Here is a 57,671-nt window from a genome sequence, read left to right on the forward strand (position 1 = left end):
TCGTCCCCCAGCTCACCGACGAGGTCAAGTCCCGCAAGGGCTGATCCGTCCGCAAGCTCCGCCCCTCTCCTCCACGGTCCGGGGCCGCGTGGTGAACCCCACCACCCGGCCCCGGACCGTGCTGCGTCGGCGCCTCCGGAGCAGCACAGCGATGCGGGTTACCGTTGATGCGGAAAACACGACGGAGGCAGGAAAGATGCACGGCGAGTACAAGGTCCCCGGCGGCAAGCTGGTGGTGGTCGACCTGGACGTCATCGACGGCGCGCTGCGCAGCGTCCGGGTAGCGGGGGACTTCTTCCTGGAACCGGACGAGGCGATCACCGCCATCGACACCGCGCTGGAAGGCGCCGCGGCCGAGACCGACACCGCAGGCCTCGCCGCCCGCATCGACGCCGCCCTTCCCCGCGGCACCGTGATGTACGGCCTCACCTCCGAAGGCGTCGCCGTAGCCGTGCGCCGCGCACTGTCCCACGCGACCAACTGGACCGACTACGACTGGCGGCTGATCCGGGACGCACCCCAGTCCCCGGCCCTGCACATGGCCCTGGACGAGGTCCTCACCTCGGAGGTGGCCGCCGGCCGCCGGCCGCCGACGTTGCGCGTGTGGGAGTGGGCCGAACCGGCGGTCATCATCGGCAGCTTCCAGTCCCTCCGCAACGAGGTCGACCCCCAGGGTGCCGCCCGCCACGGCATCACCGTCGTCCGGCGCATTTCCGGCGGAGGGGCCATGTTCGTGGAGAGCGGGAACACGATCACCTACTCCCTCTCGGTCCCCGCCTCCCTCGTCTCCGGGATGTCGTTCGCCGACTCCTACGCCTACCTCGACGACTGGGTGCTCAACGCCTTCGCCGACATGGGCATCAAGGCCTGGTACCAGCCTCTCAACGACATCGCCACCGAGGCCGGCAAGATCGGCGGCGCCGCCCAGAAGCGCATGGTCGCCACCGACGGCGGCCCCGGCGCCGTCCTCCACCACGTGACCATGAGCTACGACATCGACGCCGACAAGATGCTCGAAGTCCTGCGCATCGGCAAGGAGAAGATGTCCGACAAGGGCACCAAGAGCGCGAAGAAGCGCGTCGACCCCCTGCGCCGCCAGACCGGCCTCTCCCGCCAGGCCGTCATCGACCGCATGCTCGACTCCTTCCGCAACCGCCACGGGCTCACCGCCGGCCAGGTCACTCCCGAAGAGATGGCCCGCGCCGAAGAACTCGCCCGGACCAAGTTCGCCAATCCGGAATGGACGGCCCGCGTTCCCTGACAGCCGCACCGGACGGGCACGGGTCGCCGTTGTACCGATGCTCCGGGGAGCGCACGCCCGCAGGTAAGTGGGGAGTCATGCTGCCGTCTGCGGGAGATCCTGCTCGGTCCAGATGCTCTTGCCCGCGGTTGTGTAGCGGGTGCCCCAGCGGCGGGTGAGCTGGGCCACGAGGAAGAGGCCGCGACCGCCCTCGTCCGTGGTCCGGGCGTGCCTCAGCCGCGGGGAAGTGCTGCTGGCGTCGGAGACCTCGCAGGTCAGAACGGACTGGCGGAGCAGCCGCAGCCGGATCGGGCCGGTGGCATGACGCAGCGCGTTGGTGACCAGCTCGCTGACGATCAGCTCGGTCGTCATCTCCAGTTCCTCCAGGCCCCATGCCTTGAGCACACGGGACGTCCGGGCCCGGACGTCCGCGACGGCTGCCGGGTCGGACGGCACGTCCCACGAGGCGACGTAGTCGGGGCTCAGCCGGTGGGTGCGGGCGAGCAACAGCGCGACGTCGTCGGGCTGCGGTACGGAGAGCAACTGTTCCACGACCGCCGTGCACAGGGCGTCGAGAGGAAGCCCGCGCTGGGCCAGGGCGCCGCCGAGGCGGGTCATCCCGCGTTCGGCGTCCCGGTCCCTGCCCTCGATGAGGCCGTCGGTGTACAGGGCGATCAGGCTGCCTTCCGGCAGCTCGACTTCCGCCGTCTCGAAGGGCAGACCACCCAGGCCGAGCGGGGGCCCCGCGGGCAGCTCGGGGAAGCTGACGTGCCCGTTCGGGGAGACGACGGCCGGGGGCGGGTGGCCGGCGCGCGCCATCGTGCAGCGCTGGGTGACGGGATCGTAGACGGCGTACAAACAGGTGGCGCCGAGCACGGCCGCGCCGCTCACCTCGCCCTCGGGTTCCTCGTCGCTCAGGCGGATGACGAGGTCGTCGAGGTGGGCGAGCAGCTCATCGGGGGAAAGATCCATGTCGGCGAGGGTGTGCACCGCGGTACGCAGGCGGCCCATGGTCGCCGCGGCGCTGATGCCATGCCCGACGACGTCTCCGACCACCAGGGCGACCCGGGCGCTGGACAGCGGGATCACGTCGAACCAGTCACCTCCGACCCCGTCCTTGGCATCCGCCGGAAGGTAGGAGGAGGCCACGTCCAGCGCCCTCCCGCCGGGCAGCATGTGCGGAAGCAGACTGCGCTGCAGCGTCAGCGCCGCGGCGTGCTCACGGGTGTAGCGGCGGGCGTTGTCCACGCACACGGCCGCGCGTGCCACCAGTTCACGGGCCGACAACACGTCGTCCGGTTCAAAAGGGGGCCGATTCACCGTTCGGAAGAAGGTGGTCAGGCCGAGCACCGTGTCACGGGCCCGCATGGGTACGGCGATGAGGGAGTGCAGACCGTACTTGCGGAACTTCGCCACCCTGTCGGGCTGTTCGGCCTCCCACAGGTGACCGGTGGATTCGAGGATCGGGAACAGGACGGGTTCGCCGTGGCTGAGGAACCGGACGTCGTGGGGCGGAGGCAGGGAATCCGCCATGTCCCCGATCTGGAAGATCGCCTCCGGGCAGCCCTCGCGCACCGACTTCATCGCCACGCGACACATCGGCGGCCGGTACCGTGCGTCACCACCGCGTGAGGAGCCGGCTGTCGTGTCCAAGGGAGCTGTGCCGGTGGGCCAGGGGCCGGGCTCCTCGGGGCGGGCGACCGGCGCCAGCAGGTCGACGGTGACGAAGTCGGCGAACCGCGGCACCGAGAATTCGGCCAGCTCCTCGGCCGTTCGCCACACGTCCAGGGTGCTGCCGATGCCGGCTCCGGCGTCGTGGACCAGGGCCAGGCGTTGCTGGGCCTGCCACCGGTCGGTGACGTCCACGACCATGTAGCAGAGGCCCCAGACGGTACCGTCGGCATCGGTCAGCGGGAAGAACGAACTGGAGTAGGCGTGCTCGCGCTGCGGATCGGCCCAGCTCCAGCCGTGGTACTCGTAGTCCGTGACGGGAACCCCGGACTCCAGCACACCGCGCATCACGGCCTCGATGGCATCGGTGTCCAGCCCGGGGAGTACTTCGCCCATCCGGCGGCCCAGGCGCTGCTCGCGCGGGACGCCGCCGATGCTTTCCAGGGTGGCGTTCATCCAGACGTAGCGCAGTTGCCGGCTCACCACCGCCATTCCTACCGGTGCGCTGGTCAGGAAGGCGTTCAGGACGGACTGCCCGACCGTCCGCTCCGGACTCCGTTCCCGTCCGGAGATCAGGAAGCACTCCTGGCCCTCCAGGTGGAACGAGGCCGAGACCCGCAGATCCACTTCGATCCGCCGGCCGTCGCGCCGCCGCACGACGGCGACACCGCTCCACCCCGAGCCCTCGTGGCACCGTTCCACGATCCGCGCCACCCGCACCGGATCCTCCGGCACCGCGAGCAGGAAGCCGGCGGACCGCCCGACCACCTCGGCCGCGCGGTGTCCGAGCAGGTCCTGCGCGCTGCGCGTCCACCCGATGACCGTTCCGGCTGTGGTGACCACCGCGGTCGCGTCGTGCGCCGTACCGAAGGGGGACTGGATGGCGCTGGGCTGCGGAGGTTCCGGCCCGGGCACCGACTGAGGGACTGCGGACGTCATCGTGGTCACCACCATCCACTCCGTTCCCGTACATGGTCCCGCCGATCGCGCTCGGGTGCGATCGGCGGGGCCGGGCGGGCAACGCGGCGAGAAGCGGCACCGGGGCACGCGAGCCCGGCATGACCCGAACAAGGGGCCCTGGGCGACACGGCGAACCGCGCCCACGCCCGCCGACCGGTGTGCGGATGCGGGCGGAGGGCGGGCGGAGGTCCTGGGGGGGGGGTTAGTTTCCGTCGCGCAAGCCGACGGGCGCCGCCGGGGGCCGGTGCGCGTACCAGCGGCGGTCCGCCTCCAGTTGGGCGGCCAGCGAGATCAGCGTCTCCTCGCTGCGGGACGGGCCGAGCAGTTGTGCCCCGATGGGCAGCCCGTCGCCGGTGAACCCGGCCGGAACGTTGATGCCGGGCCAGCCCAGTACGTTCCAGGGCCAGGCGTACGGGCAGGCCTCGGCCATCGTCACATCGGTGCGCCAGGCACTCAGCCCGTCGAATCTGCCGATCGGGGGAGGCGGCAGGGCCGTCGTCGGCGTGAGCAGGACGTCGTAGCCGGCGCCGGCCCGGGACGTGCGGAAGAACGCGCCGATCCTGCGGTGCTGGCACACCTCCCGCTCCCTGGCCGCGCGCACCACTCGGCCGGCGAGCCGGGTTCCGGTGCGCAGGGCGCTGCGGGTGCGCGGGTCGAGGAGGGTGGGGTCCGGGTGGCGGGCGGCGAGTTCGGCGATCCCGACGGTGGCCCGGGGGACGAAGCCGAGGCCGATCAACCCGTAGCGGGGCCTGGCCTCCTCGACGTCGTGGCCGAGGAGGGCGAGGGCCTCGGCCATTGCGGTGACGGCCCGCCGCACCTCGGGGTGGAGCGTGGCGCCGCTGAGGGTGAGCGGAGGGCGCCAGGCAAGGGCGATGCGCAGCCTGCCCGGGTCGCGGCGAGCGGCGGCCGACGCCTCGACGGGGGGCGGGCGGTGTGGGTCGTCGGGGTGGTGTCCGGCCACCGCGTCGAGCAGCAGCGCGGCGTCGGCGACGGTCCTGGCCAGGGGGCCGTTGACGGTGAGGCCCTGGAACGCGTCGATCTGCGGGTGGCCGGAGATCCGGCCGCGCTGCGGTTTGATGCCGACGAGGTGGGTCCAGGCCGCGGGGATGCGCACGGATCCGGCGCCGTCGGACCCGAGTGCGGCGGGGACGAGCCCGGCCGCCACGGCCGCCGCGGAGCCACCGGACGAGCCCCCGGGGGTGTGTCCGGTGTTCCAAGGGTTGCGGGTGGCACCGAAGGCCCGGCCCTCGGTGAACGGCCACTGGCCCAGTTCGCAGGAGTTGGTCTTCCCGACGATCACGGCCCCGGCGGCCCGCAGTCGGCGTACGACCTCGCTGTCGGCGGTCGCGGCGGGCAGATCGCCGTCACAGCCGAAGTGGGTCGGCATCCCGGCCACGTCGGTGTCGTCCTTGACGGCCACCGGAACCCCGAGCAGGGGCAGCCGCTCCCCCGCGGCGAGCCGCCGGTCGGCCTCGGCGGCCTCGGCGAGCGCGGCCGAGGCGCGCAGGTGCCGGAACGCGTTGAGGGTGCCCTGGCTCGCTTCGATACGCATCAGGGCCGCGGACACCTGTTCGACCGAGGTGGTACGGCCTTCGGCCAGCTCGCGTGCACTGTCGGCCAGCCCGGTCGGGCCGGCCGGTTCCGTGGTTTCGACGGCTTCCGTTGAGGACATCGGCTGCCCGCCTTCCTCGAATCGGCAGGTGCGCGCCGGCACCTGTACGCCCAAACGAACTTACCGGAGGGTAACGAGTGGGGAGAAGTCCGCTCGACCGTTCGGTGGACGGTGGACGATGGACAAAGATCGGGGGTCTCGGTCCTGCCTGCTACGGTCGCGGACGGAGGGGGGCCGGCACAAGTACGGCCCGCAGCGGCGCGTGGAACCCACCCGGTCGCGCCGCCACCGGTCCCGGCCCTCGACGTCCGTGCCGCGCCGGGCCGCTGGATGGCGCCGACGGTGCGGTTTCCGGCCGTCAGCCGAGTACGACGTACCGCACCGACGAGGACACCAGGCTGAACCACCCGACCGCAGTCGGCGAGCGGCCCCGACCTGACCTTGCGTCAGAGTCCGCGGGTCAGAACCCGGGATTCTCAGCGATCCAAGGGCTGTCCCGTCATCCCCGGCGGGCGCCCGACGACAGCTACGGCACCTCGCAGCGTTGTCGGGCTCATCCGCATACGATCCGGTATGAGGACGACCCTCCGCCTTGCGATGCACCGCATCTGACGCCGCGCACTCATCCACCGGGGATGACGGGACGGCCCTCAGCCCACCTGCACGAGCCGGGTCTCTCGGAATCCCGCCGGGCGGAACCGGCCCGTCAGCGCCGCCTCGGGCGCGCCGGACAGGACAAGGAGGTCGTGGCCGGGGGCCTGAGCGACCTCTGGCCAGGACAGCCGCGCACCGCGGTAGCGTCCCCACGTCACCACCAGGGCGGGGTCGGAAAGTGCCCGCAACGTGAGGAATCGGTCGGCGTGTTCGCCGGCCAGGTTGGGGTCGAGCGCCTCGGAGGGGACGGGGACGAAACCGAAGCGGCTCTTGAAGGTGAACAGTCCCGGCTGCACGACGTGTCCGAAGAGGGACGGGTCGTTGCCGAGAGACGCATGGGCAAGGCCGTTCTCACGGGCGAAGCCGAGCGCCTCCGTGTAGGCGACCCGCATCACCCGGCTCATGCGGGCGTCGGCACAGGCCGCGGAGAAGCGCATCTGCAGCACCGACTGCTCGGGGCGGATCCACCAGATCGACCCGACCATCATGGTGTCGCCGTCGTACACGCAGACGCTGACGTGTTCGGGGGCCCGCTCGAGCAGCCGCTCGCGCCAGCGGCGGGCGAAGTTCTTCCCCCGTGGCATGGCCTCGATCTGCCGGTCGTACACCACCAGGAACTCGTCCAGGAACTCCGGGGTCAGCCCCACGCGGACGCCGACGCGCAGCCCTTCATCGTGGACGAAGCGGCGACCGAGGCGGATGTTGCGGCGCTCGGTTCCAGGCAGCGCCGCCTCGAATTCCTCCGCGGACTCCCTTACGGGAGCACACCAGTTGATCCAGCGCGGGCGCACCACGAACCCCAGCTCGGCCAGCGTCGCCTCGTCGAGCCCGTCGGACGCTGCCAGTCTGACGATGTCGACCGGCTCTTCGGCCTCCTTCCAGACCTGCCGCGCGACCTCATCCGGTTCGACGGTGGCCACGACGAGGTGGTCCTGCTCAGCGATCTCCACCGGAGACTCCTTCCGTGCGGGCCCCCACCGGGGCGGCACACCCGCTGTATCGCGTGTAGACGGCCCAGATCACGATCGCGACGGCCCACAGGCCCAGGGCCGGCAGCCAGTACCAGATGCCGTCGAGGCGGCTCGCCCACGCGTAGAGGAAGCCGGAGAGTGGAGTGGCTCCCGTGATGAACATGCGAATGGTCGCGTTGGCCCGGCCGGCCACGTCGGCGGGGATCGTCTCCTGCCGGTAGGTGATGGACGCCACGTTGCTCACGGCGACCGCGAAGCACTCCACCATGAAGCCGAGGAGCCGCACGGGCAGCAGCGGCGTCGCCACCAGGACGAGGCCCGCGAAGGCGACCAACTGGGCTGCCAGAATGCGCCGTTCGGGGCCCCACGCGGGCACGAGCCCCGGTGCGAGGCGGCTCGCGAGAGCGCCCATGAGCAGGCCCACCGCCATCACCACGGAGATCACGCCGGTATTCACTCCCTGATCACCGAACTCGGTGATCAGGGCCGGCTCCAGCTGGCCGATGGCGAGATTCGTCATCGACATGGTCACCACGAGCCAGAGAATCTCGCGGCGGCCGACCCAGCGGAAGCCGGTCGCGAGGTCACGGCGGATGTCGAGCTTCTCGTGGTTCGACGCCACCCTGGGCAGCAGCATCCCGACACCGCTCGCGAGCAGGTACAGGACCGCGATGCACAGCACGGCGGGCGCCGGACCCAGGATGCTGAAGCCGGCGCCGCCCAGGATCAGTCCGATGACCTTCGACAGCTCGATTGCCGAGTTCAGCTTGGCCACGGCCACGGGGCGGGCCGGCGCGCTGATCAGCTTGGGGATGAGCACGAACTGACCGGTGATCGTGGACGCGACCCCGCCGACGCCCGAGAGCAGCACCAACCCGGCCACCGCCACCTGACTGGACAGCAGTGACGCCAACAGGACCAGGCAGAGGGCCTGTTGCACCTGGGCCAGCACGAAGATCGTGCGCTTGTCGAAACGGTCGATGAGCGCGCCCAGGAACGGCGAGCCGACGTAGGTGACACCGCGCAGCGCGAAGGAGACCAGGGACAGGGCGACGGAGTCGGACTCCGCGAGCACGGCCAGCGGGATGACGATGCCGAGCTGCCAGTCCGCGACCTTGGACAGCATCGACGACGAGACCAGCACGCGCAGCACACGCGCGTCGTTCGCCGGTGCGGGCGCGAAGGCCACCGTCATGAGGTCACGTCGCCGGGCCGGACCGGGATGGCGAGGCCGCGGGCGGCGAGCTCCGGGTGGGAGCAGAGGGCCGCGAGGCCACGGGCCGTATTGGCCTCGACCCCGCTGTCGTCCACCTCGTGCACGACCCAGCCCCAGGCGTGCGCGTACTCGCGGAACAGCTTGGCCGTCTCGTCCTGCAACCGGCTGAACGACTCCTCGCTGCGCTCCCCCGCGGGCCCGTAGTCCTCAAGCGCACCGACCGCCCCGTTCTGCGCGGTGCGCCAGCGGTACGCGTACGAGGACGGGCCGTCGACGAGAATACCGACGTCCGGGCGCAGCAGCGCCGAGCCGAAGATCAGGTCCAGGATTCCCCGGACGATGCGGACCAGTTCCCCCACCGGTCCGGCCGCGGGATCGCCGTCCAGGTCTCCCTCGGCGGCAAGGCGCTCGGCCACCGCGAGCTCCTTGAGGACGTGCTTGACGGGATAGGACTCCTGGACCACGACGGCGCCCCTGGCCAGAGCCCGGCGGGTCACCTCCGACGCCAGCAGGATGTTGCCGGCGATCTCCACGAACGCGGCGGCGAGCGCGCCCGACGCCCGGTTGCGCATCACGGGCTCGGCCGCCAGATGGCGCTCCCAGCCCTTGTCCCGCCACTCGTCGTAGCCGCGCGGGATGTCCAGCGGCTCGCCGTCGCGCTCCCCCGCCCCGTACAGGGTGCGGAAGGATTCCAGCCAGAGCTGCTGCAGGGGCACCGCCGGCCAGGGCGCGGCAGTCTCCTCCAGCGCGGCCCGCCAGGTGACGGTCACCACGTCCTGGCCGCTTCGCCGTACGTGTTCTTCGAAGGCGCGGCACAGCGTGCTCTTGCCTATGCCGTCTATGCCGAGGAAGGCGACGGTCATGCCTTGGTTCATGTGTCTCTCCGGTGTTCCTGGCGGGTGGTCACTCGTCGTCGGCCGGGGCCGGGGTCAGCACGCGTCGTTCAGGCGTCGGAGAATCTCCTCCACGTAGCAGCGCAGCCCCTCGACGCGGGATTCGGCCAGGCCCGCGCGCACCAGTCGGGCCGCCGTGGCCCGGTCGGCGCCGGTGGCCAGGGCCTGGGCAAGGATGAGTTCGTAGGTGACGGGGCGGGCCGGATCGACCGACCAGGCGTACGAGACGCCCTCGACATCCGCCAGTTCGAGGTGGTCGAGAGTGCCCACGGCGGGGAAGTCCGCCAGCTCCTGGGGGTGCACGAAGAGCCGCGCCTCCAGGCAGTGCAGCGCCCGGTCGACGGGCACCTCACTCGATGCCACCGACTCACCCCGGGCAATGCGGAGTTGGAGCTCCACGAGGTCCGTGTCCAGTTGGGCCTCGGACATCTGGTAGGCCAGCGGAAGCCTGCCGTTGACCTCCAGGAAGTAGTAACAGTCGGGTCCCACGATGAACTCGACCGTCATGACGTTGTGCAGCCCGAAGGCGCGCGCGACCCGGGCCGCGTCCATCCGCATGGCCTCGACGGTCCGCGCGTCGACGCCCGCGACGGGCGCGGCCTCCAGGAGTTTGAGACCGTCGGCGACCAGCAGGCTCTCACGTTCGCCGAGAGGCAGCACGGTGCCCTGGTGGTCCACGGCGAGACCGACCCCGACGACCCGGTTCACGGGCAGGAACTTCTCGATGTACCAGGAGGTGTCCGCCGCGCCCCCCGCCACGGCCCGTTCGACGTCGCTCTCGGTGTGGGCGACGCGCACCTCCTGACCGCCGTAGCCGAACTCCGGCTTGAGGACGACCGGCAGGCCGATCTCCCGCGCACGGGCGAGGACTTCGGTCCGGCCCCGGCCGGCGGCGTGCGGGAGCACGGGGATGCCGACGCGGTGAGCGGTCTCGACGGCCGCCGCCTTGCTGCCCGCCAGGCGCAGGGCGGCCGCCGTCGGCCCGACGAAGGTCACGCCGCGGTCCTCCAGGCCCGACACGAACTCGGCGTTCTCGGCCAGCGAGCCGTACCCCGGGTACACGCAGTCGACGCCGCTGCGGTCCACGGCGTCGAGGACGCGCACGGCCGAGTCGTAGGTGTCGGGCAGTCCGCGGCCCGGGACGGCGACCTCGTGGTCGGCCCAGGCGACATGGGTGTTCTGGGTGTCCGTGAGCGCGGTCAGGGCGGTGGTCTCCAGGCCCAGCTTGCGGCAGGTCTGCGCGGCACGGACCGCGATGGCCGCTCGGTTGGCGATGAGGACGTGCTGCATCGGGCCTCCATTCCGGACGGGCCGCCCGGGGGTCGGGGTCATCGGTCGAACCGCTCGAACCAGTGCGCGCATGCCTGCGCGAGGCGGAAAATCCGCTCCTCGTCGTGCACGTCGGAGCTGTACTGCCACTGCAGCCGGAGGGTGTCGGGCGCCGTCTCCGCGTAGATCTTGATCCGGTACGGCTGGGTGCGCTCGGGCGTCATCTCCGTGCCGACCGCCCCGTCCGACAGCCGGAACGGGCCGGACAGTTCGAGGTCATGCATGCGGGAGCCGAGGAAGTTGAGGTAGACGTCCGGTGCGGGCAGCGCGGCGAGACGGCGACGCACCCACTCGTCGTCATGGAGGTGACGCAGGGCGCCCCAGGTCTGCTCCATGTCGCGGATCTCGGTGATCTGGCGCCGCAGCAAGGCCGCCGTCTCGGCGTCCGTGGCCTGTTCGGGCAGGCTCAGCACATACGGCGCGATGCTGTTGAGCCAGCCGACCGCGTCCGGGTAGCCGGGCCCGCCGCTGGGATCGGTCCGGCCGTGCCTGCACACGTCGACGGCCCCGGTCCGGCTCACGCCTTCCTCTGCGGTGGCCGCCACCAGCGCCGAGATCAGCAGCTCCTCGACCCGTGCCGCGGCGACACCGTCCGGCAGGGGTATCCGCGTGGTGAGGGACTTGATGCAGCTCAGATGCATGCTCCCCGTCGGCCGCTCCGCCGGCAGGGGCCGCAGCGACGGCCAGGGCAGCTCCTCCCAACGGCGCAGAAACAGCTCACCCAGCGGACCGTTGACGAAGCGGCGCAGGGTACCCGCGTGTTCGGCCCAGGACGTGGCGGGCGCCGGGTCCAAGGCGTCGGGCGTACCCGTGACGGCCGCCTCGTACAGCGCGCTCAGGTCCCGAGCGAGGATCTTGAGCGACATGCCGTCGGCAACGAAGTGGTGGAACACCAGGAGGAGCCGGTGACCGGTCGGCCCGGAGCAGAAGGCCGCGCGCCACACGGGCCCCTCCCGCAGGCTGAGGGAGCGCTGGAGGAGGTCGGCCTCCTCCAGAAAGGCGGCGTTCTCGTGGTCGTCGGCCGGGAGTTCGTGCCACGACAGCGGCACCTTCGCCGCCCGGTCCGTGAGGGGCACCGGTGCGCCCACCGGGCCGGTCAGCCGCAGCCGCAGCGCGGGGTGACGCTCGGCGAGCCGCGCCAGCGCCTCCTCCAGGGCCGTGCGGTCGACGGAGTCGGCCACGTCCAGGAGCATCGAGACGTTGTAGTGGTCGCCGTCCTTGTAGTCCCACTCCAGGAAGCGGTGCTGCGCCGGGGACAGCGCGGTCGGCAGCTGCGCGGACCGGGCCGGGGCCGGGCCGTCCGCCCGCCGCGCCTCGGCCAGCTGGGACAGTTCCCCGAAGGTGCGGGTGGCGTACAGATCGGCCGGGCGGACGTGGATGCCGAGCGCACGGGCCCGGATCGCGACCTCCATCGCGCTGAGGCTGTCGCCACCGAGGTCGAAGAAGCTGCTCGTGGGCAGGATCTCGGCAAGCCCGAGGACCTCCCGCCACACCCCGGCAAGCTCATCGCCTGCGGCGGGCAGGGGGCGGTCGAGACTGCTCAGCGCCCGTCGGTCCGTCTTGCCGTTGGGGCTCAGGGGGATCTCCTGGACCGCGACGATGCGGTGGGGCAGGGCGTACGCGGGCAACTCCCGTGCCAGCCGGGAGCGGAGCGCTCCGGTGTCGGCGGGCGCTCCGTCGGCCGGCACGACGTAGGCGACGAGCCGCAGGGAATGGTGGCCCCGCTCCGCGACGACGGCCGCCGCACGGACGCCGTCGAGGCCGGCCAACCGCTGTTCCACTTCACCCAGTTCGACCCGGTGCCCGCGGATCTTCACCTGGTCGTCGGTGCGGCCCACGTAGACGACGCGGCCGTCCGGCCCGCGCCGGGCCAGGTCGCCCGTGCGGTACAGGCGCTCACCGGGCCGGAACGGATCGGGCACGAAGCGTTCGTCCGTCAGCTCCGGGCGGTCGAGATAACCGAGGGCCAGTCCGGGACCGCCGATGTGGATCTCGCCGGTCTCGCCGTCGGCGCACCGGTCGCCGTCCCGCAGGATCTCCACGACGGTGCCGGGCACGGGGCGGCCGATGGTGATGTCCGGTGCTCCGCCGGGAGTGGCCCCGGCAGGGATGGGCGGTGCCTCGTACGCCGTCGGTACCTTCTCGTACAGCGAGTAGATCGAGGTCTCGGTGGGGCCGTAGATGTTCCACAGGGAACCGGCCGAGCCGAGAGCGGCGATGAGGGCCGGGGTGAGGCTCTCTCCGCCGGAGACGACCCGGAGCCGCCGCGAGGGGCGCCAGCCGAACGAGGTGAGCGCGCTGAACATGGACGGGGTGCCCATGACGAACGTGGCCCCCCGTGCGTCGAGCGCCTCGTCGAGGAGCTCCGGGTCGCGTGCCACGGCACGGTCCACGAGATGCACCGTGCCCCCGCTGACCAGCGGCAGCAGGATCTCGAGCTGGGCGAAGTCGAAGGAGAACGCGGCAAGCGCGAGCACCGAGTCGTCCTCGGTGAAGCCGAACGCCTCCTTGCTGTGGCGCAGGATGTGCACGAGGCCCCGATGAGCGAGCACGGCTCCCTTGGGCGTGCCCGTGGAGCCGGAGGTGTAGATGACGACGGCGGCGTCGTCCGGTGTACCGGCCGAGGGCACCGCCGCACCGGGCTCACTCTCCGTACTGGTACCGGCACCGCTGTCGGCGTCGACGTACACGAGCCGCTGCCCCGCGCCGTGTGGCGGATCGGGCAGGGAACGCCGGGTGAGCAGAGCCACGGGACGGGCGTCCTCGACCATGAACCGGAGCCGCTCGGCCGGGTACTCGGGGTCCAGCGGGAGGTAGGAGCAGCCGGTGAGCAGCGTCGCGAGGACGCCGGCCACCAGATCCCGGGAGCGGTCCAGATGGAGGCCGATCCGATCGCCGGGGCGAGCCCCGCTACGCACCAGGTCACGGCTCACCTCCTCTGCCCGGACCAGGAGTTCGGCGTAGGTCCAACTTCCTTCGGCATCCTGGACGGCCGGTCGGTCGGGGGTGCGCAGCGCCTGGGCGCGCACCACCTCGTGGATCAGCTCCGGCGGCTCCCCGCCGGCGTCACCGGGCACGCCGAACGCGTCGCAGTACAGCGCGAGTTCGGCCTCGACGCACTCGATGAGCGTGTCGTCCCGCTTGAAGCCGTGCCGTTCACCCTCGAAAACCAGGTGCCGGTAGGGCGCCGATTCGGCGGACACCCCGGCCAGGAACGCCTCCGCCTGCGCGGGCGGACAGATCGGGTCGGCACTGCCCTGGAACAGCAGGAAGGGGACGTCGACCCGGGCCGCCGCATGGGCGGGCGACCGCGCCACGTACGTACCCTCCGCCTGGGGCCAGGGGCCGATGAGGGTGTCCAGATAGAACGCCTCGAACCCCCCGTTCTGGGACTCCCGCCAGCTGACCGGGTCGAGGACGGGGTAGTACAGCGCCGCGCAGCAATACGTGTCCAGGGTGGTCAGGGACACCGCCGCGGTCCAGCCGCCGGCGCTGGCACCGCGGATCGCGAGCCGGTCAGGATCCGCGCTGCCCTCGGCGGCGAGCGCGCGTGCGACCTGGGCGCAGTCCGCGACGTCGGCGACGCCCCAGGCGTTCCGCAACCGGTTGCGGTACGCCCTGCCGTACCCGGTCGAACCGCTGTAGTTGACCCCGACCACGCCGATGCCACGACTCGTGAGGTAGGCGATCTGCAGGTCGTAGGCCAGGGGGAAGCGGCTGGTCGGCCCGCTGTGCGCGAACACCACGTACGGAGGCCGCTCGGCGGGCAGGCCGCCGAAGTGCGGATTGCGCGGCGGGAAGACGACGGCGTGCACCGGCCGCCCGTCGGGCCCCTCGAAGGTGCGGCCCTCCGGTCTGGGCAGCAGGGCCGGTTCGACCGTGGCCCGAGGCGTCGACAAGGGTGTGCACGTGCCCGCGTCGGTGTCGAAGCGTACGGCCGTGAATCCCCGGTCCGGGCCGGCCCCGACCGCGATCAGACGGTCGCCGTCGCTCGCGAGCAGCGGCGCCCACTCCGTGAACGGGCCGTCCAGCGGAAACAGTTCGCCCCGTACGGGGTCGAGGATCGAGAGCCCCATCGCGTGCGTGCCGTGGACGACCGCAAGCCGCCCGCCGGGCAGCGGAGCGCACCAGGTGAGGCCCAGCTTGGTCAGCGCCCCGGCGAACTCCTCCTCCCGTGCGCACACATTGACCGACGCCCCGCCGTCGAGATCGGCCCGGTGCACATTCCACCAGCCCGATCGGTCGGTGATGACGTAGAGCTCACCGTCGTCGGTCCATTCGACCTGGGCGACGGACTCCTCGGGGCCGCCGGCGACGGCACGGACCCCGGACAGGGAGCCGTCGTCGCGTATCTCCGCGACGCACGCCCAGCTCGCGTCCCACGGCATGGCCGGGTGGTCCCAGCCGATCCAGGCGACGCGACATCCGTCCGGCGCAAGGCGCGGCCCCGTGAAAAAGTCATGATGCTCCGTCAGCAACCTGAGTGCTTGCGGAGATTGGGCTCCGGTTCCGTCCAGGGGAACGGCCACCAGGTCGCGTTCGGGCGCCCCGTCGGGCCCGGTGCTCTCCCGCACGCACCAGACCTCCGTCGGGGCGGCCCCCGCACCGGGCCACAGGACCGGGTCGGCGAAGGTCAGCGAACGCACGCTGGTAGCGGGAGGTGTGAGCGGCCGCGGTTCGGCGCCGGGGGACGCGGGGGCATACCGGTACAGCCGCTGGTCGCCCGCGTGCACGAAGACGATCAGCGGGCCGTCCGCGGTCATCGCCCCGGCCCAGGCCCGACCGCCGTAGTCCATCACGCGGCTGCGCACGTTCCACGGTGCCGGCAGCGCGCTGTGCGCGACGCCGTCGACGACCCGCATCAGTGTGGTACGGCCGCCTTCGTGAGGCAGCCGCTCCGACCACCAGATCTCCTCGCCGACGAAGCCGGGCCAGTTGGGGTGGCTGTCCGTAGCGGCGACGTCCGCCGCCGAGATGGGGGAAGTCCATGCCCCGTAGGGCGCGGCCTGTCTCATGCCCACTTCCTTCTGCGTCAGTGGATCTTCTGCGTCAGTGGATGGCTCGCAGCGCCCGCAGCACCAGCGACCTGTCCAGGCGTACGGGGTTGTTGACGGCTCGCGCCGTGGAACCGAGACCCGCGTCGGCGTAGTCCGGCAGGTCCCGCTCACCCACGCCGTAGTCGGAGAGCCGCGGCGACCAGCCCAACTCCGTGAGCAGTCCGGAAAGACGGCGGGGCACGTCGACGGCGTCCAGCTGCCAGGTCGACGCGACGACGTCCAGTTGCGCCCGGACGTGGGCCGGGCCCCGTTCGTCCTCGCAGTGGGCCGTGGACCAGCGCGTGTTGTACCCGTACAGCCACTGCAGGTTCAGGAGGCAGGCCACCCCGTGCGGCACCCCGTGACGGGAGGTCAGGCGGTAGGCGAAGGCGTGCGCGGCTGTGGTCCGGGTGACGTTGATGGCGCGCCCCGCGTCCAGCGCGGCCCGGGCCAGCTGCTCGCGCACGGGCAGCGAGGTGTCCTTGAGACCGTCCCCGAGCGGGCCCGTCAACGCGTGCAGTGCCCGCACCGCATCGGCGCGTGAGCCGTCCACCGAACGTCTGGCCCACAGCGACTCGACCGCGTGGCACAGCGCGTCCATGGCGCAGCTCGTCGTGACACTGGCGGGGCAGGTGGCGGTGAGCTCGGGGTCGACGACGGAGCGGGTGGCGGCGGCCAGAGGATGGTCGAAGGAATGCTTGCGCTCCCCGTCGAAGACCGTGGCGAACCGGGTCACCTCGCTGCCGGTACCGCTTGTCGTCGGGACCAGGACCAGCGCGCCGGCCCTGGGCGCCGGGTCGAGGGGCGCCCCGCCGAGGACGACGAGGGCGGCGTCGCGGTCGGCGGGCAGGACGCGCACCATCTTGGCGACGTCCATCGCGCTGCCACCGCCCAGGCCCACGACGAGGTCCGGTCGCCAGCGCTCGCGCAGGGCGCAGCCGGCCAGGACGTCGTCGAGGTCGGGGTTGGGCCGGAAGCCCGTGAAGACCCGATGGCGCGCGGAGGTCAGCCAGTGGCCGAACCCGGCCCGCGCGAGGCCGCTTTCGCTGCCCACGACCAGCACACGCCGTGCCCGGTACTCGTCGAGCAGGGCGTCGAGCCCGCGGGCCGCTCCCGCCGCGAACAGCACCGGGGCCGCACCGCCCTGCTCGTACGTGTCATCGGTCAAGGCACGACTCCTCGGCCCGGAGCCGTGCCGCGAAGCCCTCGCGGATGTCGTCCGTGGTCATGGCGGCGGTGGCGCGCGAGAAGGCGGAGGAGCCGCCCGCAGCCACCGGTACGACGACGAGGTGGGGGCCGTCGCCCGCGAGGGCCTCGGTCAGCGCCGACGTGACCTCTGCGACGGTCGTGGCGGTGCACGCCGTCCGGTAGCCGGCCGCCCGGGCGACGGCCGCGAAGTCCGTCGCATGCGAGGTGGTCGCCTGCCCGCCGGTGGACTCGTAGGTGCCGTTGTCGAAGACGACGTGGACCAGGTTGGCCGGCGCGGCGGCACCCACGGAGGAGAGCGTTCCCAGGTGCATGATGGCCGCGCCGTCACCGTCGAGCACCACCACCGGCGTGCCGGGGGTGCGCAGGGCGGCCCCCAGGCCGAACGCGGCGGCGTGCCCCATCGAACCCTGCATGTAGAAGTGGTCCTTGCGGCCGGTGACACCGAAGAGCTCACGGGAGGTGTAACCGGTCGTCGACACCACCGCGGCACCGTCGAGGACCGGCGCGATGGCGCGCAGCACGTCGACCCGGCCGAGCCCGGACGTCCGCTCGGCGGTGCGGCTGTACTTCTCGATGGCGCCCTTCTGTGTGAGGACGAACACACTTCTCCCGGCGGCCAGATGCTCCTCGGCCCGGTCGAGCGCGACGCCCAGGTCGGCGGCCGTGGCGGTGGCCGGAACCGTCTCGTGCGGCACCCCCACCGCGTCGAGGAGCTTGTGGGTGGCCGTACCCATGACAGCGTGCTGGGGCTCGTCCCCCGCCGGGTCGGGCCAGCCGCGCAGGCTCATGAAGACCAGGACGGGAATCCCGTACGTCTGAGTGAGCGAGGTCAGGGGGTTGATGAGGTTGCCGAGCCCGGAGTTCTGGGCGATGACCGCCGAGCGGTGCCCGGCGACCCGGGCCCCCGCGGCGGCGGCGAGGGCGGCGCCCTCGTTGGCGGCCGGCAGGTAACGGCCCTCACGGGTCAGCCGCGCGATGGGCCCGCTGAAGTAGGAGCAGGGGACACCGGCGACGAAGTCGAAGCCGCGCCGCGCCAGTGCCGAGCAGAAGTCGTCGTTGGAAATCATGCGTCGAGCGCCAGCCAGTCGTCGAGCTTCTGCAGGGCGAAGACGTCGGCAACGGGGGCGATGCTGTCCTCGACCCCGAGGGAGGAGCCGTCGGCGTAGATGGTGCGGAAGGTGTCGCGCAGGGCCTGGACGGTGGCGCGCAGCCCCTGGTTGGCGTAGATCACCACGGACACTCCGTGCCGGGTCGCCGCCTCGGCGGACCACTGGGGGTAGGTGGTGGGCACGATGACGACGGGCGCCCGGCCGTCCCAGCGGTCCAGGAACTCGACGATCTCGGCCTCGTCCTTCTTCTTGGAGTGGATCAGTACCGCGTCCGCTCCGGCGTCGGCGTAGGCGGTGCAGCGCTTGAGGGCCTCCTCGACCCCGAGGCCGTTGATGAGGGCCTCGGTGCGGGCGATCACGTAGAAGTCCTCGTGCCGCTGCGCGGACTTGGCCGTCTCGATCTTGTGCGTGAACTCGGCCACCGGAAGCAGGTCGTGGGAAGTGTCGGCGAAGCTGTTGACCTTCGGGAAGACCTTGTCCTCGATGGCGACGGCCGTGATGCCGGCGGCCTCGTACTCGTGGACCATGTGCGCCACGTTCAGGCTGTTGCCGTAGCCGGTGTCCACGTCCGCGACGACCGGGGCGTCGATCGCCTTCTGCATGTCGGCGGCCGCGGCAAGGTATTCGGTCATGGTGAGGATGCTGGCGTCGGGCAGACAGCGCGCCGCCGAGACCTCGAAGCTCGATGCCCAGACCGCCTGGAAGCCGGCCTGCTGGGCGAGGGTGGCACCGAGGGCGTCGTGGGCGCCGGCGACGCGCACCAGGCCGCCCTGCGCCATGAGTTCACGGAAAGAGACCCGAGTGGACGTCAAGGTTGTCGCTCCTTTGCGTCACGCCGGGGACGGAGCCTGATGCTGGGTCCCCGACGGCAGGTGGGAGGGCCGAAGGGCGCACACGCGGGTGCGCCGCAGCGGCTGCGGGTGGGGCGTTCCGTACAGCGGGGTGTTCAGGAGCTCCGCGCGGCAATCCAGGTGCGCAGCATCAGGCGCTGATGCGCGCCCTCGACGTCTTGGAACTCCACCCTGCCGTGCAGGGTCCACCGATTGTCGATGAAGATCATCTCGCCTTCGCGGAGCCTGTCCTGCGACTGCAGGTCGGGCCGGTCGAGCAAGGCGTCCAACACGTCCAGGGCGTGCACCTGATTATCCGTCAGGGACGGTACGCCGGGCTGCCGGTGGCCGATCTCGATGTACTGCCGTAGGTAGTGCACGTACTCCTTGTCGCCCCGTCGCTCGATGACGGGGCGCACCACGGTGCGGGGGGCGCCCGGGGTGTCGTCCCGGGTGTCGAAGTGAACGGGGCGGCGCAGCGTCTCGAGCACCCCGGGGTGCTCGGCGAGACGCTCGACGAGGTCGGCAAGGCGGACCAGCACCAAGTCGCCGCCGACGGCCGCCTGGTGGACGCAGGCGAGTGCGAAGTAGTCGGGCACCTCGGCGGGCCGATGAGGGGAGTCGGTGTGGAGGTTGCCGCCGGTCCGGGAGTCCGAGTAGCGTCCGGTGGCCCCCTCGCCGAGTGCGACGCCGCGGTAGCGGACCTCGCGCAGGAGGGTCCCCTTGCCGTCCTGGGGTATCAGCTCACCGAGGGCCGTCGAGGCGGCAAGGACGAACTCCTCGTACTCCGACAGGTCCAGGTGGCCCAGCTCGGTGAGGACGAAGAACCCGGTGTCGCCTTCCAGGAAGCGCTGGACGTACGGAAGGAGTTCGGCACGCAGGGTCTCGCGCGTGGCGCCCCGTGTCAGCTCCTTGGGGACGGGGAAGCGCACGGGGTCGAAGGAGTGGTTCCTGCTCATCTCGTTGTCCTTCACAGAACACGGCCGGACATGGCGGCCGGGGGCTCGATGCCCAGGAAGTGGAGACAGGTCGGCGCGATGTCACGCAGGTCGCCGGACGGGGTCAGTTCCCGGCCCGCCCCGAGCACCCACAGCGGGACGCGGTTCGACGTGTGGCGGGTGCTGGGCGTGACGCCGTCGGCCTCACGCATCTGCTCACCGTTGCCGTGGTCGGCGGTGATCAGGACACGCGCGCCGTTCCGCTCGGCCGCCTCGGCGATCTCCCGGACGCACGCGTCGACGACTTCGGCGGCCCGGCGCACCGCGTCGTAGTTGCCGGTATGCCCGACCGTGTCGACGTTGGCGAGGTTGGCCACGATGAACTGAGCGTCCTGCGCCGCGAGTTCGCGGACCACTTCGGCCGTGATCTCCCGCGCGGACATCTCGGGCGCCTGGTCGAAGCTCGGCACATCGGTCCTGCTGTCGACCAGGATGTGCCGCTCCGCCGCCTGCAGTTGTTGGGTGTAGCCGTTGAAGAGGTACGTGACGTGCCCGTATTTCTCCCGCTCCGCGATGTGCACCTGGGCCAGGCCCGCTTCGGCAACCGCCTGCGCCAGCGTGTCCGGGATCTGACCCTGATCGAAGATCACGGAGGCCGGGATGTCATCGCTGTAGCGCGTCATCGTGGTGAGCGCACCGTCGAGGCCACTCAGCGCGGCGGCGAGCTGACGTAGGCCGTCGGGGCGGAAGTTGGTCATGACAACCTCGTCGCCCGGTGCGATCCGCGGAACGGGGAGCACGATCGGCCGCAGGTTCTCATCCTTGGCGCCGCCCTCGTACTGCTCCGCCATCGCCACCCGCCAGTCCGCCTCGGCGGCCGGGCCTGCGCCGGTCAGGGCGTCGAGCACCAACTGGGTGCGCTCCTTGCGGCCGGAGCGGTCCATCGCGTACATGCGTCCGACGACCGTGGCGATGTGGGCGCCCTCCGCCTCCAGCCGTGACAGGTCCTGAAGGGCCGAGCGGTCCGGGACGTCGCGGCCGTCGCTGACCGCGTGCACGAAGGTGCGGTCCGCCCAGTCGAGTTCCCGGGCGAGATCGAGAACAGCCCTGATGTGGTCGAGGTGACCATGCGCGCCACCGGTCGAGGCGATGCCGACCACATGGACGGCGGTGCCGGCCGCACGAGCTCGGGCGAAGACCTCGGCCAGTGCGGGCCGGCTGCGCAGGCCGCCCTCCTCGATCGTCCTGCCGATGACCACGGCCGCCTGGGGAATGGTGCGTCCCGTGCCCATGGTCAGATGCCCGACCTCGGAATTTCCGACCTGACCCGGCGGAAGCCCGACAACTTCGCCGGACGCCTCGATCAGGCTGGGTGGGCACTTTTCAGCCAGGTGGGCAAGAAATGGAATATCTGCTTCCAGGACGGGGTTGTGCCGGCCTTGCGGCGCCCAACCAAATCCGTCCAGGACAAGTAACACAAGGCGCTGTTTCGCTGCACCCACCAGGAACCCTCCCGAATCAAGCAGAGCGTCTCTATTTCGGCCGCAGCACGGCGCAGCCCGAGCAAGGTCGACTCAAGCTTCACCGAAGGAACAGAGATCGTCAAGGAGATTCTTTTCAGGCACCACACGCCTGATGCATAAACATCGACTGCGTCCGTTTTCGGACCGTTTGACGGGTTCCCATGAAAAGGACATATATCAGCGGGGCATCACGTACAACTTCAGAGAATGGCAGTTGACGGGCAATGCCGAATCTGCTTAGTGTCCATCTTCGTTGTGATCTTCCCGGCAACCCTCTGGTCGGCACACGCCGGCCCAGCCGTTCCAGCTACCGCGGATTCCTCGGTTCCGGTTCCCGCATGTATCGCGCGTGACAGCCCCAGTCCATCGCCTTCAACCCTGTTCGGGCACGTGGCGAGCACCTGCTCCATCGGCTCGCGATAGCCAGTCCCGTGCCCGATCACTTCTCAAGGAGTTGCATTGACCGTGCAGTCGCCAGGAGCTGACAGGGCCTCAGACATGGCCGTCACGCGGCGTCTTGTCTTCGCAGACGTCGCCCACCAGTACTCGGTGGCACCGGCCGCCGACGCCTCCGCATTCGTGGCCGAGCTCGCCGCCGGAAACGGCACACGGGCCATGGAATTCCTGCGCCGGGAGGACACCGTCGCGCGAGCGTTCACCGTCGTGGACGCGGCAGGCACGGAAAGGGCACTCACCGCGCCGACCAAACCCCTCACGACCTGGGCCTGCACAGAGTTCACCGAGGAGTTCACCGCCTATGTGCGCTCCTCTCCCAGAGCGGGAGAAGAGGGCCCGAACCCCCTGGACGATCCTCTTGCCGCACTCGGTCCCCTCATGCTGCTTCGAACTCATCACGACAATGAGCAACCTTTTACCGAAGTATTAATGTGTTCTCGCACACGCACGCTCGGCACGTTGTTCACCCGCGTCGCCCAGTTCCCTCATTCCGCCGCGATTGGTCTTGCCGAACTGGTTGCGACAGCGGTCAAGCACCGCACCCATCTTGAGGACTACGTCCGCATCGAGAGCAATGCCTATCTGTCATACGAACAGGGCGTTGAAATCGAGCAGAAGGTCACCCTGACCGACGAGGTCTCCATCTGGTCCCTCACCAAGGACATATGGACGGCCGTGGAGAACGGGGATTTTCCGGGGTTCATCACCGATCCCGGCTACGAGCTGACCCGCTGGCACTTCGTCCAGCACAACTTCGAGGTGCTCGCGCCGGCCGAAGAGGTGGGTCACTACGCCTTCCAGGAGAATCCGGACGGCAGGTACCAGCTCAAGATGAAGAAGTTCTCGGCGGACGCCCTGCGACGCGAGGAGACCTTCCGCAAGGGCGTGGAGGTGCCCGCCGCCGACTTCGAAGGGTACTTGGCACGGGAGTTCCCCGCCCTGCGCTTCAGAAGGCTGCCCGGCTTTCGGCGCACGCGGTTCGACGTCAACGTCCAGTCCGTCACGACCGGCCACAGCTTCGGCATCGAGACGGACGAGGTCACCACCAGCGACGTAGCCGGGCGCACGCTGCGGCAGGTCGAGATGGAGTACCTGGAGACCCGCAGGCACGCCGGCATGGACGCCGCCTCGATCGACTCCGAACTGAACCGCCTGACCGACCTGGTCGAGGCGCTGCTGGCACGGCGCGGCATCGGCGCCGAGCGCAATCTCTACTCGAAGCTCTCCTTCCTGCGCGACTGTTCGTCCGCCACCGGCCGCTGATCGCTGTCGGCCGTCGGTCATCCGCCGCGAGCAGAGCGCGGCAACCACCACTCCCTGCCCAAGTTCCTGCTGGAAGCATAAGGACGTGCGGTGTGAAGAGAAGCCGAAGGGGCATCCGGTCCTTCTACGACATCACGCGCGGTGATGTCGATGTGCGGCGTCCCGTCGTCACCCTGTTCAGTGGCGGTCTGGACAGCACCTACCTCCTGTACCGCCTGGTGCAGGCCGGTGCCGCCCAGGTGCACGCCCTCAGCGTGGGAGTCGGCGGCGACGAGCGGCCGGAACACATCCGCAGGATCGCCGACCAGTTAGGGGTGCGGCTGCACCTGTCCGACAGGCGGGCCGCGTTCGTGGAGGAGTTCGTCAAGCCTGCGATCACCGCGCACGCCGTGTACCTGGACACCCACCCCGTGAGCTCGTCCCTGAGTCGACCGCTGATCGCCCGGACGGCCGTCGAGCTGGCTCGGGAGTTGGACGCCGGGACGATCCTGCACACCGCCAACCGCTCGCAGAACACACTGCGCAGACTGGACGGTGCCCTCGAACAGCTCGGCTTCGAAGGGCACTTCGGCACACCTTACGACCTCGACCCGGTGGACCGGGAGCAGAAGATCAAGGAGCTCCGGGCCATCGGCCTGGACGAGATGGCCGAGCGCTCCGCCAGCGGTGACTCCAACCTGTGGTGCCGCGAGTTCGAGTCCGGAATCCTCGACGACCCCGAGGACCACGCGGTCCCGGAGTCCTACTACCGGTGGAGCGCGTACCGTCAGGTGCCGCACCCGGAAGAGCTGGAGGTGACCTTCCGAGCCGGACTGCCCGTCGCCGTCGACGGGCGCGAACTCCCCCTCGCGGAGGCCATCGAGCTGCTGAACCAGCGGGTGGGGGCCCATGGCCTCGGTCGTTACACCGGCCTGGAGCACCTGGCCGCCGGGGTGAAGGTGCTCGAAGTGCGGGAGATGCCGGCGGCCTGGCTGCTGCTGGCGTCCCGGCGCCACCTGGAGACGGCGGTCCTCGACGCCGAGGCGCTCAGGGAGAAGATGCACGTCGAACAAGTCTGGGTCCGCGAGGCGCTCGAAGGGCGCTGGTTCGGCGGACTCCGCACGGCCTGCCAGGCATTCATCACCGAACTCGTCGCCCCGGTCACCGGGTCGGTGCGTTGGCGGCTGGCCGGCGGCAGGACCGGCACGGCCGCCATCGTCGCCGCCGACCCCCGGTACGTACGCGACAGAGAGGGCTGGGAGCAGGCATCCATCAGGGAAGAGCTCTCGCGTCTCGGCGGAGCTGCCGACAGTGTGAACAGGAGCGGACAGTGGTAGGGCCCAACCAGAACACGGAGCCCACCACCGGGCGCCTGGTCATCATCGACGCGAACGTGCGCACGGCACGGATCGCGCACACCCTCGGATACCACACCGTGTTCGTGCAACGGCCCGGAACCGCCGTGCACGAACTGGTCGACGACTTCTCCGGCTACTACACCGTGGACTTCACGGGAGAGGAGTTCACCGGGTTCGTCGCGGAGGTGCTGCGTCCGCTCGGCCCCACCGCGGTGGTCTCCCTCAGCGACGACGGAGTCCTGCCGGCCGCCGTCGCGAGCTCCCTGCTCGGTACGCCCGGTACCCCCGTCGACGTGGTGCACCGCCTCACGTCCGCACCGTCGGACGACACGGACCAGGCGGACGGGGGCGCGCCCGAGCAGTACGCGTACACCTTCTCCGAGGCGGGCTCACACCGGTGGGTGGCACTCGTCGACGAAGGTGGGTCGCCTTCGTCACCCGACCACGTCGCGCCGGAGCGGCGCCTGCCCCCCGCCGAACACAGCGCCGTCGAGACGGCCCTGACCGGATTCCTCGACGCCGCCGGCCTGCGGAACGGCCCTGCCCGCGTCACGCTGCGGATCCGCGACGGCGTGCCGCGCATCACGGGCGCGACCCCCACCGCGGGCACCGATGACGAGGCTGAACTCGTGCGGCGGCTCACCGGGGTCGATCTGACGCACGCGGCCCTGGCCCGGGCGCTCGGCCTCGCCGCCGGCCACGACACGAGCCCCGTACGAGCCCAGGAGGGGGCAACGCGATGACGACGACCGCCCTGTTCATCAACAACCACCCGTACTCGCACTTCAACCGCGGCGGCACCTACATCCTGCCCACCTCGGAAATCGACATCCACATGGTGACCCGCAACCAGTTCCACGGCGGCGTCCGAGGATTCGCGGATCACCCTCTCGACCACGTCGCGGTGTGCGATGCGGAGGAGGAGGACCGCTGGCGGGCGATCTGCGCATGGACGCTGCGCAACCACCCCATCAGCAGGGTCATCGCCGTGCACGAGCGAGCGGTGCTGCTCGCGGCGGAGATGCGCTCGGAGTTCGGCCTCGCCGGGATGGACTACGAGACGGCGGCGCGCTTCCGCGACAAGGTGCGGATGAAGGAGGCCGTGCGGGCGGCCGGGGCCGCCGCGGTCCCCGGCTTCGCCGCCCTCGACACCCCCGACGACCTGACCAAGGTCGACTGGAGCACCGGCCGCAAGGTCATCAAGAGCCGCTGGGGTCTCGCCGCCAAGGACCTCTACATCGTCGAATCCCTGGAGGAGGCGCGCCGCATCGTCTCCGGCCTCGACCTGTCCGGCTCCCACTACGAGGTCGAAGAGTTCGTCAAGGGCCAGATCTACCACTGCGACTCGGTGGTGCGGGACGGGCACATCCTCTTCCGCAGCGTCGGCAAGTACCTTGCCGATCCAGCGAGTTACTCCCCCGGTTCCCTCTTCGGCACCGTCCTCGTCGGCGACGGTGAGCTGCACAAGCGCATCTGCGAACTGAACGCGGAGGTGCTGTCCGCGCTGGGGCTCCAGGACGGCACCACCCACCTGGAGCTGTTCCACACCGACGCGGACGAGTTGGTGTTCTGCGAGGTGGCCGGGCGGCCTCCGGGCGGCATCATCCCGCCCGTCATCCAGGCACAGTACGGCTTCAACATCGTCGAGACCCAGATCCGCCTCGATGCCGGACTCGACTTCACCCTCGGGACCGCCCCTGAGCCCGCTGCCGGTGGCACAAGCGGCTTCATCGCCTTCTACCCCGGAGGCGGCGAGGCTCGCGGGATCGCCCCCGCGCGACTCGACGACCTGGGTGTCGTCGAACACCTCACCCACCGCGGTGCGGGCAACGGACGAGGCGGGGTCCGGCATTCCACGGACTTCCTCGACTCGTACGTGATCAAGGCACCCGACGACGACACGCTGCTGCACCGGATCGCTTGTATCGAGGACGAGTACTGGCGCTGACCAGGCCTCGCCGAGCGTGCACCGGGACAGCAGCTCCAACCTCCAGACGAGAGAAGTGGCATGCCTGACTTCGACCTGATCGGCATCGGCGTGGGACCGGCGAACCTGAGCCTCGCGGCCCTGTCCGCCCCCCTCACCGAGTTGCGCACCCAATTCCTGGACGCAAAAAAGGAGTTCCGGTGGCATCCGGGCCTGATGCTCCCCGACTCCCAGCTGACGGTCACGTACTTCAGGGATCTCGTCACGCTCGTCGACCCACGGAGCGAGTTCTCCTTCCTGAACTTCCTCGTCGAGGAGGGCCGGGCCTTCAGGTTCTTGGAGGCGAACGGACTCAGCTGTTCCAGGCGCGAGTTCGAGCAGTACTACCAATGGGCCGCCGCTCGGCTCCCGTCCCTGCAGTGGGGCAGGCGCGTCGAGTCCGTCTCCCTGTCCGGCGAAGGTTTCCGGATCACTTCCGAGGGAGGCGACACCCGCACCGCCCGCAACCTGGTCATCGGATCGGGGGCCGAGCCCTGTCTGCCCGACTTCGCGAAGCCCTTCGAAGGGGAACAGGTGCTGCACAGCAGCAACCTGACCGGGACCCGACCCGACTGGAAGGGGCGCCGGGTCCTCGTGGTCGGGGCCGGGCAGAGCGGCGCCGAGATCGTCCACCACATCCTCTCCGACGAGAACCACCTCCCCTCGTCCCTGACCTGGACCTCCAGCCGCATCGGCTTCCAGCCACTGGACGACTCGCCCTTCAGCAACGAGTGGTTCACCGCGGAATTCGTCGACTACTTCCACGGGCTCCCGTCCGCGCGCCGCGCGGAGATCCTGCGGGAGCAGCGCAACGCCGGCGGCGACGGCATCACCGACGAGCTGATCGGCTCCGTCTACCAGCGGCTCTACCACCTCGACCACGTCGTGCGATCGGACCTGCGCCACCGCCTCCTCGTGTCCCGACGGGTCGTGGGCCTCGAGCAGAACGGTTCCGAGTTCGTGGCCGAGATACACGACGCGAACCACGGCGGGACCGAGCGACTCCCCGTGGACCTCGTGATCTTCTGCACCGGCTACCACAACCCGATTCCGGAGTACCTCAAGCCGATCCAGGACCGGCTGTCGATCGAGGACGGCAGGTTCCAGGTACGGCCCGACTACTCACTCGTCCTCGACGGCCCGGAGGATCACCGCATCTACGTCCAGGGCTTCGCCGAGAACAGCCACGGCATCGTCGACACCGTACTCACCCTGGCGTCCTGGCGCAGCGCCCGCATCCTCAACTCCGTGCTCGGCCGCGAGGCGTACCGCGCCGACCAGGGAGCGACCACGGTGGCGTGGCAGTAGGCCCGCATCAGAGCCGTTCTTCGAGCAGTACGCGGCCGAAGACTCACGGCTGCGTACGCGCGCTTCCTCGCGCCATCACGCCTTCCCGATGCCGGGGAGTGCCCGCCCCCGCGCCCACTTCCGGGTGCCCGAGCCAACGCCAACGAGGGAGATCATGGACACCAGCAACGCAGCGACGAGAGCGCTGTTCGCACGGGCACGAGTCACCCGCAACGACGAGCTGATCTTTCTGGCGAAGCTGGCCGTGGCACTGCTCATCAGCGGTCTCGGCGGGTTCCTCGCCCTGACCGGCGGCCCGCTCGGCACCTCCGTCGGCGTCCTCCTGCTCGCCGCCATGTACACGCACATGGTGGAGCTGCAGCACCAGTGCCTGCACCACTCGGCGTTCCGCCGCAGCACGCCGCACCGGCCCGTCGGATTCCTGCTCGGACTTCCCCTGCTCTCGGCGTACAGCCACTACCGGGTCCAGCACCTTCAGCACCACAAGTATCTCGGAACGCCGGACGACTCCGAGTTCTTCGGCTTTGAGCCGCGCGCCCCGCTGACCTGGGGGGCTCTCGTGCGCGGCGCGCTGAGTCCCGCGCGTCTTGGGCAGGTCGCGGTGGATGCGTACAAGAGCTGCCGGGGCAGCTGGACTTACACGAAGGGGCAGATCGGCGACCGATCGCGACGCCAGGTCGTCGCCGAGTACCGTCTGTTCGCGCTCTTCCTCGTCGGGACCGTGGCCCTGTCCGTCGGGGGGTACGGCCTCGCCGTCCTGGTGCTGTGGGTCCTGCCGCTCCTGCTGTCGATACCGATCCACTTCCTTCTGGAGCTTCCGGAGCACGTCCTGTGCGACAACGACAGCACGGATGTGCTCGTCAACACGCGTACCATCACCGGAAGTTGGTTAAGCCAGTGGTACACCAACGGCAACAACTTCCATGTCGAGCACCACGCGGCGATGGTGGTACCGATCAACCGCCTCCAGGAACGCCATCCGGTGGCCAAGGAGTGGGCCGCGCACCAGGAGGACACCTATGTGTCCTTCTACGCGAGAGTCGTGAAGGAGGCCAACCAGCACCGCAGGGAGCGCCACGCGCGGGCCGCTGACACCCGCTGACACCTGCTGACAGCCAGAGGCAGGCCCCGGCCGGCGCAGGCGAGACGGACCTTGGTGGTCGGCCCGCCGCGGGACCGGCCGAGCGCCTGGCCAACCGCCGCGCGTTCCGGATCTTCCAGTTCGTTCCCCGCCGGTGCCCCCTTTTGCGGGCGCCGACGAGGTACTGGTGAGCACGGTTGATTGTGGAGTGGACCGACACGGTCCACTCCACCGCTCCGACCGAGTCGTCAGGGACCTGGACCTCCTCAAGCAAGCGGGCCCAGGTCCCGTCCGCCTCCCAGCGGGCGAACCGCTCATCGACGGCGATGGCCGGCTCGGGCTAGGCCGTTTCTTACGGATCAGCGACCAGCCAGTGGTGTGATGGGTCCATGCGGCGTGAGAACTGTGCGACCAGGAACCACATAGAGGTGTGGCGTCAACGTGCCTTGCCCGGAGCTCCAGAACAGGTGAGGTTCTGGGCAGTGTTGCGTGGTTCGCTCCTCCCACTCTTGGTCTGGGCTGTCGTCGCATGCTTCGTGTACTTCGTCTACGGCCCAGTCGTGGCGGTGGTCCTCGGCGGACTCTTCGCGGTGTCGTTCGTCGTGGGGTTCGGGCTCCGCCGTAGGGCCGGACACTCCGTTCGTTGCAGCATCTACGGTGCCGTGGGCGGTGTGCTCGACAAGTCCATTGCCGGTTTCTGAGCGTTGCGGCGAAGGCTGCCCGTCGTTGTACGGGTGTGTTGACTGACGCCCAGTGGGACTGGATCGAGCCTTTGCTGCCGGACCGGACTCCTCGTAGAGGTGGAAGGTGGCGTGACCATCGGCAGGTCATCAATGCCATCGCTTGGAAGTACCGGACGGGATCCCCGTGGAAGGATCTGCCCGCGGAGTTCGGATCTTGGAAGGGCGCCTACAGCCGACTGCGGAACTGGGCGATCGACGGGACCTGGCAGCGAGTGTTCAACGCCTTGCCGGCTCGGGCAGATGCCGACGAGAACCTGAACTGGGTTGTCTCCGTCGACTCCACGGTCGTCAGAGCACACCAGCACGCGGCCGGGGCCCGCAAAAAGGGCTTCGGCCAACGAGCCCGCCGACCACGCCATCGGCCGCTCCCGAGGCGGACTGACGACAAAGATCCACCTTGCTGCCGATGGCAACTGTCGGCCTCTGGCCTTCGTGGTCACAGCGGGGCAGGCCGGTGATGCGCCCGCCTTCATCGACGTGATGGCACGGATTCGCATTCCCCGCCGCGTTGGACGTCCCCGCACCAGGCCCGATGTGGTCCTTGCCGATAAGGCGTACTTCTCCAGAGCCATCCGCGAACACCTGCGACGACGTGGAACCCGGACAGTCATCCCGGTCCCAGCGGACCAGCGGGGTCACCGACTCCGCCGCGGCAGCCGCGGCGGCCGGCCACCCGCCTTCGACCGCGAGGCATACAAGCAGCGCAACACCGTCGAGCGATGCATCAACCGCCTCAAACAGTGGCTAGGAATCGCCACCCGCTACGAGAAGACCGCCACCGTCTACCTGGCCGGGCTCCACGTCGCGGCCATCCTCATCTGGTCAGCACGATGATCCGAGAGAAACGCCCTAGTTGGCCTCCCCCAGGTAGCTCAGGGCCTGGCGGAAGTCATCGAGGGCGGACTCGAGCTGGTCGGCGGCAGTGTGGAAGGTCGATCGGTCGATCAGGCTCCTGGCCAGTGTTCGCGTCCCCTCCACCGGGTCCTGCTGAGACAGTCGGCGGGCCAGACTCACTCCCTCGTCGAACAGGGAGTGCACTTTCTCCGCGAACAGATGGGTGCGGTTCTTCCAGTAGACAGCGGAACGGATGGTGAGGACGCGATGCAGGCGCACCAGTTCCGCCAGGTGCTGGTCCGGATCCTCGAGGGCTCGTGGAGCGAGGGTGTCCACCTCTTCGCGGAGGGCATGACGGCTGTCGAAGTAGCGCTGCCTGACATCGGGCGACCACTCGATCGGCGCCGCGCCCGAAGGCGGACGCGGTTCATTGGACGCAGGCCGATCGCTTTCGGCGCCGGAGAAGTACAGCAGCACCGCCCAATACGACGTCTGATAGCCACTCCAGGACTTTCGCTCACCGGTATCGGCCAACTCCTTCAGCAAGGCGAGTGCTTCTTGCCGCGTGAGGGCCGCCTGCTCGCCTCGGCCATAGGTATCGAGCATCTGTGCGTATCCGATGAGCGAGTAGAGATGGCAGGCCATCGGCCCACGGTCGTTCGCGGCTTCGGCCGCTTCCATGCTGACGAGCATCTCGAATGCCACAAGTGCTTCGTCGGACCGGCCGGCGTCATGGAGAGCGGCGATCCACTCCAGGAGTGACCAGGCGAGAGCCCCACTGCGCGGCCCGTCGGGCAGGATCGCCGCGACCAACTCGGTCATGGCATCGGCGGCCTCGGCATACCGGCCTTCCTCGGAGAGTCCGGCAGCCCACTGATTCAGCCCTTTGACCACGGGGCCCCCGGACCGTTCGGCCTGTGCACGGCCAATGGCGAGCATCTCGGCACGCATGGCGAGTCCTTCGGCGCGTCGGCCCACGCTGTACAGCTCTCTCTGGCACGTGTTGAGGGCCTCGTACAGAACATCCGCACGGGCAGGTTCGGCCGGATCGATGGACCGCGCTGCGGCCACCGCCTCCTCGCACAGCGCGAGAGAAGCCGGATGTTTCTTGCCGCGGCCGGTGTCGTAGCTCAGACGTTGGAGCGCCCTGGCCAAGAGTGGCAGGTACGAGGCGGGGCTGACCTGAGAGAGCACCCGGTAGGCATCGACTTCCTCGCGCGCCGTGCGGCGTCCCGACGCAAGCAGCACGTTCCGCGCTCGCATGATGTCGTCCTGATCCACTTTCCCCGTGTGATTCATGACGGGGATTCTGGGTGCCCGGGAGGGGGCCGAACAAGGCTGGTCACCTGTGTCGTTACTCCTACGAAAACGCGCTCTGACCTGCCATGATGGGTGTGGCATCACTTTCCGGAGGTGTACTGGCAACCCGGCCCATCCGTTCTTGCCGAGTTCCCGCCGTGCCACCTCTGCCGCGTATCCCGGTCGGGTGTTGCCCGACTCTGGGGACCAGAGCGTGGCGGTGCCGATGTGAATGCCGAGAAGGTCGCTCAGGACAACAGCCGGGAGTTCGCCGGCGAGCTCCATGGGCGCGGTGTTGCGTCCGGCTCGCGCCTTGATCCCGATGCGGTTCAAGAAGGGCCGTCCGACGAGGGGGCAACCCTCGCGAGAGCGCTCCCGGCCCGAGGTGCGCGCCCCTACCTCCGGTCGGACCGGGTCGGGTTCAGACCGCCCGCAGGGCGCCGGGGCGGCGGCCGGTGAGGCGGTCGAGTGCGGCGGCGCTCGCGTCGTCGGCCGGCAAGTGGACGACGAGCTGCTGGTCGTCGTCGGCGGGCAGGCCGAGCGTTTCGAACGCCAGCCGCACCTCCCCCACCTGCGGGTGGACCATGCGCACCACCCCGTTCGCCCGCGGCAGCCCTGGCAGCGTCCGCAGCCGGGCGGCGAACGGTTCCCCGGAGGACACCGTCAACTCGTCCATCAGTGTGCCGACATGGATGTCGATCTGCCCCGGCCCCTGTTTGAGGGCCGCGACCTGCTCGTCGGCGACCGCGTCCCAGTCCGGGTAGACCGCGCGCGCCCGCGGGTCGGTGAAGACGAAGCGGGCGAGGCTGGGCCGGACGCCGTCCAGCAGGCCGAGCGGTTCGGCCAGCTGCCGGTACCCGTTCGTGCAGGCCAGGATCTCACTCAGCCGGTTCACCAGCACCGCGGGCGCCGGTTCCAGCCGCTCCAGCAGTGCCCGCACCGTGGGCCTGACCCCCCTGTTCGGTCCCGCCCCACCCCGGCAGCTGAAGCCGGGGTCGGCGCCCTTGGCGAGCCGGTGCAAATGGACCCGTTCACCCGGGGTGAGGAGCAGTGCATCCGCCAGGGCCGCCATCACCTGCACCGAGGGCCTGCGGTCCCGCCCCTGCTCCAGCCTGGTGACGTACTCGACGCTCACCCCGGCGAGCGTCGCCAGTTCCGCGCGGCGGAGTCCCGGTGTACGGCGGCGCGGCCCGGCGGACAGTCCCACCTCGGCCGGCGTGACGGCTTCCCGGCGCAGCCGCAGGAAGAGGCCGAGCTCGTTGTCGCTCATCCCTCGAACGTAACACCGGCCGCCCCGGCGGATGGTGGCCCTGTCATTACCACCCTCCGCCCGGCCTCCCTCATCCGCCGCCCGTGCGGCACCGTGGTGTGCCCGCCCCGGCCCGGGGCAACACCAACCCCCGTAGGAGAGGCACCACCATGTCCAGCGTGCGACTGAATCTCGCAGTGATCGTCGGCAGTGTCCGGGAGGGCCGCTTCGGCCCGGTGGTGGCCGACTGGTTCGTCGAACAGGCCAAGCTCTACGACGAGTTCACGATCGACCTGATCGATCTGGCGGACATCGACCTCCCGCTCGCACTGCCGCCCACACCACCGGCCCTGCAGCCCGACCTGCCGCGCCCCGAGGGTATGGCCGAACTGACCCGGCGGCTCGACGCCGCCGACGCGGTCGTCATCGTGACGCCCGACTACAACCGCAGCTTCCCGGCATCCCTCAAGGCTGCCATCGACTGGCACTACACCCAGTGGAAGGCCAAGCCGATCGGCTTCGTCGGCTACAGCGGCCTCAGCGGCGGTCTGCTGGCGATCGAGCAACTGCGGCAGGTATTCAACGAGTTGCACGCCCACACCGTGCGCGACTACGTCACCTTCCCCAGCTACTACCTCCTCTTCGCCCCCGACGGCACGCTCCGTGACCCGCAGGGCCCCGAAGGCGCCGCCCGAGCCATGCTCGATCAGCTGCTCTGGTGGGGCTCGCTCCTCCACGACGCTCGTCGCGACCGCCCGCAGATCGCGAACCGGTAGCACTCCCTCGTCTTGGCCAACAGCCCTCGCACCTTCAACGCCACCTCGATCGAGACCGGCACCGAGTCCTACCGCCTCACCCGCGGCCGGGCCAGCAAGAACCACTGCACCTGACCGTCGCAGGTCACACCGGCGGCGGCAGCTCCCGCAGCGTTCCCAGCGTCGTCCGGGTCATGACTGCTCCGCAGCGGCCTTGATCGAGTCGAGCCAGCGCGTCAGCTCGGCGTGCAGCTTCGCGCTGTTGTAGAAGAGCCCGAGCAGGGTGCCGGCCATGGACTCCTCGGTGCGCAGGAGCGTAGTGCCGTCCTCGCGAGTCGTGAGGAGGTGACGGTGCGCGGCGCGCGAGCCCATCGCGCTGCCGGTCCAGGTGATCTCGCGCAGCGGCTCGACGACGGCGAACCGTGAGGCGATTTTGGCGCGGCCGTTGACCCAGGTGAACCGCGTGTCCACCGCGACCGTGTCGTTCCCGACGACGCGCACGTCGTGGATGGCCGGGTCGAACGCCGACCAGCCGGCGGGGTCGGCGAGCAGGGCCCACACCCGCTCGACCGGCGCGTCGATCGCCACCTCGTGCGCGGACCGAATGGGCGCGGCCTCGTCGATCCGGTGCCGCTTGGCGTAGTTCTCGTGCAGCTCGTCGAGCGACGGTCCGCGGTAGCGCATCTCCTGGAACATCGTGCCCCTCCCGATTCGTGACTGCTGTTCTCGTTGAAGAACAGTAGTCACGCTCGCGATCCGCTGTCAAGAACACTGTTCTCGTTTCGGATCGGCGTTCTCTCCTGTGGCATGCTGGGGGCATGGCAGCAATCCCCAACGCCCGACAGCGGGCCCGCTCAGCACTGATCGACGACATCAAGGCCGAGGCGTTCCGCCAGCTGTCGGCGCACGGCTCCGCCGGGCTGACACTTCGTGCCATCGCCCGCGAGCTCGGCATGGCACCCTCCGCGCTGTACCGCTACTTCCCCGGCCGAGAACAGCTGCTCACCGCCTTGATCATCGACTCCTACGGCGACCTCGCCGACCATCTGGACGCCGCGGCGGCCACCAAAAAGGCGCACCGCGACCGCTGGCTGGCGGTGTGCCACGGCGTGCGGGACTGGGCGTTCGCCCGTCCGCACCAGTACGCACTGCTGTACGGCACGACCGTGCCCGGCTACCAGGCACCCCAGGACACCATCACCCCGGCCGCCAGAATCCCGCTGCTGCTGCTGGGAATCGCGTGCGATGCCTGGCGCACCGGACAACTCGCCCAACCCGCCGGCGAACCCTGGTCGGACGAGGTCGCCGCGAACGCCGCCACCCTCGCCGAAGCGACAGGCTTCCTCGACGTCCCGCCATCACTGCTGATGCGCGCCGTCAGTGCCTACACCCAACTGTTCGGAGCGGTCAGCATGGAACTCTTCGGCCACCTCCACGGCGCCTTCGACAACGACACGGTCTTCTTCGACCACAGCATCACCCTGCTCGCCGACCTCGTGGGGTTCCACACCTCCTGACCGGCCCCAGCAGGTGCCGACCAGGGGCAGTGCGACAACCCGGTCTCAGGGGCGAAAGCTCGATGACCGTGTCGGCGACCTGTCCGTCCCCGACGCCGCACTCGCCGCACGACAGTTCGCACTACCCCCGCTCACCGAGGCGCGCCTCCGCACCCTGCACGGCGGCGCACAACCCGGTCCGGCCGTCGAGGCCCTCGCGCAGGACATCGGCGTGCCCGGCATGCCGGATGGACTCGCCGAGGACGTGGAACATGTTGGCAACTCGCGAAACTTGCCACGTGAGACAACCTCTAAATCTCTTGCGCTTCTTTACACAACTCACGCCGCATAAAACCTCACCAATCACAACGCGTCATTGCAACCCCTACTTCATGACGACGACAAGGGCGTCAACGTCATCACGGACGTGGCCACCACCGTCCCGACCGCGGACAGCACGGCCCTGTCCGGCATCCACACCCGGCTCAAGCGGCGCCGCCTGCTGCCCGCCACGCATCTGGTCGACGGCGGCTACACCTCCGTCACACTGTTCGACACCGCCGCCCGCACCCACCGCATCAGCACGGTCGGCCCGCTCCCGCCCAGCCCCGCCTGGCGCAGGCAGGCCCGCGGCTTCACCCGCGAGGAATTCGCCATCGATTTCGACCGCCACACCGTCACCTGCCCGAAGGGGAAGATCAGCGGCAACTGGCTGGAACTCCCGGCGATGCCCCCTACACCGTCGTCCGCTTCAACCCTGCACACTGCGGCCCCTGTCCCGTCCGCACTTCCTGCATCAGCGGCAAAACGCCACGCACCGTGAACTCCCCCGCCACCTCCACGACCTCCAGGCCCGAAACCGCGCCGACCAACAGGCCCCGGCGTGGCACCGGCTCTACGCCTCCCGCTTCGGCGTCGCGGGCACCGTGAACGAGCTCGTCAACGGCCATCAGATGCGCCGCTGCCGCTACCGCGGCACGGCCAAAGCCCACGTCCAGCACGTCCTGACGGCCATCGCCGTCAATATCGAACGTCTCAGCGCCCAGGACCCCACCGACAGCGCCTGCCGACCCCGCTCGCCGACCGCGTTCCAGCAGTACCTCGACGCCCGCGGACTACCCCGGCCCCGCTGGTGGCGCCAAGGACAGGGACCTTCGAAAATCAAGATCCCCGACGGAGTCGCTCAGTCAATGGCTCGCCCACGGGGAGCAGCATTGACAGCTCCGTTGGCCCCTGTTGGATCGTCAGCGATGGCCGAAGTGGAACAGTAGGGCCAGGCAAAGCGCACGTGTAGCACATGCCGCCCTCCATGGATCACCGCCCTGCGACTTCTTCGTCTCAAGGAGAACTCATCTCACTGACCGGCAACTGACGCTGCTGGAAGCTGAATCTCGGCAGTCGTGAGCATAACCATGTGCACTTTTCGAAGCCTTCGCGAAGAAAAGAATCTTAGATCTTTACAAATCGGCATCTTTGGGGGCTAGTTGGCACTGTCTCGACGTTTGCGCTACGAGGAGGAGGACGCTCGATCCACCGAGCCGACACCCCTCGGACAACAACAACAACTCTGAGGTGGGATGAAATCGGGCGATGCGTCTGCCTAAGGGCTGTCCCGTAATCCCCGGTGGATGAGCGCGCGGCGTCAGATGCGGTGCACCGCGAGGCGGAGGGTCGTCCTCATACCGGGTTGTATTCGGGCGAGCCCGACAACGCTGCGAGGTGCCGTAGCTGTCGTCGGGCGCCCGCCGGGGATTACGGGACAGCCCTTAGGTGGCGTCGTCCCGGGCTGTTCGCGCAGTCTCCGATGGGATTGCCGCCTTGACGACACTCTTCCACCCAGGTACCTTCCGCGAAGTCTTTACTTGTTGATTACATGTTCGTGGGGGGCCTCGAATGCGGTGTCACCCATGTCCGAAGGGAGGACCGCGGTGACAACTTGCCTGCAAAGACTGCTCGTTGCTGCGGCATCGAGCGCACTACTGGCTCTGGCCGGAATTCCTGTCCCGGCCTCCGCCTCCCCCTCCCCGACAACCGCCGCAGCTTCAGCTGCAGCCGATGAGAACACTCCACCATCTGCTGTCGAGGACTTTGCCAATCCGGATGCCGCGAACGTCCTGGCCACGAAGTACATCGAGATCATCAAGGGCGACGGCCACATCCTGCTGACCGACTGCGCAGACACCGCGCCGCACATCAAGGCCCAAGTTGTCCTGACCCCCGCAGACCAGGAAGCGGGTGAGCCCAACGCGGACTGCTTCCAGGCCAGCGCCAAAACCGGCTACCTCACCATGGAAGTCCCTCGGGTCTTCGCCATCGAGACCGCAGATCACCCTGCCAGTGCCGATCTCTCCGCCAACGGCACGACTCAGACCGTCGATGGTGCCAAGGACACCTTGGAGAGCGTCGGTGAAGGCACTGTCGGAGGCGCTCGCAGCGTCCTCATGGAGATCCGCGTCACTGGCTGACCAGCCACCTCGGCAGTCGTACGGATTCGCGCCTCTCCGCGGCTTCTGGCTCCTCCGGACCGCAGCACCGGCCTTGCCGCATACCTGTAGCAGGCCAGCTCGGTTTCCGATTAGGTGGGCTTGCCCTTCAAGCCCCTGCAGTGAACCTGTGTTCGTCAACCACGCTAGAGATTCGGTGGGAACAGATATGTTGAGCAAACGTCCTCGCGCCGTGTGGACTGGTGCGCTAGCCATGGTGGCACTCTCCGCAGGCACCCTCTCTGGGCCGTCCGCACAGGCCATGAATGGCCACCCGGCGGCGGACGGGACATATGGCTACACGGTGAAGATTGATGTCGGTGAGGGCGAGACCGCTCGGGCCTGCTCGGGTGCGCTGGTCAAGACGCAGTGGATCCTCACCGCGGCCAGCTGCTTCGCCGATGACCTTGCGCAGCCCGGATCGCTGACGGCCGGCCTGCCCAAGCTCAAGAGCGTGGCCACCGTGGGGCGTAGTGATCTGTCCGGTACGGGAGGGCATGTCAGCGAGATCCTCGAACTGGTGCCGCATGCTGATCGGGACTTGGTGATGGCGCGGCTCGCCGAGCCCATCACCGACGTCCCCACCCTTGCCATTGCGGGCACCCCCGTGGCTGCGGGTGAGAGTTTGACCGCTGCGGGGTTCGGGCGGACCAAGACGGAGTGGGTGCAGAACAAGCTCCACACCGCCGCGTTCACTACGGACGCGGTCACCGACACCGCGGTCAACATCACGGGCAAGACGGCGGATGATGCCATCTGCAAGGGCGATGCAGGCGCCCCGCTGATCCGTGAGACGGACGGTCAGAGTGAGATCGTCGGCGTGGCCTCGCGTTCCTGGCAGGGCGGCTGTCTGGGCGAGAGCGAGACGCGCACCGACGCCATCGCCATGCGCACCGACGACATCGCCGACTGGATCGCCACGACTGTGGCCCGGCCGTGGGCACAGCTGATGGCGGCCGCCGACTTCAATGCGGACGGCAAAGCCGACCTGTTGACCATTGATGCGGCCGACGACTACCTCTATGTCCAACCCGGCGACGGCAAGGGCGCGTTCGGCCAGCGTGTCAAGGTGTCCTCCGGCCACTGGACCGGGATGCGCCTGCTGGCCGTCACGGACTTCACCGGTGACGGCAAGGCCGACATCCTCACGGCCAATGTCAACGGGAACCTTTACCTCTACCCCGGCAACGGCAACAACGGCATCACCGGGTCCTCCATCCCGCGAAGCGGCTGGAACACCATCGGGATCATGGCCGCCGCGGACTTCAACGGCGACACGAAGGGGGATGTCATCGGCGTCAGCACCAACGGCAACCTCTACTTCTATGCCGGCCAGGGCACCACCTTCGCCCCCGCTGTCGAAGCCAGCACCGGCTGGCCCAACATGCGTGCGGTCGTCGCGGGCGACTTCGACAACGACGGCATGGCCGACGCCTACGCCATCCACAACAGCGGCGCCCTGTACCTGTACACGGGCAAGGGCAACGGCACCTTTGACGGCGCGGTCAACACCGGGGCCGGCTGGCAGAGCATGCGTCTGGTCTCCGCTGGCGACTTCAACGCCGACGGCAAGGCCGACATCCTCGCCATCCACAACAACCGCGGCATTTACGCCTACCCCGGCAAGGGCAACGGCAGCTTCGGCACGCCTGTCGTTACCCCGGCCCCGGCCGGCTGATCGTCCTGATCCATAACGGCGCCCGCAGCACCGCCGTCGGCATCTGTTCACTCACTGAGAGTGCGGGATGTGGCGTTCCGCCGGTCTTGTCATCGCTTGACGGTGTGACGTTGGGGCATGGCTGCCGGTCAGGGGTTCGAGGTTCGCTTGGGTTGCGGCATGGGCATGTGCATGCCGTACCCGAGCGATCTCACCGATGAGCAGTGGGAGCTCCTCGAACCCGTGGTCGCGGCATGGAAGGCCCGGCACCCGTCGGTCAGCGGACATCAGGGGAAATACGCGATGCGGGAGATCGTGAACGCGATTCTCCACCAGAACCGCACGGGGTGTCAGTGGGAGTTCCTGCCCCATGACATGCCCCGCCCGGAGCGGTGAAGTCGGGCGGACATGCCCGCATATCGGAGGAGATGATCCCCTCGTGAAGAAGAAGCGCCTCACCCTCGGAGAGCACACTCAGCTCGGCCGGCACCTCGCGGTGATACGTGACGAGCTCACCACCCTGCATGTTCAGCTGGGCAACGCGTACCCGCACACCGGCCCGGAGTCCGGCCCGGCACGCAACCTCGCGAAGGCCACGAAGGCGCTCGACGAGGCGCGCAGCAGCCTCGAGAACTTTCTCTTCCGGGAGCACCCCGAGCAGGCCACGACCCACATCTATTACCCGGCCACCGAGGACCGGGCCCGACCGATCCGAGCGAAAGGACCAGCCCTCGATGGATGACACCACCGAGGACCAGGCGGTCGGGGAACCAGAACCTGACGCAAGGAGTAGACGCACCCTGCGTCAACGCATCGCCGACCGCAGGGGCATCCCCAGGGTTGCCAAGACGGCTGTGCTTGCTGGCGTTGGCGTTGTAGCGATCGGATTCCTCCGCGCCTTCGCCAACGCCGGCACCCCCACGACCGTCACAGACGGCACCAACCACGCCTGCAGCACCAGCTGCAGCTCCCTCGGCCACCACGTGCACTGGACCAACCACGCTGGCGGCTACTGGGTGTGCCGCCACTACGGGTGCAGCAAGAAGGCGAACTGGACCATCCCCAGTCACGACTGCTGCGGCCGGTGCTCTCGTGGCCGGGACTGTCTGAGGGCCGCGCAACGCGATGACGACGGCCCCGGCGGATTTGCTCACAAGTACTTCGAGACACTCATGTACCCCGGCGCCTGCGGCGAACCGCCCGAAGCGCACTGAGAACCGGCCCGGGCGCGGCTTCTACGCCGCTGTTCCGCGCCGGTGCTGGGCCTCGTCAGGGTCACCGATCGGCCTGGTTGGCGTGTCGTCCTCACCGCGGTTCCGTTCCTCGATCAGACCGTCGTACGCCCAGTTGTCAGGGCATTGCTCGCACCAGTGTTCTCCGGGAGCGACCTGAACCAGGTCGTCGGGCTCTGTTGAGCCATGGCAATGTCCGCACCGTCCGCCCATGGGTTCGACGGTCCGTCACGGGCATGTTCGCGGGGAGGGGGCTTGGTGGGGCGCACGGGTGCTCAGGCCCGGCTTGCCACCGTTTCCTGCACCATGCGGCACGCCGGCCACTTTGTTCGGTACCGTGGCCACCGGCCGGGTTCGGTTCACCACCTGGTGCTCAGCTCTTCACCCGCCCCCTCTGCCCCGGATCAGCGCTCTGGCCCGGGGTACAGCCGTGGCTCCACCCGCCACGCAGTCCGGTCCGGCACCCTGTGCCCATGAGCGACATCTTCGAGCACACCCCGCAGGTCTGGAATGCCGCGCAGCTCCGTGAGGCACTGAAGGACCTCCCCGACGACGCCCCCATCCACATGGGCGTCGCAGAAGACCCCGGTGACTTCGACGGATACCGCGAGGGTGTACTTGTCGACGCTCATCAGGTCGAGTACTGGTGGCCGGCCACCTCCACGACCCCGGAACGCACCGAGATGGAGAAGGCGATCACCTTGTTCGCTGACTGGAAGCCGGACAGGTATGACCGTCTCGACTGAACTCGTCGCCGCGACGTGTGCCGGCCGGACCGGGTGCTCGGCGCGCCCTGACACGGGTACGGAGCGGCGTACCTACCTGGTCGAGCCCCTGACCGACGTCGACTCTCCGATCCAGGCCGTGTCCCGAGGGAACCCGTTGTCCGCGGCGGTCTGGGTGCGAGGCTGCCGCCGACGCAAACGCCGTGTTCGGGCGGCAGCCCCACGGGCCGGGGTCAGTTGGAGGGCAGGACCTTCCAGGAGCCGGTTCCGGTGCCGCGGTCGGTGTAGTGGCTTGTGACGACGTCGTACTTGGCGCCGGACTGGTTGGCGACGCCGTTGGTGTCGAGGAAGCCGCCGTTGGCGGACCCGTAGTCGTTGAGCAGATGCACGACGTCGTCGGTGCGGATACGGCCGTCCGTGGGCGAGGACGTCTTGCCGAAGATGTGCCACTTCCCCGTGCCCGGGCCCCGGTCCTTGGTGGTGGTGGCCGATACCTTGTACTTGGCGCCGCTCTTGGTGGAGACGCCGTTGGTGTCGAGGTAGGTGCCGCTGCCGTACTGGTTGACGAGGTAGATGACGTCACCGCTGGTGACGCGCGTTCCGGCTGCCTTTCCGGTGGCGGAGACGACCTTCCACACCGACGTTGCCGGGCCGCGGCTGTTCGGGGTCTGGTTGGTGTTGACGTTGTACGTGGCGCCGGGCTGGCCGGAGATGCCGTTGGTGTCCAGGTATCCGCCGTTACCTCCGTACTGGTTTTGCAGCAGGATGTTGCTGCCGTAGGTCAGGTCGGTGCCCGCGGCGTCGGCGGCCGAGACGGAGAACGAGGTGGCGGTGGCGGCGAGAACTGCCGCGATGGCGCCGACGGCCAGGCGCTGCTTCACGGTACGGAACACAACTTCCCCTTCGTTACTGTGGGTGCTCACATGTGTACGTTAAGTGATCTTGGCGAAGGTCGGAAGCCTCCCCGGGGGTGAACCACTTGCACGGGGTGCTGACGGTGGTCCGGATGCGGTGAGCCGACGGCTGTTGTTGCGTTGACCTGCGGTTTCTGATGGGTAGTCACAGAGTGACCTGATCATCGGCAAGGACGGCGCCTCCGCCATCGGCACGCTCGCCGAACCGAAGTCCAGCAGCTGCTGGGCATCAACTCCTTCGGACTGTGGCGGCTGGTCCGGAAGTACGACGACTTCCCGCAATCGACCGAGCTGCCGCGCGATCCGTTCGCGGGGTTCGACGGCAAGAAGGAGCCCGAGGACGTCTGGAACGGTTTCCAGGTCTACCGGTGGGCGGCCCACACGCCGAAGTTCGCCCGCCGCGGCGCCGTGCTGCTGCGCCCGCTCCCCGAGGACCTGCCACCCGGCTGGTGGGCCGGCTACAAGGACACGGTGCGAGGACCGGCGCTGGACTGGCACACCGCCCTCGGCACGATCCAGGTCGTGCACTGCGCCGACCGCAAGGTCGCCACCGACGTCGCCACAGCCATCGCCCGCGACGGAAACCCGGACGGGGTCGTCACCGTCTGCGCCCTGTACGGAGACATGAGATTCCGCGGGCCGGCTCTGGTCCCAGCCGACACCGCGCACCCGGGCATCGAGTACGAAGCCGACCGGGGCGACGTCGCATCCCTTGCTGGCCACGATCTGCCCTGGTGGCCCGACCCGCTGCGCCTGCCGCACTGATCCGTGAGTGGAAGCCCGGCGCCCCCGCGGCCGTCGTGGAGGTGCTGGCCAACTACAACGACAAGATCCTCCGCCGCGCCGCGCGCAACGTCGCCTCGCACCTGGCCGCGACGGACATGGCCAACGACATCCACAACAACCGGATCGACCACACCCAGCACGACAACGAGATCTGCGGCAAGAAGGGCTATGGCAGGAGACCCAACCCCGTCGTCATCGCGGCCGAACCCGACACCAGCCACCACACTCTGCGGCCCGGGGGCGACCGCCAGGTCCTCGAGGCCGGCTGGCACAAGCTCGCCCTCAGCAACCATCCGGACGCCGTCGCGGCGATCGAAGTCGTCGTCGGCCGCGAACCGGACCTGCCGCCGTTCGGAGCGCTCGCCGAGGTGCCGGTGCGTTGCGGCGCGATCAGCGAGCGACGGACCCGTCGGCTCACCATGTGCGATCCGACCGCCGCCCACGTGATCCTCGCCCAGAGCAAGAAGGCGGAGGCCTTCTTCATCAACCCGCTCACCGACATGCCTGTCATGCACACCCCCGACCACGGCGGTAAGCGGGACTGGCGGTTCTTCGCCCCGCCGTCCCTCCCGGCCGGCGACGCGGAACTCGCCTCGGTCGTCCTGCACCACACCGTGTGGGTCACCACCAGCGACGGCCACGTCCACCCCGTGCACACCAGCCGAGCACCTGTGGTGGGGCAACGGATACGGCGCGGCCCAGCGATGCCGCGACGGTCATCAACGCGCTCCTGGACGGCCTCGGAGCCGCCCCAACCGCGCGAGCACTGGAAGGCACCCAAGGGCCTGACCGCGCTGCTCAACGAGGACCACAAGCAGGGCACCGAACTCACCCGCAGCACCCTGCTGCACGCACGGATGACTCCACCGCGCACCCATTGAGTCGCGAGCACCGATGGGGGCAGACCGTACAGGGGCCGCCCCCATCAGTTGATTCATGACCTGTCGCAGCGAAGGCTGAGGGTTCTCACCGAAGTTTGAGTGGCCCCCGCGGGCCGTGGCCGCCTCACCACTAGGCCGTGTCCATTAATTCGCGGCAATCCACGGATTCGTGGTCATGCCTGATCTTCGGCTTGGGCGTCGTAGGTTGCGCGAGCGGCGTCGATGTTGTCGACGGTGGCGAAAGCCCACTTGATCAGCGGCTGGACGGCCAGACGCAGGCTGTGCCCGGCCTCGGTCAGTGCGTAGGTGACCTGTGGCGGCACCGTGGGGGCCACGGTGCGTGAGACCAGGCCGTCACGTACGAGTCGGCGCAGCGTCACGGTGAGCATGCGCTGGCTGATCCCGGCAACGACTCGCCGGGCCTGGCTGAACCGCAGCGGGCCTTGTCCCAGGGCGGCCACGACGTAGAGCGACCACTTGTCTGAGACGAGGTCCAGCGCCTCTCGGGCACGGGCTCCGTCTTGTCCGCAGATCGGGTCGATGCCGTCGTTGGCCTGCACGGTTACCTCCAGAGAACCACGGCACCTCAAAGTGCCTTCTTGACCATCCCATGACGGTTATCCAAAGTTACCAAGGAACTACTAATAACCGTCGGCTTCTCACCCGTTCCCGAGCGGCCGGCCCAGTCGAAGGAGCTCTCTTCGTGTCTACCATCGCTGTCGTCGGCGCCGGACCCGGTATGGGTCTGGCTATTGCCCGCACTTTCGGTTCCCGCGGTTTCGACGTGGCGCTGTTCTCCCGCAACCAGGCCAACCTCGACGCACACGCCGCGACCCTCGCCGCCGAAGGCATCGCGGCCAAGGGGTTCGCGGCCGATGTCCTGGACGCCGAGTCCCTGACCGGCGCCCTCGATGCCGCAGCACAGCATTTCGGGGGAATCGACGTGCTCGAGTACTCCCCGGGCGGACCCGAGCCGAAGTACCTCACGCCCACCAAGGTCACCGCCGCGGACGTGGACCTGCAGATGCGGTACCTGGTCCACGGCGCGATCGCGGCCACCGGTGCGGTGCTCCCCGCGATGCGGCAGGCCGGTACGGGCACGCTGCTGTTCACCACCGGAGCCGGGTCAGTGGATCCCACCCCGATGCTCGGTGACATCAACACCGCCGGTGCGGCCCTGCGTTCATGGGTGCTGAACTTGCACAAGGAACTTGAGCCCGAGGGTATCCAGGCCGCGCACGTGGCCATTGGGGCGTGGATCGGCGACCGCGCTCCGGAAGGCGTGCCCAGCGCCTCCGCGGATCAGATCTCCCCGCTGTACTGGGATCTGCACGTTCAGCGCGACCAGTCCGAGAAGATCTTCACCGTCTGACCCGGTACGCCCGGGCCGTTCCGTCCCGCATGTCCGCCCTGGGTGAACCGGATGAAGGGGGATGCCCTGTGAACGTTGCATTGTGGATCGTGGCCGGGGCGCTGGCCGTTATGTTTGCGGTGGCTGGGGTGATGAAGTCCATCCAGTCCAAGGAAGAGCTCGCGCAGAAGTTGCCGTGGGTCGAAGACGTCTCGACCGGCGCACTGCGTCTGGTCGGCGTGGCCGAGTTGCTCGGCGCGCTCGGACTGATCCTGCCGGCATGGACGGGGATCGCACCTGTTCTCGCACCGACCGCAGCGGTCGGTCTGGCCGTGATCATGGCTCTGGCCATCGGCACCCATGTCCGCCGCAGGGAATCCTCGGCAGTCGTGGTCAACCTCGTGCTGTTGGCCACTGCGGTGTTCGTGGCCTGGGGGCGCTTCGGCCCCTACAGCTACTGACCTCACGATCGGTGGCCATACCTTGCCGGGGTGCCCAGCGCCACCGCGAACCAGCCTGGCACGAGACAACAGTGGGCGGGCAGCCCAGCGGAAGGGGCTGCCCGCCCACTGTCATGCACCCCTCCCCGCACCTGTTCGAGCCTCGGGAGCCTGCTGTGAACAGCCGCCATCACGCCCTGACCGACGCCCAGTGGGAACGCATCGCTCCGCTATTGCCCAGCAGCGCTGGCAAGCGGGGACGGCCGTGGTCCGATCACCGGCGCGTCATCGATGCGATCGTCTACCGATACCGCACCGGCATCCCCTGGCGAGATCTGCCGACCGGCTTCGGATCATGGAAGACAGTGTGGGCACGCCACCGCCGCTGGGCCGGGGAGGGCTGGTGGGACCGCATCCTCGCGATCCTGCTGGCCCAGGCAGACGCAGCCGGACGACTCGACTGGCGAGTCTCAGTGGACTCCACCGTCAACCGTGCCCGCCAGCACGCCACGAACACCACCCGCTCCGAAGCTTCCAAAAGGGGGCTCACGCCCACGGTGACGGCGCGCACGAAGAACCGCCGGACCACGGGATCGGTCGTTCCCGTGGCGGGTTGACGACGAAAATCCATCATGCCGTGGACGGCAACGGCCGGCCTCTGGCCGTGGTTGTCACGCCGGGGCAGGCGCATGACGGCTCGACCCTGCCCTTGCTTCTGGCGGAGCTGCGTGTTCCCCGGCTCGGCGTTGGCAGGCCCCGCACGACCCCGGCAGCAGTGCTGGGCGACAAGGCATACTCCGCGAAGAAGATCCGGAAAGAACTCAAGAGCCGCGGTATCAAAGCCGTCATTCCTGAACCTCGTGACCAGCGGGCCAACCGGAAACGGCGTGGCTCTGCGGGCGGGCGTCCGCCTGCTTTCGACGCCGAGTTCTACAAGGGCCGAAACGTCGTCGAGCGGTCCTTCAACCTGCTCAAACAGTGGCGTGGGCCGGCCACGAGGTTCGACAAACTCGCGATCGTCTACCGCTCGGCTGCGGTCCTTGCGGCGGTCCTAACCTGGGCCCGGATTTAACGGACACGGCCTAGTCGAGCAGCCCGAGTTCACTCAAGCATCGGTGGCACGAACCTACTGGTGGTCAAACCTCGCTGACAACGCCGGGACGGGACGCCCAGCGCGGCGTCGGCGGAACCTTCAGGAGCGAGACTCTTCACCAGCGGCCGTACCTTCACGCGACGTGCTCGACACCTCGAAGCATGAAGAACGGCCGTCCTGCTGTCCCGCGAAGAGCGACCGGCATCATGCCGCACGAACATCAAGTCACGTGAGACAACCTCTAAGCCTTGATTGGTGCGGCCGACCTGGCGGCCTGCTCGATCTTCGCGCAGTAGGCTGCACGGGCTTCCTCGTCGATCTGCTTCTCGAGTTCGGCGCGCAACCCGGTCCGGCCGTCGAGGCCCTCGCGCAGGATATCGGCGTGCCCGGCATGCCGGATGGACTCGCCGAGGACATGAACCATGATGGCGAACAGGTTGGTGTCGGCATAAGGCTCCGGCCACCAGGGCACGTGGCCGGGGGCGTCGAGGGGAAGCTCGTTGATCGTCGCGTTCGAGTGTTCCCACGTGCGCCGGTAGAACCCGATGATCTGATCGCGAGTCTCGTCCTCGGTCGCCCACAGATCGCTGCCGTTGGAGTCCTGCCACCGGGGCAGCGGTTCCGGGGAAGGGCGGTCGAAGACCTCGCCGAAGTACCTGGCCTCGACGATGGCCACGTGTTTGACCAGGCCGAGGAGGTTGGTCCCGGTCGCCGTCAAAGGTCGGCGGGCGTCGTATTCGGACAAGCCGTCGAGTTTCCAGAGCAGCGCCTTGCGGTCCCGCCGCAGTCTCCCGTGCAGGTTGTCTTTCGCGAATTCATCGATCATGCAGCATGAGCCTGCCATGGGCTGCTCGTGGTCTCAAGATCCCGTACGTGGTCCGCAACTATTGGCAGAGCCGAGGCCTGGCCGTGGCCGCCATCCTGACCTGCTACAAGAAGCTCGCGAAACCTGCCACGTGAGACAACCTCTAAATCTCATACGTTTCTTTACACAACTCGCGCCGCATAAAACCTCACCAATCACAACGCGCCATTGCGACCTCTACATCACGCCCCTTACCTTCGGAGGTTCATTCACCCGGGGGGTCTCTTGACGTCTGATCCGCACGAGGAATACAGAGAAGCGTTCGCCACGTTCAGCGTAAGGGAAGCGGACCTGAGGGCAGCTAAGGCGCTTCAGAGGATCGGCTGGCTGATCCTGTTAGGTTCTTTAACCCTGACGGGAATGCTGGGATACACCGTCATCGTCGGCCTGTGGAAGGCGAACGATGGTGTCACCCGATGGCTCTCCCTGATTATCGTCAACATCTTATGGATTGCTTGTGCATGCTGGCTTTACAGCAATCACAAAAACCTGGCCAAGAAGACGAGTAACTTCCGTGACGCGCTGCAGAAGCGCCAAACGGCGGCCGCTCAACTCCCTCTCGACACGACCTCGGGCCTGCGCGTCTATCGGGAGGCCTCGCTCGACGTCATCGCCTCCTACCGGGCGCAGGCGAGCCGTAACAGGCGCGTGCACAACTCATTCCAGCTAGTCATTATCACCGGGTCGATCGTGGTATCCACCCTGACGGCGATGAACGAGGGATCCAACGCAGCCCTATCAATCGTCACCTCATCCTTGAGCGCACTGGTCGGCATCTCCGCCGGGGTCACCGGATATTTCAAGTTCCGAGAGCGCGGCACCACCTCACAGTCGACAGCAGATGACATCGAGAAGAATTACAACGCCAGCGGGTTCCAGCTCGATGACTACGCAGGGCTGGAGGAGACCCCTCGGCTCATCCTCTACGCCGGAACGGTCGAAAGGATCAAAGAAGAACAGCGTAAACGCGAAATCCAGCTGGAGCAGAGCACCTCACGCGACGAGCGCTCAGCACAATGAGCAGCGGCAAAGAAGGAGCCGAAGGCTCCCGCTCCCGGGAGCGGGCCGTATCGCTGACGACGGTCCGCTGGCTGCTGGCACCGCGCTGGCAGTGGCGCACCCGTCGGCTGCGAGCCGCCCACGGCCCCACTCTGTCCTACGAAGTCGCTTGGTGTCTGATCGCGCTCGCCGACGACGTGGCCAACCTGCCCTACGTGCGACGGCGCACCCACCCCGTGCCCTGCGTGCCGCCGGGGGTGATGGTCGACGTATGGGCGCAGCTCGACCCGGCGGAACAAGAGCGGCGCCGGGCCTGGCTGACCTGTCACAGCCGGACCCCACTGCACCTGCTGGGACTTCCGGAGGAACTGATCGAGCTGGCGGGCCTGCACGTCACCGAATGGGCGCTCCCACCGGACGTGCCATCGATCTCACTGGTTGTCCAGCAACGGTCCTGGCCAAGGAGAACCGACTGACCGGGAGAGGTGATAGATACGGCGCGACGCGTCGTTGTCCGGGCCTCGGGCTGCTGAGTGATGCGGACGTCCACAGCCGGGGGCATCACGCCTCACTCGGCCAGGGCGGTTGCGGTGCCGAGCCCGAGCTGCTGTCCAATGGCCCTCGTTCCGGCCCAGGCCGACTGCGTCGAACGACTGTGGCCAGGGCGAAGGGGGCCCTCCACGCTGCACCAACGGTGCAGCGTGTCCGCCGTGTTCGGGATGAGCGCTGCGGAGCTTCGGGCTCTCAGCGCCTGGTACGTTCCCCGAGGTTGAGGAGGGTGTAGAGAAGGAGGGAGGAGGCGAGGCCGACGGCCCAGCCGTAATCGGCGAGGGGTTTGAGAAGCGGGATGAGGCCGTCGGTGGGGAAGGGGCCCTGCGCGGTGCCGTTCGCGTCGATCGTGGAGTAGGAGCCGCCGATGGCGAGGATGCCGCCGACGAGGAGGGCGAGGACGGCACGCAGGTTCCAGCCGCCCGTGTACCAGTAGCGGCCGGCAGGGCTGTACAGCTCGTCCAGGGCGAGTTCGGTACGGCGGACGATCCAGTAGTCGGCGATGAGGATGCCCGCGACGGTGCCGAGCAGTCCGCCGACGACGCCCAGCCAGGTGAAGATGTAGACGTGCGGGTTGGCGATCAGTCGCCACGGCATGATGGCGATCCCGACCACGCCCGTGATCAGCGCGCCGGTACGGAAGTTGATGACGCGCGGGACCAGGTTGGCGAGGTCGTACGCTGGGCTGACGACGTTGGCCGCGATGTTCACCGACACGGTGGCGACCAAAACCACGAGCAGGGCGAAGAGCGTCCCCGCGACGCTGTCCATCTTCGCGGCGAGCGCGATCGGGTCCCAGATCGGGACGCCGTAGACCGCCTGCGAGCCAGAGGTGACCAGCACCGAGAGCAGGGCGAACAGCGTCATGGTGGTGGGAAGCCCCAGGGCCTGACCGCGCATCTGGGCGCGCTGGCTGCCGCCGAAACGGGTGAAATCCGGAATGTTGAGCGACAGCGTGGACCAGAAACCGATCATGCCCATCAGAGCCGGGAAGAACACCTTCCAGAAACCGCTACCCCACCCCAGCGCCGACGGCTGCGACAGCAGCGGACCGAACCCACCCGCCTTCACCGCGATCCACACCAACAACGCCAGCGCGCCCACGATCACGAACGGCGCGGCCCAGTTCTCGAACCGCCGCAGGGTCTCCATGCCCCGCGCGATCACAGCGATCTCCAGCGCCCAGAACAGACCGAACGACAGCCACAGTGTCCACGGCTGCCCGGCAATCTGACCGGCACTCTGCCAACTGCCACCGAAGACCTTTCCGGCCAGCAGGAAGATCCCCTCGCCGCCGATCCAGGTCTGGATACCGAACCAGGCACACGCCACCGCCGCCCGAATCAGCGCCGGCAGATTCGCGCCCCGCATCCCGAACGACGCCCGCGCGAGCACCGGGAAGGGAATCCCGTACTTCGTTCCCGCATGCCCCGTGAGCAGCATCGGCACCAGCACGATGAGGTTGGCCAGCGCGATGGTGAGGACCGCCTGCTTCCAGTCCATGCCGAGCGCGACCAGACCGGAGGCCAGGGTCCAGGACGGGATGTTATGAGCCATTCCTACCCAAAGGCTCACATAGTTGTAAACGCCCCACGTGCGCCTTTCGACGGGAACCGGCGCCAGGTCGTCGTTGGCGAACCGGGCGTCGTCCAGGACGATCCCATCAGCGAGGGCCACGCGGCCATCGGGATGGGTCTGCTGGATCGTGGACGTATCAGGTATGGAGGGTGCATTGGAGGACATGAAGCCACCTCGGTTCGCGGAGTCTCCTGCGGGGGAACGTGACCTGCCCGAGAACTCGCCACTGGATCCTCGGGGTCATACGACGGAGCGGGACAACAGTCAGTCCCTGGCGCCGCTCTTGGAAACGGAGCCAGGGCGCAGGCACCGGCTCAGCCAGATGCAACAGCAGCAGTCCGCAGCCGCAAGGCGCACCTGGACGAACCGGCCCCCGCACCTCCCACCTGGCGAGCAGCCCCACGAACCCGCAGGTCAGCACCCCGCGGCCATGTTCGTGTTTCCTCTCGCGCGACACAGAGCGCGGTGAAGTTGTATGTCGTCCAGCGGCGCTGCTCCAGTGGGGCGGGCAGCAGGTCCTCGTTGACGAACCGGTTGTCGGCCTGGACGGTGCCGGGGGCGAGTTCGACACGGCCCGCGGGATCGGATATCGGGTTCTGCGGGGGAAGCGGTGGGTTGGCTGGGTTGGGTGGGTTCGGTGGAACGGTCGACGTCATGGCGGCTGGACCCTTCACTCGGGAGCGGTGCCGTGCGGGGCGGGACGGGGCGAGGGAGGACGGGGGTGCGCGGGTGCGTACGGCCCGTGCGGGCGGGTCAGGCCGACAGGGCGGGGATGATGCGGGAGCCGTAGGCGTCGATGGTGGCCTCGCGCGCATCGTGCATGTTGTAGACGGCGAACTGGTCGACACCGAGATCGCGCAGCACCCGGAGCTTTTCGATGTGCGCCTCCGCGGGGCCCAACAGGCAGAAGCGGTCGACGATCTCGTCCGGCACGAAAGCGGTGTCCGGGTTTCCGGTGCGGCCGTGGTGGCTGTAGTCGTAGCCGGACCGCCCTGCGATGTACGCGGTCAGGGCCTCGGGGACGAGTCCGGAGTGCGCGCCGTACCGGGCGACCAGGTCCGCGACGTGGTTGCCGACCATGCCGCCGAACCAGCGGCACTGTTCGCGGGCGTGGTCGAGGTCGTCGCCCACGTACGCGGGGGCGGCGACGCAGATGGTCACGGAGTCCGGATCGCGGCCGGCCTCCGTCGCCGCGTCCCGTACCGCCTTGATCATCCATTCGGTGAGGAAGGGATCGGCGAGCTGGAGGATGAAGCCGTCGGCCTTCTGCCCGGCGAGGGCGAGCGCCTTCGGGCCGTACGCCGCCATCCAGACGGGCAGTCTGCCGTCCTTCACCCAGGGGATCTGGACCGGTTGGCCGTCGACGCGGGCCTCCCGCCCCTCGGCGAGATCGCGGATGACGTCGATGGCCTCACCGAGTCGGGCCAGGGTGTTGGGTCTGCGTCCGGCGACGCGCATCGCCGAGTCGCCGCGCCCGATGCCGCAGACCGTGCGGTTGCCGTACATGTCGTTGAGGGTGGCGAAGGTGGAGGCGGTGACCTCCCAGGTACGGGTTCCCGGGTTGGTGACCATGGGTCCCACGACGAGGCGTTCGGTGTGTTCGAGGATCTGGCTGTAGATGACGAAGGGTTCCTGCCAGAGCACCGCCGAGTCGAAGGTCCAGCCGTGGCTGAATCCGTTGCGCTCGGCGCGTTGCATCAGTTCGACGACGGCCGAGGCGGGCGGGTCGGTCTGGAGGACGAGTCCGAAGTCCATGACGGTGCTCCTAGTCCAGGTACTGACAGGTCGCGCGCGGGGTGTACATGCCATGTCCGGTCCGGCCGGTGAACTTCCGTCCGTCGATGACGACTTCGCCGCGTGAGAGGACCGTTTCGACCCGGCCGGTGATCCGCTTCCCCTCGTACGCCGAGTAGTCGACGTTCATGTGATGGGTCTCGGCGGAGAGGGTCTGTTCGGCCGCGGGGTCGTAGATGACGATGTCGGCGTCGGCACCCGGGGCGATGGTGCCCTTCTTCGGGTAGAGGCCGAACATTCGCGCCGGGGAGGCGCAGGCGATCTCGATCCAGCGGCGGCGCGAGAGGTGGCCGTCCACCACCGCCTGATGGAGCAGGTCCATCCGGTTCTCCACGCCGGGCATGCCGTTGGGGATCTTCGAGAAGTCGCCGCGGCCCATCTCCTTCTGGCCCGAGAAGCAGAAGGGGCAGTGGTCGGTGGAGACGACCTGGAGTTCGTTGTTCCGCAGGCCTCGCCAGAGCGCTTCCTGGTGTTCCCTGGGGCGCAGGGGGGTGGAGCAGACGTACTTCGCACCCTCGAAGTCGGGCTCGGCGAGGTTGTCGGTGGAGAGGAAGAGGTACTGCGGGCAGGTCTCGCCGAAGACCGGAAGTCCCTTGTGGCGGGCGGCGGCCAGCTCGGCGACGGCCTCGTCGGCGGAGACGTGCACGACATACAGCGGGGATCCGGCGACGCGTGCGAGCTGGATGGCACGGTGGGTGGCCTCGGCCTCCAGCGCGACCTTGCGGACGTCGCCGTGGTACCGCGGGTCGGTGCGGCCCTGGGCCAGGGCCTGTTCGACCAGGACGTCGATGGCGATGCCGTTCTCCGCGTGCATCATGATCAGGCCGCCGTTGTGGGAGGCCTGTTGCATGGCGCGCAGGATCTGGCCGTCGTCGCTGTAGAAGACGCCCGGGTAGGCCATGAACAGTTTGAAGGAGGTGACACCCTCCGAGACGAGAAGGTCCATCTCCTTCAGCGAGGACTCGTTCACGTCGGAGAGGATCATGTGGAAGGCGTAGTCGATGGCGCAGTTTCCGTCGGCCTTCGCGTACCAGGCGTCCAGTCCTTCGCGGACCGGGCGGCCCACGGACTGGATGGCGAAGTCGACGATGGTGGTGGTGCCGCCCCAGGCGGCCGCGCGGGTGCCGGTCTCGAAGGTGTCGGCCGCGTAGGTGCCGCCGAACGGCATCTCCATGTGCGTATGCGCGTCGACTCCGCCGGGGATGACGTACTTGCCGGTGGCGTCGATCCTCCGGTCGGCGTTCCAGCTCTCGGCCGCGTCGGTGCCGTGCGCTGCGAGGGCGACGACGCGGCCTCCCTCGATGAGTACGTCGGCATGGATTTCGTCGGACGCGGTGATGACGAGACCACCGTGGATGACGGTGCCGCTCATGTACCCCTCCTCACTGTGGCGGAATGGGTCTACGCACGTAGACAACGTGCGTGATGAAGAACGTAGAAGTGGGCTACCCACTGTGGCAATACCGCTGCGGTCAACCGCTGAAGACGATTCTGTTTCACCTTCCTGGCACTCCACCGGCCCACCGCACGACGCGGCGCCGCGCGCCTGTTTCTGGTTGCGGGAACAGCCGCGCTGTGCGCCGCGGCTCTCGCTCATGGCCGGCGTCGATATGCCACCGACCGAAGCGCCTCGGCCGGGATCTGCGCACCCTCCTCATCGGCTGATACGGCCCGGTCTCCCGAGGTGGGTGATTGCGGCTGTGACCAGGGCCTGGACGCCGGTGTCGAGGGTGGGCTGCAGGACGGGTGCGAAGCGGGCGCTGTGGTTGACCGGGATTTCCTGGGCCACGGTGCCACGTTGCCGGGCGGCCTGGTAGGTGTCCGGGTCGATACAGCCCAGGGCCCAGTAGGTGTACGGGGTGCCGAACGCGTCCGGGATCCGGCTGAAGTCCTCGCTGGCGCTCTGCAGCTCGGCCGTGACCGCGCGCTCCCCGAACTTCGCGGCGAAGGCGGCGGTGACCTCGCGGGTTACCCCGTCGTCGTTGACGGTCGGCGGAAAGCTGGTGCCCTCCTCGATCTGCGGGGCTCGAGTCGCCCCGGAGGCATCGCACTCGGCACGGGCGATGCGCCGCACGGCGGACAGGACGGCTCGCCGGGTCTCGTCGTCGTACGTGCGCACGTTCACCAGCAGTTCCGCCGACTCCGGGATCACGTTGCCGCTCGTGCCCGCCTGGACGGAGCCCACCGTGACCACGACCGGCTGGGTGGCGGCCAGCTCGCGCGAGACGATCGTCTGGAGACGAACGACGATCATCGAGGCGATCACCACGGGGTCGATGGCGGCCTGCGGTGCCGAGCCGTGAGCACCCCGGCCATGGACAGTGATCTTCACGTTGTCCGCCGCGGAGAGAAAGGCCCCGGAGCGTGTGCCGACCTGCCCGGCCGGATGGGGAAGCACATGCTGGGCGAACGCGACGTCCGGGTGAGGAACAAGGTCGGAGAGGTGGTCGGTGAGCATCCGGTCGGCGCCGTCCCCCGGTTCTTCGGCGGGCTGGAACAAGGCCACCAGAGTGCCCTGCCACGCCCCCGGCGCGGCGGCCATGAGCCGCGCTGCTCCCAGCAGGCAGGCGACGTGCATGTCGTGACCGCAGGCATGCGCCACGGGCACCCGGCGGCCGGAGGTGTCCGTGGCTTCGGCCGTGCTCGCGTAGGGCAGACCTGTCTCCTCACGGATCGGCAGGGCATCCATGTCGGCCCGCAGCAGAACGGTCGGCCCCTCACCGTTGGCCAGTACACCGACCACGCCGGTGCCGCCGATCCCCTCGTGCACCCGGTAGCCGCCGTTTCTCAGGAGTTCCGCCACCCGGGTCGCGGTGCGGTGCTCCTGGTGCCCCAGCTCGGGGTGAGCGTGCACGTCCTTGTAGACGTCTTCGAGGCCGGACCGGATGCCACCGAGGCCGGCCAGGACAGCATCCGTGGAGTCCGTGAGGGTCATGGTGGGCTACCTCGCCTTCTCGCGGGTGATCACGGCGCCCGTTCCTGTCAGGGACCCCGGCGCTTCGACGTCCCGGCCGCCCGTCGCGGAGTGACACCGCCCGTTCTCATGGTCACCCGGATCGGCCCATGGTGGACATTCGGTACCGGTCTCTCGCTCATGGGCCGGTGTTCATGCCACCGATCGCAGCGCCTCGGCCAGGATCTTCGCGCCCTCCTCCGCCTCGGGAATGGTGAGTGAGAGCGGCGGTGCGATCCGCAGCACGCTGGTGTGGTGTCCGCCGCCCTTGCCGATGAGCAGGCCGCCCTCCCGGGCGGCTTCGAGCACGGCGGCCGCGGCCTCCGGATTCGCCTGGTCGGTGCCGGGCTTCACGAGTTCGATGCCGATCATCAGACCCCGGCCCCGTACCTCCCAGACACACTCCGATGCCGCGCCGATCGCACGCAGCCGTTGGAGCAGCAGTCCGCCGACGCGCCGGGCGTTGCCCTGCAGATCGTGGTCGAGAAGGTACGAGAGGTTGGCGAGCGCGGCCGCCGTGGTGACCGGGGAGCCGCCGAAGGTCGAGATGGAGTTGGCGTCGAGGCAGTTCATGACGTCGGCGCGGGCCACCACGCCGCCGATCGACATGCCGTTCCCGATGCCCTTGGCGAAGGTGAGCATGTCCGGTGGCCCGTTCTCACCGTGTGCCTGCCAGCCCCAGAAGTGTTCGCCGGTGCGGCCCCATCCGGTCTGCACCTCGTCGGAGATCCACAGGATGCCGTGGCGGTCGAGCACCCGGCGGAAGGCCGCGTACAGGCCGTCCGGCGGTGAGGTGAACCCGCCGATGCCCTGGATGGGTTCGGCGATCAGGGCGGCGGGCTCGTGGGTGTGGCCGATCAGGTCCTCCAGATCGGCGACGCAGGCCGCGATGAACTCCGCGTCGCCGAGGTGCGCGTACGGTCCGCGGGTGCGGACGCCGCCGTGCACGTACAGCGTCTGCAGCGGGGACAGACTCGTGGGCGACCAGGCGCTGTTGCCGGTGACGGAGACCGCGGAGAAGGATCTGCCGTGGTAGCTGTTGCGCATGGCGAGGACCTGGTTCGACCCGCGGTACGCGGTGGCGAGCAACAGGGCCGTGTCATTGGCCTCGGTGCCCGACGTGGTGAAGAAGACCCGAGCGTCCGGGATGCCGGAGAGTGTGGCGATGCGCTCGGCCAGCTCGACCATCGGCCGGCTGAGGTAGAGCGTGGAGGAGTGGATGATCCGTCCGGCCTGCTCGCTCACCGCCCGGGTCACCTCCGGCAGGGCGTGGGCGGTCATGGTGGTGAGGATGCCGCCGAAGAAGTCGAGGTAGCCCCGGCCGTCGGCGTCCCAGACATGACGCCCCTCGCCGTGGGTGATCTCCAGGGGGTTCTCGTAGTACAGCGCCAGCCAGTCGGGACTGACGGCGCGGTGGCGTTGGTGCAGGCTGCTCACGGCTCCACCAGTCCCCCGTAGGCGTCCGGACGGCGGTCCCGGTAGAACGCCCACTGCTGGCGGACCTCTTCGATCAGGCCGAAGTCGAGGTCGCGTACGAGGAGTTCCTCCGCCTTGTCGTCGGCGACCTCGCCGACGAACTGGCCGCGCGGGTCGACGAAGTAGCTCGTTCCGTAGAAGTCGTTGTCGCCGTACTCCTCCTGGCCGACGCGGTTGATCGCGGCGACGAAGTACTCGTTGGCGACGGCGGCCGCGGGCTGTTCCAACTGCCAGAGATAGCTGGAGAGGCCGCGCGAGGTGGCGGACGGGTTGTAGACCACCTGTGCACCGTTGAGGCCGAGTTGTCGCCAGCCCTCCGGGAAGTGGCGGTCGTAGCAGATATAGACGCCGACCTTGCCCACGGCGGTGTCGAAGACCGGCCAGCCGGCGTTTCCCGGCTTGAAGTAGTACTTCTCCCAGAACCCCTTGACCTGCGGAATGTGGTGCTTGCGGTACTTTCCGAGATAGGAACCGTCGGCGTCGATGACGGCTGCGGTGTTGAAATAGAAGCCGGACTGCTCGATCTCGAAGACGGGCACGACGATCACCATGCCGGTCTCCCGGGCGAGTTCCTGCATCCGCCGGACGGTCGGCCCGTCCGGGACGGCCTCGGCCCAGCGATAGTGCTCGGGTTCCTGCACCTGGCAGAAGTAGGGGGCGTTGAACACCTCCTGGAAACCGATGATCTGCGCGCCCTGACGGGCGGCCTCGCGGGCATGCTCCTCATGCTTGACGATCATGGATTCGGTGTCGCCGGTCCAGGTGGCCTGGACGAGTGCGGCGCGTACGACCTGGGACATGAGCTGCTCCTTCGACGCGGCGTCAGAGGGCCTCTATGCGTTTCTACGCCCGTAGACACAGGCGTAGAGGAGAACGTAAGCCCCGTCACACAGTGGGGCAAGACCATCGCCGTGAAC

At 68.9% G+C, this 57,671-nt stretch carries 47 protein-coding genes and 6 pseudogenes; 26 read left to right on the plus strand and 27 right to left on the minus strand.

Annotated features, from left to right (window positions below):
• Window positions 1-196: 196 nt before the first annotated feature.
• A complete protein-coding gene (locus AB0L71_RS27430) occupies window positions 197-1,261 on the plus strand; it encodes a biotin/lipoate A/B protein ligase family protein (protein ID WP_365247833.1) in 1,065 nt (354 codons plus the stop codon).
• Between the two features lie 75 nt (window positions 1,262-1,336).
• Here AB0L71_RS27430 and AB0L71_RS27435 read toward each other — a convergent pair whose 3' ends face one another.
• The 12 genes from AB0L71_RS27435 to gpmI form a co-directional block, all read right to left on the minus strand.
• On the minus strand, window positions 1,337-3,850 hold the full coding sequence (locus AB0L71_RS27435; protein WP_365247835.1) for a SpoIIE family protein phosphatase: 2,514 nt from the start codon (window positions 3,848-3,850) through the stop codon (window positions 1,337-1,339).
• A gap of 223 nt (window positions 3,851-4,073) precedes the next feature.
• Window positions 4,074-5,543: an amidase gene (locus AB0L71_RS27440; RefSeq protein WP_365247837.1), complete on the minus strand. Its 1,470-nt coding sequence runs from the start codon at window positions 5,541-5,543 to the stop codon at window positions 4,074-4,076.
• A 590-nt stretch (window positions 5,544-6,133) separates the two neighbouring features.
• Entirely contained in the window at window positions 6,134-7,087 is a 954-nt protein-coding gene (locus tag AB0L71_RS27445; protein WP_365247839.1) for a hypothetical protein, read from the minus strand.
• On the minus strand, window positions 7,074-8,303 hold the full coding sequence (locus AB0L71_RS27450; RefSeq protein WP_365247841.1) for an MFS transporter: 1,230 nt from the start codon (window positions 8,301-8,303) through the stop codon (window positions 7,074-7,076). The genes AB0L71_RS27445 and AB0L71_RS27450 overlap by 14 nt, the downstream gene beginning before the upstream one ends.
• Window positions 8,300-9,199 (minus strand): hypothetical protein, encoded by a 900-nt coding sequence (locus AB0L71_RS27455; RefSeq protein ID WP_365247843.1) that lies wholly within the window; start codon window positions 9,197-9,199, stop codon window positions 8,300-8,302. Before AB0L71_RS27455 ends, AB0L71_RS27450 begins: the two co-directional genes overlap by 4 nt.
• A 54-nt stretch (window positions 9,200-9,253) precedes the next feature.
• Complete coding sequence (locus AB0L71_RS27460) at window positions 9,254-10,507, minus strand: biotin carboxylase N-terminal domain-containing protein (protein WP_365247845.1); 1,254 nt, start codon at window positions 10,505-10,507, stop codon at window positions 9,254-9,256.
• 38 nt (window positions 10,508-10,545) lie between these two features.
• On the minus strand, window positions 10,546-15,561 hold the full coding sequence (locus tag AB0L71_RS27465; RefSeq protein WP_365247847.1) for an amino acid adenylation domain-containing protein: 5,016 nt from the start codon (window positions 15,559-15,561) through the stop codon (window positions 10,546-10,548).
• A gap of 34 nt (window positions 15,562-15,595) precedes the next feature.
• A complete protein-coding gene (locus AB0L71_RS27470; RefSeq protein ID WP_365247849.1) occupies window positions 15,596-16,750 on the minus strand; it encodes a phosphonoacetaldehyde reductase in 1,155 nt (384 codons plus the stop codon).
• Window positions 16,740-17,858 carry a phosphonopyruvate decarboxylase gene (gene aepY / locus AB0L71_RS27475; protein ID WP_365247851.1) on the minus strand — a complete coding sequence of 373 codons (1,119 nt, stop codon included), beginning with the start codon at window positions 17,856-17,858 and terminating at the stop codon, window positions 16,740-16,742. Before aepY ends, AB0L71_RS27470 begins: the two co-directional genes overlap by 11 nt.
• Entirely contained in the window at window positions 17,855-18,712 is an 858-nt protein-coding gene (locus AB0L71_RS27480; RefSeq protein ID WP_365247853.1) for an isocitrate lyase/phosphoenolpyruvate mutase family protein, read from the minus strand. The genes aepY and AB0L71_RS27480 overlap by 4 nt, the downstream gene beginning before the upstream one ends.
• Window positions 18,713-18,846: 134 nt before the next feature.
• The gene (locus AB0L71_RS27485) at window positions 18,847-19,689 is read right to left on the minus strand and encodes a TauD/TfdA family dioxygenase (RefSeq protein WP_365247855.1); all 843 of its coding nucleotides are present in this window, start codon (window positions 19,687-19,689) and stop codon (window positions 18,847-18,849) included.
• A gap of 11 nt (window positions 19,690-19,700) precedes the next feature.
• On the minus strand, window positions 19,701-21,170 hold the full coding sequence (gene gpmI / locus AB0L71_RS27490) for a 2,3-bisphosphoglycerate-independent phosphoglycerate mutase (RefSeq protein WP_365247857.1): 1,470 nt from the start codon (window positions 21,168-21,170) through the stop codon (window positions 19,701-19,703).
• A gap of 519 nt (window positions 21,171-21,689) precedes the next feature.
• Between gpmI and AB0L71_RS27495 the strand changes: the two genes are divergently transcribed.
• From AB0L71_RS27495 to AB0L71_RS27520, 6 genes are all read left to right on the plus strand, one after another.
• Complete coding sequence (locus tag AB0L71_RS27495; protein WP_365247859.1) at window positions 21,690-22,910, plus strand: hypothetical protein; 1,221 nt, start codon at window positions 21,690-21,692, stop codon at window positions 22,908-22,910.
• Between the two features lie 92 nt (window positions 22,911-23,002).
• Entirely contained in the window at window positions 23,003-24,226 is a 1,224-nt protein-coding gene (locus AB0L71_RS27500) for an argininosuccinate synthase-related protein (protein WP_365247861.1), read from the plus strand.
• Window positions 24,220-24,990: a hypothetical protein gene (locus AB0L71_RS27505; protein ID WP_365247863.1), complete on the plus strand. Its 771-nt coding sequence runs from the start codon at window positions 24,220-24,222 to the stop codon at window positions 24,988-24,990. The genes AB0L71_RS27500 and AB0L71_RS27505 overlap by 7 nt, the downstream gene beginning before the upstream one ends.
• Entirely contained in the window at window positions 24,987-26,195 is a 1,209-nt protein-coding gene (locus AB0L71_RS27510; RefSeq protein ID WP_365247865.1) for a hypothetical protein, read from the plus strand. Before AB0L71_RS27505 ends, AB0L71_RS27510 begins: the two co-directional genes overlap by 4 nt.
• A 60-nt stretch (window positions 26,196-26,255) precedes the next feature.
• A complete protein-coding gene (locus tag AB0L71_RS27515) occupies window positions 26,256-27,521 on the plus strand; it encodes a SidA/IucD/PvdA family monooxygenase (RefSeq protein ID WP_365247867.1) in 1,266 nt (421 codons plus the stop codon).
• Between the two features lie 154 nt (window positions 27,522-27,675).
• Entirely contained in the window at window positions 27,676-28,623 is a 948-nt protein-coding gene (locus tag AB0L71_RS27520; RefSeq protein WP_365247869.1) for a fatty acid desaturase, read from the plus strand.
• A gap of 8 nt (window positions 28,624-28,631) precedes the next feature.
• Here AB0L71_RS27520 and AB0L71_RS27525 read toward each other — a convergent pair.
• A pseudogene (locus tag AB0L71_RS27525) lies at window positions 28,632-28,918 on the minus strand (IS5/IS1182 family transposase); the annotation flags it as partial.
• Between the two features lie 193 nt (window positions 28,919-29,111).
• On the opposite strand from AB0L71_RS27525, the gene AB0L71_RS27530 reads away from it, so the two are divergent.
• Together AB0L71_RS27530 and AB0L71_RS27535 are read left to right on the plus strand one after the other, a co-directional pair.
• Window positions 29,112-29,303: a hypothetical protein gene (locus AB0L71_RS27530; protein WP_365247871.1), complete on the plus strand. Its 192-nt coding sequence runs from the start codon at window positions 29,112-29,114 to the stop codon at window positions 29,301-29,303.
• A 35-nt stretch (window positions 29,304-29,338) separates the two neighbouring features.
• A pseudogene (locus AB0L71_RS27535) lies at window positions 29,339-30,179 on the plus strand (IS5 family transposase).
• 15 nt (window positions 30,180-30,194) lie between these two features.
• On the opposite strand, the gene AB0L71_RS27540 reads toward AB0L71_RS27535, so the two are convergent.
• Window positions 30,195-31,478: a hypothetical protein gene (locus tag AB0L71_RS27540; RefSeq protein ID WP_365247873.1), complete on the minus strand. Its 1,284-nt coding sequence runs from the start codon at window positions 31,476-31,478 to the stop codon at window positions 30,195-30,197.
• A 421-nt stretch (window positions 31,479-31,899) separates the two neighbouring features.
• Complete coding sequence (locus tag AB0L71_RS27545) at window positions 31,900-32,748, minus strand: helix-turn-helix transcriptional regulator (RefSeq protein ID WP_365247875.1); 849 nt, start codon at window positions 32,746-32,748, stop codon at window positions 31,900-31,902.
• Between the two features lie 149 nt (window positions 32,749-32,897).
• Between AB0L71_RS27545 and AB0L71_RS27550 the strand changes: the two genes are divergently transcribed.
• Window positions 32,898-33,503, plus strand: a complete 606-nt coding sequence (locus tag AB0L71_RS27550; RefSeq protein ID WP_365247877.1) for an NAD(P)H-dependent oxidoreductase — start codon at window positions 32,898-32,900, stop codon at window positions 33,501-33,503.
• A 171-nt stretch (window positions 33,504-33,674) separates the two neighbouring features.
• On the opposite strand, the gene AB0L71_RS27555 is transcribed toward AB0L71_RS27550, so the two are convergent.
• Window positions 33,675-34,178 carry an SRPBCC family protein gene (locus AB0L71_RS27555; RefSeq protein WP_365247879.1) on the minus strand — a complete coding sequence of 168 codons (504 nt, stop codon included), beginning with the start codon at window positions 34,176-34,178 and terminating at the stop codon, window positions 33,675-33,677.
• Between the two features lie 122 nt (window positions 34,179-34,300).
• Here AB0L71_RS27555 and AB0L71_RS27560 point away from each other — a divergent pair, with 122 nt between their 5' ends.
• Window positions 34,301-34,999 carry a TetR/AcrR family transcriptional regulator gene (locus AB0L71_RS27560; RefSeq protein ID WP_365247881.1) on the plus strand — a complete coding sequence of 233 codons (699 nt, stop codon included), beginning with the start codon at window positions 34,301-34,303 and terminating at the stop codon, window positions 34,997-34,999.
• A 163-nt stretch (window positions 35,000-35,162) separates the two neighbouring features.
• Here the strand turns inward: AB0L71_RS27560 and AB0L71_RS27565 are convergent.
• A pseudogene (locus AB0L71_RS27565) lies at window positions 35,163-35,258 on the minus strand (DUF664 domain-containing protein); the annotation flags it as partial.
• Window positions 35,259-35,354: 96 nt separating this feature from the next.
• Between AB0L71_RS27565 and AB0L71_RS27570 the strand changes: the two are divergent.
• From AB0L71_RS27570 to AB0L71_RS27600, 7 genes and pseudogenes are all read left to right on the plus strand, one after another.
• A complete protein-coding gene (locus tag AB0L71_RS27570) occupies window positions 35,355-35,801 on the plus strand; it encodes a hypothetical protein (RefSeq protein ID WP_365248023.1) in 447 nt (148 codons plus the stop codon).
• On the plus strand, window positions 35,770-36,249 hold the full coding sequence (locus tag AB0L71_RS27575) for a transposase (RefSeq protein ID WP_365248016.1): 480 nt from the start codon (window positions 35,770-35,772) through the stop codon (window positions 36,247-36,249). The genes AB0L71_RS27570 and AB0L71_RS27575 overlap by 32 nt, the downstream gene beginning before the upstream one ends.
• Window positions 36,250-36,906: 657 nt before the next feature.
• Window positions 36,907-37,443: a hypothetical protein gene (locus tag AB0L71_RS27580; protein WP_365247883.1), complete on the plus strand. Its 537-nt coding sequence runs from the start codon at window positions 36,907-36,909 to the stop codon at window positions 37,441-37,443.
• A gap of 148 nt (window positions 37,444-37,591) precedes the next feature.
• Complete coding sequence (locus AB0L71_RS27585; RefSeq protein WP_365247885.1) at window positions 37,592-39,139, plus strand: FG-GAP-like repeat-containing protein; 1,548 nt, start codon at window positions 37,592-37,594, stop codon at window positions 39,137-39,139.
• A 159-nt stretch (window positions 39,140-39,298) separates the two neighbouring features.
• A pseudogene (locus tag AB0L71_RS27590) lies at window positions 39,299-39,502 on the plus strand (transposase); the annotation flags it as partial.
• A 55-nt stretch (window positions 39,503-39,557) separates the two neighbouring features.
• Window positions 39,558-39,860, plus strand: coding sequence for a hypothetical protein (locus AB0L71_RS27595; protein WP_365247887.1), 303 nt, complete (start codon window positions 39,558-39,560; stop codon window positions 39,858-39,860).
• Window positions 39,861-40,823: 963 nt separating this feature from the next.
• Window positions 40,824-41,096, plus strand: coding sequence for a DUF6225 family protein (locus AB0L71_RS27600; protein ID WP_365247889.1), 273 nt, complete (start codon window positions 40,824-40,826; stop codon window positions 41,094-41,096).
• A gap of 212 nt (window positions 41,097-41,308) precedes the next feature.
• Here AB0L71_RS27600 and AB0L71_RS27605 read toward each other — a convergent pair whose 3' ends face one another.
• Window positions 41,309-41,998, minus strand: a complete 690-nt coding sequence (locus AB0L71_RS27605; protein ID WP_365247891.1) for a hypothetical protein — start codon at window positions 41,996-41,998, stop codon at window positions 41,309-41,311.
• A 399-nt stretch (window positions 41,999-42,397) separates the two neighbouring features.
• On the opposite strand from AB0L71_RS27605, the gene AB0L71_RS27610 reads away from it, so the two are divergent.
• Both AB0L71_RS27610 and AB0L71_RS27615 read left to right on the plus strand, forming a co-directional pair.
• Complete coding sequence (locus AB0L71_RS27610; protein ID WP_365247893.1) at window positions 42,398-42,754, plus strand: hypothetical protein; 357 nt, start codon at window positions 42,398-42,400, stop codon at window positions 42,752-42,754.
• Window positions 42,724-43,656: a hypothetical protein gene (locus AB0L71_RS27615; protein WP_365247895.1), complete on the plus strand. Its 933-nt coding sequence runs from the start codon at window positions 42,724-42,726 to the stop codon at window positions 43,654-43,656. Before AB0L71_RS27610 ends, AB0L71_RS27615 begins: the two co-directional genes overlap by 31 nt.
• 173 nt (window positions 43,657-43,829) lie before the next feature.
• Here AB0L71_RS27615 and AB0L71_RS27620 read toward each other — a convergent pair whose 3' ends face one another.
• Complete coding sequence (locus AB0L71_RS27620) at window positions 43,830-44,216, minus strand: helix-turn-helix domain-containing protein (protein WP_365247897.1); 387 nt, start codon at window positions 44,214-44,216, stop codon at window positions 43,830-43,832.
• Window positions 44,217-44,359: 143 nt separating this feature from the next.
• On the opposite strand from AB0L71_RS27620, the gene AB0L71_RS27625 reads away from it, so the two are divergent.
• The 3 genes and pseudogenes from AB0L71_RS27625 to AB0L71_RS27635 all read left to right on the plus strand — a co-directional run bounded on the left by AB0L71_RS27625 (window position 44,360) and on the right by AB0L71_RS27635 (window position 46,519).
• Complete coding sequence (locus tag AB0L71_RS27625) at window positions 44,360-45,028, plus strand: SDR family NAD(P)-dependent oxidoreductase (RefSeq protein ID WP_365247899.1); 669 nt, start codon at window positions 44,360-44,362, stop codon at window positions 45,026-45,028.
• 68 nt (window positions 45,029-45,096) lie between these two features.
• A complete protein-coding gene (locus tag AB0L71_RS27630; RefSeq protein ID WP_365247901.1) occupies window positions 45,097-45,468 on the plus strand; it encodes a DoxX family protein in 372 nt (123 codons plus the stop codon).
• Window positions 45,469-45,623: 155 nt separating this feature from the next.
• Window positions 45,624-46,519 (plus strand): annotated as a pseudogene (locus tag AB0L71_RS27635) (IS5 family transposase).
• A 262-nt stretch (window positions 46,520-46,781) separates the two neighbouring features.
• On the opposite strand, the gene AB0L71_RS27640 reads toward AB0L71_RS27635, so the two are convergent.
• Window positions 46,782-47,366: a DinB family protein gene (locus AB0L71_RS27640; protein WP_365247903.1), complete on the minus strand. Its 585-nt coding sequence runs from the start codon at window positions 47,364-47,366 to the stop codon at window positions 46,782-46,784.
• A gap of 5 nt (window positions 47,367-47,371) precedes the next feature.
• On the opposite strand from AB0L71_RS27640, the gene AB0L71_RS27645 reads away from it, so the two are divergent.
• The 3 genes from AB0L71_RS27645 (at window position 47,372) to AB0L71_RS27655 (ending at window position 48,880) form a co-directional block, all read left to right on the plus strand.
• Window positions 47,372-47,500 carry a hypothetical protein gene (locus tag AB0L71_RS27645; RefSeq protein WP_365247905.1) on the plus strand — a complete coding sequence of 43 codons (129 nt, stop codon included), beginning with the start codon at window positions 47,372-47,374 and terminating at the stop codon, window positions 47,498-47,500.
• Window positions 47,501-47,630: 130 nt separating this feature from the next.
• Window positions 47,631-48,425 carry a DUF4231 domain-containing protein gene (locus tag AB0L71_RS27650; protein WP_365247907.1) on the plus strand — a complete coding sequence of 265 codons (795 nt, stop codon included), beginning with the start codon at window positions 47,631-47,633 and terminating at the stop codon, window positions 48,423-48,425.
• Window positions 48,422-48,880: a hypothetical protein gene (locus tag AB0L71_RS27655; RefSeq protein WP_365247909.1), complete on the plus strand. Its 459-nt coding sequence runs from the start codon at window positions 48,422-48,424 to the stop codon at window positions 48,878-48,880. Before AB0L71_RS27650 ends, AB0L71_RS27655 begins: the two co-directional genes overlap by 4 nt.
• 268 nt (window positions 48,881-49,148) lie before the next feature.
• On the opposite strand, the gene AB0L71_RS27660 is transcribed toward AB0L71_RS27655, so the two are convergent.
• The 7 genes and pseudogenes from AB0L71_RS27660 to AB0L71_RS27690 form a co-directional block, all read right to left on the minus strand.
• A complete protein-coding gene (locus AB0L71_RS27660) occupies window positions 49,149-50,696 on the minus strand; it encodes an NCS1 family nucleobase:cation symporter-1 (protein WP_365247911.1) in 1,548 nt (515 codons plus the stop codon).
• A 287-nt stretch (window positions 50,697-50,983) separates the two neighbouring features.
• Window positions 50,984-51,187 (minus strand): annotated as a pseudogene (locus AB0L71_RS27665) (nitrate reductase); the annotation flags it as partial.
• Window positions 51,188-51,284: 97 nt separating this feature from the next.
• Entirely contained in the window at window positions 51,285-52,286 is a 1,002-nt protein-coding gene (locus AB0L71_RS27670) for a TIGR03842 family LLM class F420-dependent oxidoreductase (RefSeq protein WP_365247913.1), read from the minus strand.
• Between the two features lie 10 nt (window positions 52,287-52,296).
• Window positions 52,297-53,697, minus strand: a complete 1,401-nt coding sequence (gene hydA / locus AB0L71_RS27675) for a dihydropyrimidinase (RefSeq protein WP_365247915.1) — start codon at window positions 53,695-53,697, stop codon at window positions 52,297-52,299.
• A 282-nt stretch (window positions 53,698-53,979) separates the two neighbouring features.
• On the minus strand, window positions 53,980-55,260 hold the full coding sequence (locus tag AB0L71_RS27680; protein WP_365247917.1) for an amidohydrolase: 1,281 nt from the start codon (window positions 55,258-55,260) through the stop codon (window positions 53,980-53,982).
• A 171-nt stretch (window positions 55,261-55,431) separates the two neighbouring features.
• Window positions 55,432-56,715 (minus strand): aspartate aminotransferase family protein, encoded by a 1,284-nt coding sequence (locus AB0L71_RS27685; RefSeq protein ID WP_365247919.1) that lies wholly within the window; start codon window positions 56,713-56,715, stop codon window positions 55,432-55,434.
• The gene (locus tag AB0L71_RS27690; protein WP_365247921.1) at window positions 56,712-57,554 is read right to left on the minus strand and encodes a nitrilase-related carbon-nitrogen hydrolase; all 843 of its coding nucleotides are present in this window, start codon (window positions 57,552-57,554) and stop codon (window positions 56,712-56,714) included. The genes AB0L71_RS27685 and AB0L71_RS27690 overlap by 4 nt, the downstream gene beginning before the upstream one ends.
• Window positions 57,555-57,671: the final 117 nt, after the last annotated feature.

This window comes from Streptomyces sp. NPDC052052, assembly GCF_040680455.1.
Classification (GTDB): domain Bacteria; phylum Actinomycetota; class Actinomycetes; order Streptomycetales; family Streptomycetaceae; genus Streptomyces.

What these genes read in the sequence shown, in the direction of transcription:
- AB0L71_RS27430 (WP_365247833.1), top strand. Translation starts at nt 197, where the DNA reads ATGCACGGCGAGTACAAGGTCCCCGGCGGCAAGCTGGTGGTGGTCGAC.
- AB0L71_RS27435 (WP_365247835.1), bottom strand. Translation starts at nt 3,850, where the DNA reads ATGACGTCCGCAGTCCCTCAGTCGGTGCCCGGGCCGGAACCTCCGCAG.
- AB0L71_RS27440 (WP_365247837.1), bottom strand. Translation starts at nt 5,543, where the DNA reads ATGTCCTCAACGGAAGCCGTCGAAACCACGGAACCGGCCGGCCCGACC.
- AB0L71_RS27450 (WP_365247841.1), bottom strand. Translation starts at nt 8,303, where the DNA reads ATGACGGTGGCCTTCGCGCCCGCACCGGCGAACGACGCGCGTGTGCTG.
- AB0L71_RS27455 (WP_365247843.1), bottom strand. Translation starts at nt 9,199, where the DNA reads ATGAACCAAGGCATGACCGTCGCCTTCCTCGGCATAGACGGCATAGGC.
- AB0L71_RS27460 (WP_365247845.1), bottom strand. Translation starts at nt 10,507, where the DNA reads ATGCAGCACGTCCTCATCGCCAACCGAGCGGCCATCGCGGTCCGTGCC.
- AB0L71_RS27465 (WP_365247847.1), bottom strand. Translation starts at nt 15,561, where the DNA reads ATGAGACAGGCCGCGCCCTACGGGGCATGGACTTCCCCCATCTCGGCG.
- aepY (WP_365247851.1), bottom strand. Translation starts at nt 17,858, where the DNA reads ATGATTTCCAACGACGACTTCTGCTCGGCACTGGCGCGGCGCGGCTTC.
- AB0L71_RS27485 (WP_365247855.1), bottom strand. Translation starts at nt 19,689, where the DNA reads ATGAGCAGGAACCACTCCTTCGACCCCGTGCGCTTCCCCGTCCCCAAG.
- AB0L71_RS27495 (WP_365247859.1), top strand. Translation starts at nt 21,690, where the DNA reads ATGGCCGTCACGCGGCGTCTTGTCTTCGCAGACGTCGCCCACCAGTAC.
- AB0L71_RS27510 (WP_365247865.1), top strand. Translation starts at nt 24,987, where the DNA reads ATGACGACGACCGCCCTGTTCATCAACAACCACCCGTACTCGCACTTC.
- AB0L71_RS27515 (WP_365247867.1), top strand. Translation starts at nt 26,256, where the DNA reads ATGCCTGACTTCGACCTGATCGGCATCGGCGTGGGACCGGCGAACCTG.
- AB0L71_RS27520 (WP_365247869.1), top strand. Translation starts at nt 27,676, where the DNA reads ATGGACACCAGCAACGCAGCGACGAGAGCGCTGTTCGCACGGGCACGA.
- AB0L71_RS27540 (WP_365247873.1), bottom strand. Translation starts at nt 31,478, where the DNA reads ATGAATCACACGGGGAAAGTGGATCAGGACGACATCATGCGAGCGCGG.
- AB0L71_RS27545 (WP_365247875.1), bottom strand. Translation starts at nt 32,748, where the DNA reads ATGAGCGACAACGAGCTCGGCCTCTTCCTGCGGCTGCGCCGGGAAGCC.
- AB0L71_RS27550 (WP_365247877.1), top strand. Translation starts at nt 32,898, where the DNA reads ATGTCCAGCGTGCGACTGAATCTCGCAGTGATCGTCGGCAGTGTCCGG.
- AB0L71_RS27555 (WP_365247879.1), bottom strand. Translation starts at nt 34,178, where the DNA reads ATGTTCCAGGAGATGCGCTACCGCGGACCGTCGCTCGACGAGCTGCAC.
- AB0L71_RS27560 (WP_365247881.1), top strand. Translation starts at nt 34,301, where the DNA reads ATGGCAGCAATCCCCAACGCCCGACAGCGGGCCCGCTCAGCACTGATC.
- AB0L71_RS27600 (WP_365247889.1), top strand. Translation starts at nt 40,824, where the DNA reads ATGAGCGACATCTTCGAGCACACCCCGCAGGTCTGGAATGCCGCGCAG.
- AB0L71_RS27640 (WP_365247903.1), bottom strand. Translation starts at nt 47,366, where the DNA reads ATGATCGATGAATTCGCGAAAGACAACCTGCACGGGAGACTGCGGCGG.
- AB0L71_RS27645 (WP_365247905.1), top strand. Translation starts at nt 47,372, where the DNA reads ATGAGCCTGCCATGGGCTGCTCGTGGTCTCAAGATCCCGTACGTGGTC.
- AB0L71_RS27655 (WP_365247909.1), top strand. Translation starts at nt 48,422, where the DNA reads ATGAGCAGCGGCAAAGAAGGAGCCGAAGGCTCCCGCTCCCGGGAGCGG.
- AB0L71_RS27660 (WP_365247911.1), bottom strand. Translation starts at nt 50,696, where the DNA reads ATGTCCTCCAATGCACCCTCCATACCTGATACGTCCACGATCCAGCAG.
- AB0L71_RS27670 (WP_365247913.1), bottom strand. Translation starts at nt 52,286, where the DNA reads ATGGACTTCGGACTCGTCCTCCAGACCGACCCGCCCGCCTCGGCCGTC.
- hydA (WP_365247915.1), bottom strand. Translation starts at nt 53,697, where the DNA reads ATGAGCGGCACCGTCATCCACGGTGGTCTCGTCATCACCGCGTCCGAC.
- AB0L71_RS27680 (WP_365247917.1), bottom strand. Translation starts at nt 55,260, where the DNA reads ATGACCCTCACGGACTCCACGGATGCTGTCCTGGCCGGCCTCGGTGGC.
- AB0L71_RS27690 (WP_365247921.1), bottom strand. Translation starts at nt 57,554, where the DNA reads ATGTCCCAGGTCGTACGCGCCGCACTCGTCCAGGCCACCTGGACCGGC.